General features: G+C 62.0%; 57 protein-coding genes and 2 pseudogenes. 13 read left to right on the forward strand and 46 right to left on the reverse strand.

Features of this window, described 5'->3' with window-relative positions; translation table 11 throughout:
• The 4 genes from AC07FD_RS09855 to AC07FD_RS09870 form a co-directional block, all read right to left on the reverse strand.
• Positions 1-158 (reverse strand): transposase (locus AC07FD_RS09855; RefSeq protein WP_478349727.1); only part of this gene is annotated, 158 nt, incomplete at its 3' end.
• Entirely contained in the window at positions 124-339 is a 216-nt protein-coding gene (locus tag AC07FD_RS09860; protein ID WP_478349732.1) for a hypothetical protein, read from the reverse strand. The genes AC07FD_RS09855 and AC07FD_RS09860, both read right to left, overlap by 35 nt.
• Before the next feature lie 331 nt (positions 340-670).
• Positions 671-1,345: a protein-L-isoaspartate(D-aspartate) O-methyltransferase gene (locus tag AC07FD_RS09865; RefSeq protein ID WP_478349672.1), complete on the reverse strand. Its 675-nt coding sequence runs from the start codon at positions 1,343-1,345 to the stop codon at positions 671-673.
• Between the two features lie 544 nt (positions 1,346-1,889).
• Positions 1,890-2,687: a phosphodiesterase gene (locus AC07FD_RS09870; RefSeq protein WP_136621989.1), complete on the reverse strand. Its 798-nt coding sequence runs from the start codon at positions 2,685-2,687 to the stop codon at positions 1,890-1,892.
• Between the two features lie 888 nt (positions 2,688-3,575).
• On the opposite strand from AC07FD_RS09870, the gene AC07FD_RS09875 reads away from it, so the two are divergent.
• Complete coding sequence (locus tag AC07FD_RS09875) at positions 3,576-4,766, forward strand: NADH-quinone oxidoreductase subunit D (RefSeq protein WP_478349673.1); 1,191 nt, start codon at positions 3,576-3,578, stop codon at positions 4,764-4,766.
• Between the two features lie 547 nt (positions 4,767-5,313).
• A complete protein-coding gene (locus tag AC07FD_RS09880; RefSeq protein WP_478349674.1) occupies positions 5,314-5,637 on the forward strand; it encodes a hypothetical protein in 324 nt (107 codons plus the stop codon).
• A gap of 496 nt (positions 5,638-6,133) precedes the next feature.
• On the opposite strand, the gene doeB is transcribed toward AC07FD_RS09880, so the two are convergent.
• The 10 genes from doeB to ehuR form a co-directional block, all read right to left on the reverse strand.
• Positions 6,134-7,135, reverse strand: coding sequence for a N(2)-acetyl-L-2,4-diaminobutanoate deacetylase DoeB (gene doeB, locus AC07FD_RS09885; RefSeq protein WP_478349675.1), 1,002 nt, complete (start codon positions 7,133-7,135; stop codon positions 6,134-6,136).
• A gap of 5 nt (positions 7,136-7,140) precedes the next feature.
• The gene (gene doeA, locus AC07FD_RS09890; RefSeq protein WP_478349676.1) at positions 7,141-8,319 is read right to left on the reverse strand and encodes an ectoine hydrolase DoeA; all 1,179 of its coding nucleotides are present in this window, start codon (positions 8,317-8,319) and stop codon (positions 7,141-7,143) included.
• A gap of 138 nt (positions 8,320-8,457) precedes the next feature.
• Positions 8,458-9,450: a cyclodeaminase gene (locus tag AC07FD_RS09895; protein ID WP_478349677.1), complete on the reverse strand. Its 993-nt coding sequence runs from the start codon at positions 9,448-9,450 to the stop codon at positions 8,458-8,460.
• Positions 9,447-10,439, reverse strand: a complete 993-nt coding sequence (gene eutB, locus AC07FD_RS09900; RefSeq protein ID WP_478349678.1) for a hydroxyectoine utilization dehydratase EutB — start codon at positions 10,437-10,439, stop codon at positions 9,447-9,449. The genes AC07FD_RS09895 and eutB overlap by 4 nt, the downstream gene beginning before the upstream one ends.
• Positions 10,440-10,444: 5 nt before the next feature.
• Positions 10,445-11,224, reverse strand: coding sequence for an ectoine utilization protein EutA (gene eutA, locus AC07FD_RS09905; RefSeq protein WP_478349679.1), 780 nt, complete (start codon positions 11,222-11,224; stop codon positions 10,445-10,447).
• A gap of 6 nt (positions 11,225-11,230) precedes the next feature.
• Positions 11,231-11,890 (reverse strand): ectoine/hydroxyectoine ABC transporter permease subunit EhuD, encoded by a 660-nt coding sequence (gene ehuD / locus AC07FD_RS09910; protein WP_478349680.1) that lies wholly within the window; start codon positions 11,888-11,890, stop codon positions 11,231-11,233.
• Positions 11,890-12,549 carry an ectoine/hydroxyectoine ABC transporter permease subunit EhuC gene (gene ehuC / locus AC07FD_RS09915; RefSeq protein WP_478349681.1) on the reverse strand — a complete coding sequence of 220 codons (660 nt, stop codon included), beginning with the start codon at positions 12,547-12,549 and terminating at the stop codon, positions 11,890-11,892. The genes ehuD and ehuC overlap by 1 nt, the downstream gene beginning before the upstream one ends.
• 178 nt (positions 12,550-12,727) lie before the next feature.
• Entirely contained in the window at positions 12,728-13,579 is an 852-nt protein-coding gene (ehuB, locus tag AC07FD_RS09920; RefSeq protein WP_478349682.1) for an ectoine/hydroxyectoine ABC transporter substrate-binding protein EhuB, read from the reverse strand.
• Positions 13,580-13,642: 63 nt separating this feature from the next.
• Positions 13,643-14,428 carry an ectoine/hydroxyectoine ABC transporter ATP-binding protein EhuA gene (ehuA, locus tag AC07FD_RS09925; protein ID WP_478349683.1) on the reverse strand — a complete coding sequence of 262 codons (786 nt, stop codon included), beginning with the start codon at positions 14,426-14,428 and terminating at the stop codon, positions 13,643-13,645.
• Between the two features lie 124 nt (positions 14,429-14,552).
• A complete protein-coding gene (ehuR, locus tag AC07FD_RS09930; protein WP_478349684.1) occupies positions 14,553-15,938 on the reverse strand; it encodes a MocR-like ectoine utilization transcription factor EhuR in 1,386 nt (461 codons plus the stop codon).
• A gap of 83 nt (positions 15,939-16,021) precedes the next feature.
• Here ehuR and AC07FD_RS09935 point away from each other — a divergent pair, with 83 nt between their 5' ends.
• From AC07FD_RS09935 to AC07FD_RS09955, 5 genes and pseudogenes are all read left to right on the forward strand, one after another.
• Positions 16,022-16,507: an Lrp/AsnC family transcriptional regulator gene (locus AC07FD_RS09935; protein ID WP_478349685.1), complete on the forward strand. Its 486-nt coding sequence runs from the start codon at positions 16,022-16,024 to the stop codon at positions 16,505-16,507.
• 140 nt (positions 16,508-16,647) lie between these two features.
• The gene (locus tag AC07FD_RS09940) at positions 16,648-18,141 is read left to right on the forward strand and encodes an NAD-dependent succinate-semialdehyde dehydrogenase (RefSeq protein WP_478349728.1); all 1,494 of its coding nucleotides are present in this window, start codon (positions 16,648-16,650) and stop codon (positions 18,139-18,141) included.
• A 38-nt stretch (positions 18,142-18,179) separates the two neighbouring features.
• Positions 18,180-19,559, forward strand: a complete 1,380-nt coding sequence (locus tag AC07FD_RS09945) for an aminotransferase (protein WP_478349686.1) — start codon at positions 18,180-18,182, stop codon at positions 19,557-19,559.
• Between the two features lie 9 nt (positions 19,560-19,568).
• Positions 19,569-20,677, forward strand: a pseudogene (locus AC07FD_RS09950) (alcohol dehydrogenase family protein).
• Between the two features lie 502 nt (positions 20,678-21,179).
• Positions 21,180-22,278 (forward strand): annotated as a pseudogene (locus AC07FD_RS09955) (IS3 family transposase).
• A 687-nt stretch (positions 22,279-22,965) separates the two neighbouring features.
• Here AC07FD_RS09955 and AC07FD_RS09960 read toward each other — a convergent pair.
• The 11 genes from AC07FD_RS09960 to AC07FD_RS10010 all read right to left on the reverse strand — a co-directional run bounded on the left by AC07FD_RS09960 (position 22,966) and on the right by AC07FD_RS10010 (position 34,792).
• Positions 22,966-23,181, reverse strand: a complete 216-nt coding sequence (locus tag AC07FD_RS09960; protein WP_478349687.1) for a hypothetical protein — start codon at positions 23,179-23,181, stop codon at positions 22,966-22,968.
• Between the two features lie 414 nt (positions 23,182-23,595).
• Entirely contained in the window at positions 23,596-25,092 is a 1,497-nt protein-coding gene (locus tag AC07FD_RS09965) for an aldehyde dehydrogenase family protein (RefSeq protein ID WP_478349688.1), read from the reverse strand.
• A gap of 43 nt (positions 25,093-25,135) precedes the next feature.
• Positions 25,136-26,884, reverse strand: a complete 1,749-nt coding sequence (locus tag AC07FD_RS09970; protein ID WP_478349689.1) for an ABC transporter ATP-binding protein — start codon at positions 26,882-26,884, stop codon at positions 25,136-25,138.
• A complete protein-coding gene (locus AC07FD_RS09975) occupies positions 26,881-27,651 on the reverse strand; it encodes a hypothetical protein (protein WP_478349690.1) in 771 nt (256 codons plus the stop codon). The genes AC07FD_RS09970 and AC07FD_RS09975 overlap by 4 nt, the downstream gene beginning before the upstream one ends.
• On the reverse strand, positions 27,648-29,405 hold the full coding sequence (locus AC07FD_RS09980; RefSeq protein ID WP_478349691.1) for a hypothetical protein: 1,758 nt from the start codon (positions 29,403-29,405) through the stop codon (positions 27,648-27,650). Before AC07FD_RS09980 ends, AC07FD_RS09975 begins: the two co-directional genes overlap by 4 nt.
• Positions 29,406-29,418: 13 nt before the next feature.
• Complete coding sequence (locus AC07FD_RS09985; RefSeq protein ID WP_478349692.1) at positions 29,419-30,225, reverse strand: ABC transporter permease; 807 nt, start codon at positions 30,223-30,225, stop codon at positions 29,419-29,421.
• Between the two features lie 6 nt (positions 30,226-30,231).
• Complete coding sequence (locus AC07FD_RS09990; protein WP_478349693.1) at positions 30,232-31,173, reverse strand: ABC transporter permease; 942 nt, start codon at positions 31,171-31,173, stop codon at positions 30,232-30,234.
• 187 nt (positions 31,174-31,360) lie between these two features.
• The gene (locus tag AC07FD_RS09995) at positions 31,361-32,890 is read right to left on the reverse strand and encodes an ABC transporter substrate-binding protein (protein WP_478349694.1); all 1,530 of its coding nucleotides are present in this window, start codon (positions 32,888-32,890) and stop codon (positions 31,361-31,363) included.
• 82 nt (positions 32,891-32,972) lie between these two features.
• Entirely contained in the window at positions 32,973-33,596 is a 624-nt protein-coding gene (locus AC07FD_RS10000; protein ID WP_478349695.1) for an amino acid synthesis family protein, read from the reverse strand.
• The gene (locus tag AC07FD_RS10005) at positions 33,593-33,985 is read right to left on the reverse strand and encodes a carboxymuconolactone decarboxylase family protein (RefSeq protein ID WP_478349696.1); all 393 of its coding nucleotides are present in this window, start codon (positions 33,983-33,985) and stop codon (positions 33,593-33,595) included. Before AC07FD_RS10005 ends, AC07FD_RS10000 begins: the two co-directional genes overlap by 4 nt.
• Positions 33,986-34,003: 18 nt before the next feature.
• Entirely contained in the window at positions 34,004-34,792 is a 789-nt protein-coding gene (locus AC07FD_RS10010) for an alpha/beta fold hydrolase (RefSeq protein ID WP_478349697.1), read from the reverse strand.
• Positions 34,793-34,930: 138 nt separating this feature from the next.
• Here AC07FD_RS10010 and AC07FD_RS10015 point away from each other — a divergent pair, with 138 nt between their 5' ends.
• The 4 genes from AC07FD_RS10015 to AC07FD_RS10030 all read left to right on the forward strand — a co-directional run bounded on the left by AC07FD_RS10015 (position 34,931) and on the right by AC07FD_RS10030 (position 38,297).
• Positions 34,931-35,653: a GntR family transcriptional regulator gene (locus AC07FD_RS10015; RefSeq protein ID WP_478349698.1), complete on the forward strand. Its 723-nt coding sequence runs from the start codon at positions 34,931-34,933 to the stop codon at positions 35,651-35,653.
• Positions 35,650-36,630, forward strand: a complete 981-nt coding sequence (locus AC07FD_RS10020; protein WP_478349699.1) for an aldo/keto reductase — start codon at positions 35,650-35,652, stop codon at positions 36,628-36,630. Before AC07FD_RS10015 ends, AC07FD_RS10020 begins: the two co-directional genes overlap by 4 nt.
• Before the next feature lie 73 nt (positions 36,631-36,703).
• Entirely contained in the window at positions 36,704-37,393 is a 690-nt protein-coding gene (locus AC07FD_RS10025; protein WP_478349700.1) for a GntR family transcriptional regulator, read from the forward strand.
• Positions 37,371-38,297 carry an alpha/beta fold hydrolase gene (locus AC07FD_RS10030; RefSeq protein ID WP_478349701.1) on the forward strand — a complete coding sequence of 309 codons (927 nt, stop codon included), beginning with the start codon at positions 37,371-37,373 and terminating at the stop codon, positions 38,295-38,297. The genes AC07FD_RS10025 and AC07FD_RS10030 overlap by 23 nt, the downstream gene beginning before the upstream one ends.
• A 126-nt stretch (positions 38,298-38,423) precedes the next feature.
• Here the strand turns inward: AC07FD_RS10030 and AC07FD_RS10035 are convergent, their stop codons facing one another.
• The 5 genes from AC07FD_RS10035 to trbB form a co-directional block, all read right to left on the reverse strand.
• Positions 38,424-38,693 (reverse strand): hypothetical protein, encoded by a 270-nt coding sequence (locus tag AC07FD_RS10035; protein WP_478349702.1) that lies wholly within the window; start codon positions 38,691-38,693, stop codon positions 38,424-38,426.
• Positions 38,694-38,774: 81 nt separating this feature from the next.
• Positions 38,775-39,440 carry an aldo/keto reductase gene (locus tag AC07FD_RS10040; protein ID WP_478349703.1) on the reverse strand — a complete coding sequence of 222 codons (666 nt, stop codon included), beginning with the start codon at positions 39,438-39,440 and terminating at the stop codon, positions 38,775-38,777.
• Between the two features lie 15 nt (positions 39,441-39,455).
• Positions 39,456-39,752, reverse strand: coding sequence for a VirB3 family type IV secretion system protein (locus AC07FD_RS10045; RefSeq protein ID WP_478349704.1), 297 nt, complete (start codon positions 39,750-39,752; stop codon positions 39,456-39,458).
• Positions 39,752-40,045 (reverse strand): TrbC/VirB2 family type IV secretion system protein, encoded by a 294-nt coding sequence (locus tag AC07FD_RS10050; RefSeq protein WP_478349729.1) that lies wholly within the window; start codon positions 40,043-40,045, stop codon positions 39,752-39,754. The genes AC07FD_RS10045 and AC07FD_RS10050 overlap by 1 nt, the downstream gene beginning before the upstream one ends.
• A 35-nt stretch (positions 40,046-40,080) precedes the next feature.
• Positions 40,081-41,097, reverse strand: coding sequence for a P-type conjugative transfer ATPase TrbB (gene trbB / locus AC07FD_RS10055; RefSeq protein ID WP_478349705.1), 1,017 nt, complete (start codon positions 41,095-41,097; stop codon positions 40,081-40,083).
• Between the two features lie 413 nt (positions 41,098-41,510).
• Between trbB and AC07FD_RS10060 the strand changes: the two genes are divergently transcribed.
• Entirely contained in the window at positions 41,511-42,095 is a 585-nt protein-coding gene (locus tag AC07FD_RS10060; protein ID WP_478349706.1) for a helix-turn-helix domain-containing protein, read from the forward strand.
• A complete protein-coding gene (locus AC07FD_RS10065) occupies positions 42,088-43,320 on the forward strand; it encodes a type II toxin-antitoxin system HipA family toxin (protein WP_478349707.1) in 1,233 nt (410 codons plus the stop codon). The genes AC07FD_RS10060 and AC07FD_RS10065 overlap by 8 nt, the downstream gene beginning before the upstream one ends.
• Before the next feature lie 44 nt (positions 43,321-43,364).
• On the opposite strand, the gene AC07FD_RS10070 is transcribed toward AC07FD_RS10065, so the two are convergent.
• The 16 genes from AC07FD_RS10070 to AC07FD_RS10145 all read right to left on the reverse strand — a co-directional run bounded on the left by AC07FD_RS10070 (position 43,365) and on the right by AC07FD_RS10145 (position 55,882).
• The gene (locus AC07FD_RS10070) at positions 43,365-43,820 is read right to left on the reverse strand and encodes a CopG family transcriptional regulator (protein WP_478349708.1); all 456 of its coding nucleotides are present in this window, start codon (positions 43,818-43,820) and stop codon (positions 43,365-43,367) included.
• Between the two features lie 7 nt (positions 43,821-43,827).
• Entirely contained in the window at positions 43,828-45,813 is a 1,986-nt protein-coding gene (locus AC07FD_RS10075) for a conjugal transfer protein TraG (RefSeq protein WP_478349709.1), read from the reverse strand.
• Positions 45,814-45,840: 27 nt separating this feature from the next.
• Positions 45,841-47,580: a relaxase/mobilization nuclease domain-containing protein gene (locus AC07FD_RS10080; protein ID WP_478349710.1), complete on the reverse strand. Its 1,740-nt coding sequence runs from the start codon at positions 47,578-47,580 to the stop codon at positions 45,841-45,843.
• A 243-nt stretch (positions 47,581-47,823) separates the two neighbouring features.
• Positions 47,824-48,597: a lytic transglycosylase domain-containing protein gene (locus AC07FD_RS10085; protein ID WP_478349711.1), complete on the reverse strand. Its 774-nt coding sequence runs from the start codon at positions 48,595-48,597 to the stop codon at positions 47,824-47,826.
• Positions 48,598-48,600: 3 nt separating this feature from the next.
• Positions 48,601-48,936 carry a DUF736 domain-containing protein gene (locus AC07FD_RS10090; protein WP_478349712.1) on the reverse strand — a complete coding sequence of 112 codons (336 nt, stop codon included), beginning with the start codon at positions 48,934-48,936 and terminating at the stop codon, positions 48,601-48,603.
• 69 nt (positions 48,937-49,005) lie between these two features.
• A complete protein-coding gene (locus AC07FD_RS10095) occupies positions 49,006-49,551 on the reverse strand; it encodes a S26 family signal peptidase (protein ID WP_478349713.1) in 546 nt (181 codons plus the stop codon).
• Positions 49,548-50,069, reverse strand: a complete 522-nt coding sequence (locus tag AC07FD_RS10100) for a DUF2840 domain-containing protein (RefSeq protein ID WP_478349714.1) — start codon at positions 50,067-50,069, stop codon at positions 49,548-49,550. The genes AC07FD_RS10095 and AC07FD_RS10100 overlap by 4 nt, the downstream gene beginning before the upstream one ends.
• A complete protein-coding gene (locus tag AC07FD_RS10105) occupies positions 50,066-50,593 on the reverse strand; it encodes a hypothetical protein (protein WP_478349715.1) in 528 nt (175 codons plus the stop codon). The genes AC07FD_RS10100 and AC07FD_RS10105 overlap by 4 nt, the downstream gene beginning before the upstream one ends.
• Positions 50,590-51,750, reverse strand: coding sequence for a replication initiator protein A (locus tag AC07FD_RS10110; RefSeq protein ID WP_478349716.1), 1,161 nt, complete (start codon positions 51,748-51,750; stop codon positions 50,590-50,592). Before AC07FD_RS10110 ends, AC07FD_RS10105 begins: the two co-directional genes overlap by 4 nt.
• 18 nt (positions 51,751-51,768) lie before the next feature.
• A complete protein-coding gene (locus tag AC07FD_RS10115; RefSeq protein ID WP_109672573.1) occupies positions 51,769-52,050 on the reverse strand; it encodes a helix-turn-helix transcriptional regulator in 282 nt (93 codons plus the stop codon).
• 140 nt (positions 52,051-52,190) lie between these two features.
• Complete coding sequence (locus AC07FD_RS10120; protein ID WP_478349717.1) at positions 52,191-52,736, reverse strand: DUF2285 domain-containing protein; 546 nt, start codon at positions 52,734-52,736, stop codon at positions 52,191-52,193.
• Between the two features lie 16 nt (positions 52,737-52,752).
• On the reverse strand, positions 52,753-52,956 hold the full coding sequence (locus AC07FD_RS10125) for a transcriptional regulator domain-containing protein (protein WP_478349718.1): 204 nt from the start codon (positions 52,954-52,956) through the stop codon (positions 52,753-52,755).
• A 134-nt stretch (positions 52,957-53,090) separates the two neighbouring features.
• Entirely contained in the window at positions 53,091-53,351 is a 261-nt protein-coding gene (locus tag AC07FD_RS10130; protein WP_478349719.1) for a DNA -binding domain-containing protein, read from the reverse strand.
• Between the two features lie 175 nt (positions 53,352-53,526).
• On the reverse strand, positions 53,527-53,853 hold the full coding sequence (locus AC07FD_RS10135) for a DUF736 domain-containing protein (RefSeq protein WP_478349720.1): 327 nt from the start codon (positions 53,851-53,853) through the stop codon (positions 53,527-53,529).
• 262 nt (positions 53,854-54,115) lie between these two features.
• Complete coding sequence (locus tag AC07FD_RS10140; RefSeq protein ID WP_478349730.1) at positions 54,116-54,490, reverse strand: aminotransferase class I/II-fold pyridoxal phosphate-dependent enzyme; 375 nt, start codon at positions 54,488-54,490, stop codon at positions 54,116-54,118.
• A gap of 186 nt (positions 54,491-54,676) precedes the next feature.
• Positions 54,677-55,882: a DUF932 domain-containing protein gene (locus tag AC07FD_RS10145; protein ID WP_478349731.1), complete on the reverse strand. Its 1,206-nt coding sequence runs from the start codon at positions 55,880-55,882 to the stop codon at positions 54,677-54,679.
• Positions 55,883-55,895 lie beyond the last annotated feature (13 nt).

Consider the following 55,895-nt stretch of genomic DNA (forward strand, 5'->3'; position numbering starts at 1 on the left):
CACGGGCTCCCCGTCCGTACGATCCAAAGCACTGCCTCGATAAAGCGGCGGCTGTCGCCTCCGCTTCGTCCAGGGTCCGTCGCCTTGCCAAGGCAATGCGGTTCCATCTTCGCCCATTGGGCATCAGTCAGCACGAATCGTTCCATCAATCGTTCCATCAAAAGCTTGAATCACGATCAAGCCCGAAGTGGAATCCTGAATATCAACAACCCCTAGTCCGTAGGATCGCAGTTTGTCCGTGTCGAAACCATTATCGAAGTTACCTGGCCCGATGGCGGAGTGTTGCGGATTGCGCTCGATCCAAGAACCGGTCCGTCCAACAAGTTGAGCGGAAGCCATCTCAAAAACGGTCCAGGCTGTGCGTCGTCAGGATGGTAGCCGAACCAACGAAACAGCCAATCAGGGGTCCCTTCCTTCGACCTTTAGAGATGAGCGACCCATTTGCCCTCTGGTAGGCAAACTGGCTGGATAAGGGTCTTTGAGAAGCGCGCACTACGACCGCGCCGGCATGATCGCCAGCGGCTGCGACCGGCGGCTGCAGGCGTGCTCGACGAGTTAGCGTTGCGCCATGGATGTCAAAAGATCGGCGATGCCATCTAGCGGCCGTGTGATCGATGCGGCGCGCGTTATCCTGATCTTCCAGCACAGCTCCGCGCAGTTGCACCCCTCATTAGACCGTTTCGAGCCGACTGAACCGAACTGGGATGAGTTTCCGAGTCTTGAGTTGCCCTGCCGCGACCTTGTCGATGACAGTCAGCAACTGTACTTTTTCAGATCCCACAGGCAGAACCATGCGCCCCCCTGGCTTGAGCTGCTCAAGCAAAGCCGGCGGCGTCGGCTCAGCCGCCACCGTGATCAGGATCTTGTCGAATGGGGCGTGCTCAGGCCAGCCGCGAGACCCGTCTCCGACACGAATGCCGACATTGGAGGTGCCGAGGCCCTGCAGGAGAGCCTCGGCATCGCTTGCGAATTCCTCGATGATTTCGACGCTCCAAACCTGCGAGGCGAGTTCCGCGAGGATTGCGGTTTGGTAGCCCAGGCCGGTGCCGATCTCGAGCACTGCCTCGTGCGGTTGGGGAGCAAGGAGATCGGTCATGAGAGCGACCATGAAGGGCTGCGAGACGGTCTTATCGAAGCCGATCGGCAGCGGCATGTCCTGGTAGGCATAAGGCGCGACCACGGCTGGAACGAAGAGATGCCGTGGCACCCGCCGCATCGCTGCCATCACCCGCTCATCGAGCGTCGCCTTGCCGAGTTCTTCGCTTGCAAGGTCGGCATGGATTGCAATCACCTCGACCATGTGCCTGCGTAGAACCGCGAGGTGCTCTTCGTTCATCGGCTTCATGACGGTGGGCGTTCCTCAACCAGTCTGCTGCCTGATAGCCTTATAACCTGTTCGTCTTGTCACAGTAACCATGTCGTCGAGAACGCGGCTTCGGTTGGGGCGGGTTGTACCGCCCTGCTATTTCGTCGCCGTCCTTGGTGCTCTCCCGTTCCTCGCACCGGGGGGTGGAACGGCGTGCGCATCAGAAGCTCGCCAGCCAGGCGACAACACCGATATAGCGAATCGCCAGCCAGTTGAGCACCAATAGGCCGAAGGCCAAAACGACGCCGAACCCTGCGCTGTCGCTCACCGGCTCCTTCCCGTGCTGATCGTGCGTGATCTGGTGATTGACGATGACCGAACCTGGGCGAGCCAGCAGCGCTATTCGCGCTGCAGGCGAGGCGAGGGCGAACGCCGGCACAGCCGGCGCGGCGCTTCCGTTGCATCTACGCCGCCTCCGGACCGTCACTACTGCGCTGTTTGGATGCGCGTTCCGGCCTCCGCTTCCGCCGAGGCCAGCAGCAGCGGCTCATTTCTCGAGCTTCCACGAACAACCGGAATAAAGCTAAAAATCGCGACTCGGTCCGTAGTCGCCGATTGGCGCGACATGCGAGACCAAGCCGGTCTCGGGCGACCAGGCGTGGAGCGCAAAGCCCGGAGGCTCGAGGATAAATCGGATGGGCTGGCCCGGGCGAAGATCAAGCGCCAGCTGATGCGCCACTCCGGGCACAACGAAGCCGACCGTGCCGGCCCAGCGACGGGTGATGGGGCGATGGTGATGGCCGGCGACCACGCATTCAATTTCAGGATGGCTTTCGACAAGCCCCGCGAATGCGCTGTCGGTTCGGCACATCGTCGCGTCCATCCCGCTGACACCGGTAACGAAGGGTGGGTGATGCATGAAGACCAGCGTCGGGCGACCGTCCCCTTCAGCGAGACGATCGGCAAACCAAGCCGCTCGTGCGGCGCAGATAGCACCGCCGACCTTTCCCGGCACCACCGTGTCGAGGCCGATGAGCCGAACTGGAAAATCCTCGACAACGTAATGCAGAAAATCCTCAGCTTGGCGCAGATAGGGATAGGCCGCGGCGAGGCCGTCGCGCATCGTCTCGCGCCGGTCGTGATTGCCCGGAATGACGAATACCGGCATTGCCAGACGGGACAGGATATCAACCACGAGAGCGTACTCGTCCAGGCCCCCGCTATCGGCAAGATCGCCCGTGACGAGGACGCAATCGGGAACAGGGTCCAGGGCAGCGATCGTGGCAATGGCGCGCCGCGTCATGGCATTGGTGTCGATGCCAGCATATACCATTTGGCCAACGGGATGGACATGGAAGTCGCTAATCTGCGCAACGAGCATGGAAAGAAGTCCAAGTGGAGGGATAACCGGGGGCCGGTTGGCGCCCGTGCGGTGAATGGAGTGGCGCCGATGCGGATCGGTACCTTACCTGCTCCGAAGCCGTGAGCTTTCGGAGCCCTGCTATCTCATCGGAGCCTGAGTTTCCTGGCAAGGCGTTCGGCCCATCCTCGGGGGGAGACCGGTAATTTTGCTGGGGTAAATTCCGCCCCTTGATCGAGGTAATCCATTCGATCGTCGCGGCCATGACGAAAACGACCGTGTTGGATCGGACCTTGCTGCCAATCCCTGTAGACACTACCCCAGCAAAATTACCGGTCTCACGATTTACATGTCCAAGGCAACAGCTCCGAGGCACGGCTTTCACCATTGGGCACATCTGTGGCAGCCGAGGGCCACAACTAAGGGATACTCTTTGTTGCCATCAAGATGATCCTCTTTTGAGCAAACGGGAACGGAAAGATCATGCGCATGCTGACGACAATCGCCGTCCTTTTGGCACTCGGCGTGGCGTCGCCAGTTTACGCTCAATCCCCGGGCGCGCAACTTCCCCCAGATGTAACCCAGGCTCCGCCAACTTTGTGTGACCAGGCTTCACGAGCGTAGCGGTCATCGACATCGAGGATTTGCCTCCGGAAATTAGATCGGAGGTCGATGCCGTGATTACCCAAACGAGCTCGGAAGGGTAGTATATCCTGCAAAGTTCGATCGATGCGACGCCACCTGCCGTGTCGGTGTCGGCAGCGGTCGGGCTGGATTCGTCGCATGTGGTCGCTGCCAACATCGGTGACGATGGCCCAGACGACGACTTGATTTGATCGTCGGTCAGGCGCCGCACTTTGCATCGGGCATTCGAGATCGACTGCGAACTACGAGGCCGGAAGGATCGCCATGGCCGAGGCCGCAATTCGCAACTTCACCATCAATTTCGGACCGCAGCATCCGGCCGCGCATGGTGTCTTGCGGCTCGTGCTTGAACTCGATGGCGAGGTCGTCAAGCGCGTCGATCCGCATATCGGCCTGCTCCATCGCGGGACCGAGAAGCTCATAGAGCACAAGAACTATCTGCAGGCCCTGCCCTATTTCGACCGGCTCGACTACGTCGCGCCAATGAATCAGGAGCACGCATTCTGCCTCGCCGCCGAGAAGCTGCTCGAAATATCGGTTCCCAGGCGCGGACAGCTCATCCGTGTCCTTTTTTGCGAAATCGGCCGGCTTCTGTCACACCTTCTCAATGTGACGACGCAAGCCATGGATATCGGCGCGCTGACCCCGCCGCTCTGGGGTTTTGCCGAGCGCGAGAAGCTGATGGTCTTCTACGAGCGCGCATCCGGCGCCCGCATGCACGCGAATTATTTCCGGGTCGGCGGCGTGCATCAGGATCTGCCTCCGAAGCTTCTGGACGACATCTGGGATTTCTGTGACCCGTTCCTCAAGGTCTGCGACAATCTCGAAGTGCTGCTCACAGACAACCGCATCTTCAAGCAACGCAACGTCGATATCGGCGTGATCGGTCTTGACGATGCCTGGGCTTGGGGCTTCTCCGGCGTGATGGTACGCGGATCGGGCGCGGCCTGGGATTTGCGCAAGGCGCAGCCATATGAATGTTACCCCGAAATGGATTTCGACATTCCCATCGGCAAGAACGGGGACTGCTATGACCGCTATCTCGTCCGCATGGAGGAAATGCGCCAGTCTGTACGGATCATGAAGCAATGCCTGGAAAAATTACGATCGCCGGAAGGCCGGGGCCCGGTCGCACTTCCAAATCAAAAGATCACGCCACCGTCGCGTGCCGAGATGAAACGCTCGATGGAAGCGACGATCCATCATTTCAAACTTTACACGGAAGGGCATCACGTGCCCGCCGGAGAGGTATACGCTGCGGTCGAAGCACCGAAGGGTGAGTTCGGCGTTTATCTGATTTCCGATGGCAGCAATGTTCCGTACCGGTGCAAGATCCGAGCACCCTCCTTCGCCCATCTGCAGACGATGGATTTCTTGTGTCGGGGCCACATGATCGCCGATGTCTCCGCGATCATTGGTTCGCTCGACATCGTGTTCGGAGAGATCGATCGTTAAGCCGAGTTGGCACATCTCGGCTGCTGGAAGATAGGCCTACAATCGCAGGATCATCCGTGGTTCATCGAAGTCGCGCAAAAAAAGCCCGCCGGAGCGGGTCTCTCTGGCCTGTTGCCGGTTCAGTGGACAGGCAGCGACCAAGTTGACCCTACCCAGCCGTCAGGGAATAACAAATCCGAAAAGAACGGCTCGCCCTTTCACAAGGCGGGCCGTTCGTTCGCTTTTTACAGAAGATACGAAAACGCCGCTCGACCGGAAGGGAGCGGCGTTTATCAAGTGTAGCGTCCTGAGCAGGTCGCGGATTGCCGCGAGCCTTGACAGATATTGCGGGTTGGCCGCGCCATCGGAGGCCACCTGATGGTGAGCCTGAATTTCAGACGGAGCGATTTGGCGATTGAGACGTCATCTCCCAGAACTGTTGACGCCAGGCAGAGGTTCGACCCTCTAAGGGGACTGGCAATCTCGGCCTTGATTAACCCCGCCTTCTGATCTGACGCTGCCGTTGCCACCGGACGGGCGCGGTGCCTGAAGCTTGAAGGAAGCCTAGATGCAGTCAGCAAGGACACCTAAGGAAACATTCCTCGCATTGGTGCACGGCATATGCCAGGCAAGCGCGGACCTTTCAGAATTCTATGCCGAAAACACCTCGGTCGCGCATCCATTCGACCCGCTGAAACGGCCTGGACTTGCGGGCCGTGAGGCACTTCGACAGCATTTCGATGGCATGCGAGGGGTTCCGACGCTCAGATTGATGCCGACGGACATCTATGTCCACGAGACAGCCGATCAGGAGGTCATCGTCGCTGAATTCAGCTATGCGGGGCATGTGATCGCAAGCGTCAACATGTATCCTACCCGTGCATCTTCGTGATGCGCGTGCGCGATGGGGAGATCGTAGAGTCGCGCGACTATGTCGATCATCTGGGATCGGCCGAAGCCCGCGGTATGCTGGGCGACTTTCTGGAGAAGATCAGGCTAACGCGGCTGGCGGCTCCGTCAAAGGGGGCGGCAGCAACGCCTTCAGCGTAGGATCGGCCAGACACTGAGCCTCAACGGCAAATGGTCAAACCGCGTGTCGTAGTCATGATCGCCCAGCGCGGCACTGGCACTTGGCGCCGCGTCCAGGGCCTGGCTACGGAAGCGGTCAATCGGCTGTTCACGTTCACGGCGGCTTCGTTGACGGTTCCAGATGGGGCGTCCATACGGCGGCGATGCAAGGGCATCTGGCATCGGCCCTGCAGTCCTCAACACTGAGATCTGTCCGCTTGCCACCACCACCGCGCAGTGGGGCATCTAGCCTAACGCGGGTGCTGCCGCGTCGTTGGCGCCGAACACATCTCGGCATTGCAGTCGCTTCTTATTTGTCGTCAACCAACCCGAACTGCAATGACCGAAATGCAGTCTCCCGCCTTGACCAATCCCGGGAAATGCCGCGCCGCCAGCAGGCCCGACATTTTCGCCCTGATCTCCTGAGGAGCGACGCCGGTACGGCCGATGCCGTGGATACGCGCGACAACCTGCCCATTCTCGACCTCCTCGCCGAGATCGACCATCGTCTCGATCATTCCATCGTCCTCGGCGAACGAGAAGCAGTCGGCCGACGGCATATCCAGCCACTGGCTTCGAGTCGTCTCGACCGCACCAGCGACAATGCCGGCGTGTCGCAAAACGTTGAGCACGCCGCGTCGCGCGATCCGCATTGTTTCCGCGCGGGACGTCCCGCCGCCGCCTAGCTCGGTGGTGATGAACAGTTTCCCCATCTCTTCGGCGGCGGTATCGAACATGCCGACCGCGTCGATTTCCAACATCTTCATCGACCAGGGTGCCGAGAACGCTTCGACCGCCGCGAACCCCTGCGCTTCCAGCGCCTTGTCGGGCCGGATATGGGCGGCGCAGAACGGCACGAAATCGAGCGTCTTGCCACCGGAATGAAAGTCGAGCGCAATGTCCGACCGCGGCAGCAATTCGCGCTGGAAATAATCGGCGATCTTCTCGGTCACCGTACCGTCCGGCCGGCCGGGAAAGCTGCGGTTCAGATTGCCTCTGTCGATCGGCGAGGTGCGCGTGCCGGCGCGAAAGGCCGGGTAGTTCATCGCCGGCACGATGATTACTGTACCGCTGACATGCTTTGGATCGAGCGTCCGAGCCAATTCATAGAGCGCCAGCGGCCCCTCATACTCGTCGCCATGGTTGCCGCCAGTAAGCAGTGCAGCCGGCCCCTTGCCGTTGCGAATGACGCAGATCGGGATCATCACCGACCCCCAGGCTGAATCGTCCCGGCTGTAAGGCAACCGAAGGAAACCATGCTGCACGCCGTCGCGGTCGAAATCGACGGTTGGCGAAATTGGCGATGGGCGCAGATTGGACATCGGCTTCAATCCTTGACCACCAGCTTGCGCGGCACCTGGGCCAGACACTCTACACCGGTTTCGGTGATCAGGATGGACTCGGTGATCTCGAGCCCCATCGTCTCCAGCCACAGGCCGGTCATGAAGTGGAAGGTCATGCCCGGCTTGAGCTCGGTGCGGTCGCCGGGGCGCAGGCTCATCGTGCGCTCGCCCCAATCCGGCGGATAGGAAAGGCCGATCGGATAGCCGGTGCGGTTATCCTTGACGATGCCGTACTTTTTCAGCACGGCGAAGAAGGCGTTGGCAATGTCCTCGCAAGTGTTGCCGGGCCTTGCCGCGGCAAGCCCAGCATCCATACCTTCCAGCGTCGCCTTCTCGGCATCAAGGAATTCCTGCGTCGGCTTGCCGAGGAACACGGTGCGCGACAGCGGGCAGTGGTAGCGATTGTAGCAGCCGGCGATCTCGAAGAAGGTGCCCTCGCCCCGCTTCATCGGTCTGTCGTCCCAGGTTAGATGCGGCGCCGAGGCGTCAGTGCCCGACGGCAGCAGCGGCACGATCGCCGGATAGTCGCCGCCGATACCATCGACGCCGCGCGTGCCGGCATCGTAGATCTCGGCGACAAGGTCGCATTTGCGCATGCCGACCTCGATCTTGTCGACGATGCGCTGATGCATTGCTTCGACAATGCGGGCGGCCTTGCGCATATAGTCGATCTCGGTCGGACTCTTCACCGCACGCTGCCAGTTGACCAGAGCGGTGGCATCGACAAAGCGGGCATTGGGCAAATGCTTCTGCAATGACGCGAAGGCGGCAGCCGAGAACCAGTAATTGTCCATCTCGACGCCGATGCTGAGCTTGCCCCAGCCGCGATCGGCAAGCACGCTGGCGAGATAATCCATCGGGTGGCGCTCGGTCGACTGCACGTAGTGGTCGGCATAGCCGACGATGTTGCCATGCGCGAGATAGGCGGTGCGCTTGGCGCCGTTGGCATCCTGGCCGCGGCCGTACCAGACCGGTTCCCCCGATGGCGGCACGATGACCGCCTGGTGCACGTAGAACGACCAGCCGTCATAGCCGGTCAGCCAGGCCATGTTGGAGGGATCGCTGACGATCAAAAGATCGACGCCCTTCACCGCCATGGCATGCCGGGTCTTGGCGAGGCGTTCCGCATATTCGCCGCGCGAGAATTTCAGGTTCGGCATCATTCTTTTTGCTTCCTTGTTTGTTGGGCCTTGGAACCCGCTTCAACTTGGTTGAATCTGGCTCCAGGTAATTTTTGTTTGAGCATGATCTCTTTGGAAAACCGGGTTCCCGCTTTCCGGATCATGCTCTTGCGGCCAGCATCAGCTTTCGAAAATGGTTCCGGCATCGGCCGTCCGCGCCCGGTCGCGGGCGAGCGTGGCAATCGCCGTGTCCTGCACACCCGTGCCGGTGAGATCGGCGATGGTGATGTCGCTGGCCGAGCGCCGGCCGTGTTTTGTGCCGGCGATGATCTGACCGAGTTCCGTCACCTCCGCATCCGAGGCCATCACGCCCGCCGCGATGGCGTGATGCAGTTCACCCAAGCGCCGCGTCTGGCTGGCACTGTCGGCGACATAGAGATCCGCCATGCGCAGGATGGCCGGCGCGATCTCGTTCTTGTGCTCGGCGTCCGATCCCATGGCGGTGATGTGCTGCCCTGCAGAGACGAAGCCAGCCTTGATCAGCGGTTCGGTCGACGGCGTTGTGGTCACGATGATGTCGGCGCCGGCGACCGCCTCTGCCGCATCAGCTTCGGCATGCACGGCGATGCCGAGCTTTTCGCGCAGGGCGGCCGCGGTCATCCCTGCCTTGGCGGCATCGCGCCCCCAGATGCGCGCCTCGGCGATCGGCCGCACCAGCATGAGCGCTTCGAGCTGCAGTCCGGCCTGCACGCCGGCGCCGAAGATCGCAGCCACCGTGGACTCTGGCCGTGACAAATGTTTCGCCGCGACCGCGCCGGCCGCCGCCGTGCGGACATCGGTGAGATAGCCGTTGTCGAGCAATAGCGCCTCGACCAGGCCTGTTTTGGCCGACAGCAGCACCATCATGCCGTTGCCGCTGGGCAGGCCGAGTTTCGGGTTGTCGAAGAAGCCGGAGCTGATCTTGACGGCGAAACCGTCGATGCCTGGCACATAGGCGGATTTCACGTCGACCTCGCCGCGATGCTCGGGAATGTCCAGCCGCAGGATCGGCGGCATCGCCACCGGCAGGGTGGCGAGTGCGCGGAAGGCGTTTTCGACGCAGGCGACGGCATCGAGATCGAGTGTCACGATCGCCCGCAACTCGGCTTCGGTGAGGATCGTCATCCGGTTCATGCGGCACGCTCCTTCGGCGATGGCGCCTCACCGCAGACGAGCTTGCGGTGCAGACCCATATCGATGTTGCGGCCGGAGAGAAGAACAACCACCGGCCCGTTCGCGTTGACCTTGCCGGCGAGCAGCGCCGCGATGCCGACCGCGCCGGCGCCCTCGACGATCTCGCGCTCCCGTTCGTAGGCATGGCGGATGCCGGCGGCGATCTCATCCTCGCCAAGCAGGATGACATCGTCGAGCAGGTCGCGGCACATGGCGAAGGTCAGCCGGTTGTCGAGGCCGATGCCGCCGCCGAGCGAATCCGCCAGCGTCGGCAGTTCCTCCACAGGCACCGGGCGCCCGGCATCGAGGCTTGCCTTCATCGCCGCACCGCGCGCCATAGAGACGCCGATAACTTTTGTGCGCGGGCTGACGCCCTTGACTGCTGCCGCCACGCCCGATGCCAGCCCGCCGCCGGACAGCGGTACCAGAACCAGCGCGGCATCCGGGACCTGCTCGATCATTTCCAGCCCAAGCGTGCCTTGCCCGGCGATGATATCGGGATGGTCGAAGGGCGGCAGCATGACCAGCCCCTCCTCAGCCACCAGCCGTTCGACGTCCCGCTGCGCATCGTCCTGGCTGTTGCCCACGATGTGCACCTCCGCGCCGAGGCGGCGGATCTCATCGAGCTTGTTGCCCGGCACCAGACGCGACATGCAGATCACCGCGCGCATGCCTTCGAGCTTCGCAGCATGCGCCAGCGCCCGACCATGGTTGCCGGTCGAGGCCGCGACCACGCCGCGTGCCTTCTCCTCGGCACTCAGCGAAGCGACAGCATTCGAGGCGCCGCGCAGCTTGAAGCTGCCTGTGGCCTGGCGATGCTCAAGCTTGAGGTAGACCGGCGCGCCCAAATGTGCGGAAAGACTCTGAGAAAGCGCGGTGGTCGTCTGCTCGGCCTTGCCGGCAATACGCTCGCGGGCCGCGCGGATCTGCTGAAGTGTGACCGGTTTCATGACCATCAATCTCGCGGCAAGGGCAGCGTCATCAGACGGCCAAATTCGGGATGGGATGTCTCGTCGCCGCAAAGCCGCAAGCAGTTCCACGCGGTCGCCTGGTTGCTGGTCACCACGGAACGGCCGATCGCCTCTTCCATGCCGGGGGTCGCGAGTGCGCCCCGCAGCGCCGTGCAGGACACGAACAGCGCGTCAGCCTGCGCGTGGGTCGCCTGACGCGCCAGGTCGACCAGGGCTGCCGGCGCGATGCGCGCCATCTCGCGGTCGTCCTCGAAACCGAGACAGGTGAAACTGGCGATCTCGAAACCGCGTTCGGCGAAATAGGTCGCCATCGGCCTAGAGGTTTCGACCGTGTAGGGGGTGAGGATGCTGACCCTTCTCGCGCCCAATGCGTTCAGACCGCGCACGCCGGCCATTGGCGGCGTGACGACAGGCACGCAAGGCTTCGCGGCCTGGATCGCCGCCTCAACCTCAGCATCGCCGATGACCACCGAGGCCGAAGTGCAGGAATAGCAGATAGCGTCGAGCGGCTCGTCGGGCAGGATGAGTGCGGCGCCCGCCGTCAGCGCCGGCTGCATCTTGCGCAAATTCTCAGGCGTCGTCGGATTGGCATAAGGAATGCGCGCGACATAGACGCCGATCCGCTCGCTCGCCACCATGCGGCAAAAATCCGGTTCGCTCGTATGGTCGGTGGCCAGGATGATCAGGCCGACGCGCTTGTCGAGCGGACGCGCATCGAGCGCAGGCCTTGTCGGCATCAGTCTGATTTCGGGCAGCGGTTTCATAAAAGACTACCTCTCGATCTTGCCATAGCGACGCTCCAGCCAGCGCAGCAGCACGACCGAGAAAAGGCTGATGACGAGGAAGAAGGCGCCGACCAGCGTGATCGGCTCGATGTAGCGATAGTAAGTGTTGGCGACGCTCTTGGCCTGATTCATCAGCTCCAGCACGGTGATCGCCGAGAGCAGCGGCGTCTCCTTGAACATGGCGATGAAGTAATTGGCGAGCGCCGGGATCATCGGCGGAATGGCCTGCGGGATGATGATGTGTGTCCAGGTCTGCGTGGCGCTCAGATTGCAGGCCTTGGCGGCCTCCCACTGGCCGCGCGGCACATTGTCGATGCCTGCACGATAGACCTCAGCGGTGTAGGTGCCGTAGTGCAGCCCAAGCCCGATGACGCCCGCCACCAACGGCGGCAGCAGGATGCCGATGTCGGGCAGCACATAGAAGATGAAGTACAGCTGCACCAAGAGTGGTGTGCCGCGGATGAATTCGGCGAGCCAGCCGACGCTGCGCGACAGCAGCCGGTTGGGCGAGCGCCGCGCCAGCGCAATGCCCAAGCCCACGATCGCCGCCAGAACCGAGCCGAGCAGCGTCGCCAGGATGGTGATCTTCACGCCCTGGATCAGCGTCGGCAGGATTTCCCAGACAAAGTTCCAATCCCAGTCCATCAGACGCGCACCCCGTCGAGCCCGCGCGCCATGCGGCGTTCGAGCGAACGCACGCCCCAGGAAATCAGCAGCGCCAGGATGAAATAGATGATGAGGATGGTGGTGAACGGCACCAGCGTGTTGCCGGTCTGCGAGCGTACCACTTGCGCCTGGAAGGTCAGGTCGGTGAGCGAGATCAGCGAGACGACAGCGGTGGCCTTGAGCAATTCGATGGCGTTGTTGCCGAAGGTCGGCAGCATGAGCAGCAACGCCTGCGGCAGAATGACGTGGCGCATGCCTTGCCAGCGGCCGAGATTGAGCGCGATGCAGGCCTCATACTGTTCGCGGCCGATCGACTGGATGGCGCCGCGCACCACTTCCGCCGCGTAGGCGCCGACATTGAGACCCAGCGCCAGCACGCCGGCCTGCAGTGGGGTCAGCGATACGCCGGCAAAGGGCAAAACGAAATAGGCCCAGAACAGCTGCACGAAGATCGAAGTGCCGCGGAAGAACTCGATATAGGCGGTGGCCAGCGCGCGCAGCACGAAGAAGCGCGACAACCGCCCCAGCCCGGCGAGAAAGGCCATGATCAGGGCAAGCACCGACCCCATCAGCGTCAGCTCGATGGTAACAAGCGCTCCCTGCAATATCAGGCCGAAATAGCCGGACCATTGGGTCATGAATTTCGACGTTCTCCAACGTTAGCAATTAGGCGAGGCGGTGACCCTTGGTCCGTCTCCCCGTTCACGGGAGAAGATGCCGGCAGGCAGATGAGGGGCGGCTCCAAGCTCGCCGAAACTTGCCTGCCCCTCATCCGGCCCTTCGGGCCACCTTCTCCCCGTTGAGAAGGGAAGTGAGCTACTTCGCCGAGCAGAGCTTGTCGCGCGTCGTCGACATCGCCGCTGCCGCCGAGAAGCCATAGGGTTCGATGATCTTGGCGAACTCGCCCGACTTCTTCATCTTGGCCAGTTCGACATCGTAGGCATCGCGCAGCGCCTCGTCGCCCTTCTTGAAGGCGGCGCCATCGCAATAGACCGGCGCGCCCTGCACCGGCGCGATGACTTCGAGGTTCGGATCATTGGCCTTCTTCACCAGGTCGTTGATCGACAGCACAGGGAGAGAATAGGCGTCGATGCGGCCGTCCTGCAGCATCTTCACGCCGCTCTGGCCATCCGGCACGACGATGACGCGCTCGCGCGGCACGCCGGCATTGAGTGCCAGCTTCTCCTCGGTGCCACCGCCCGGCGCACCGATCGTCGCACTCGTGTCCTTGGCGATGTCCTCGTAGCTCTTGAAGCCCTTCGGATTGCCCTTCTTCACCAGCATTGCCTCGGCATCGCACAGCACCGGCTCCGAATAGACGACAGCCGCGCAGCGCTCCGGCTTCATGAACAGGCCGGCGGTGACAACGTCGAAGCGCCCGGCCTGCAGGCCGGGGATCATGGCGCCATATTCGGAGATCGAGGCGACGATGTCGCCGATGCCGAGGCGCTTGAATATCTCGCGTGCCACGTCAGGTGCCGCACCCGAAACCTTGCCGTCGGCCGCGACCGCCGTATACGGCGGCTCGTTGGCGATGGCGACACGGGCAAAGCCTTGCGCCTTGAGCTGCTCGAGCTTGCTGTCATCGGCCGAACCCGCTGTCGAGGCGGCCAGCACCGCCGTCAATGCAATGCCGGCGACACCGGCCAGAATGCCAAGTTTCTTCATTGTTCCCAACTCCTTGTTTGTCTTCTTGGTTTGCTTGGGGCGCTCTTCCGCCCCGCATGACGGTCAGACCCGATGTCCGGCCGCGATAATCTTCTTCAGGAAGCTCTGTGTGCGCTCCTGCTTGGGATGACGGAAAATCTCATCGGGTTTGCCTTCCTCGACGATCTTGCCGCGATCGAAGAACAGCACCCGGTCGGCGAAATCATGGGCGAATCCCATCTCGTGGGTGACCAGCAGCATGGTCATGTCGGTCTCGGCGGCGAGCTTGCGCATGACGTTCAACACCTCCTCGACCAGCTCCGGATCGAGCGCCGAGGTCACCTCGTCGAACAGCATGATCTTCGGCGACAGCGCCAGCGCGCGGGCGATCGCGACGCGCTGCTTTTGGCCGCCGGAAAGCTGCGCCGGCATGTTTTTGGCCTTGTCGGCCATGCCGACCATGTCGAGCAGTTCCATCGCCCGCTTTTCGGCGGCGGCGCGCGGCGTACCCTTGGTCAGCATCGGCGCCAGCGTGACATTGTCGATGACGCATTTGTGCGGGAACAGGTTGAACAGTTGGAAGACCATACCGATCTTCTGGCGCATTCTGGTCAGATGCCGCTCGTCGGCGGGGAGCAACTGGCCATTGCGCTCCATGTGGTAGAGCTGCTCGCCGTCGATCTGGATGTAACCGCCGTCGATACGCTCCAGCGTCATCAGGATGCGCAGGATGGTCGTCTTGCCCGAGCCCGACGGACCGATCAGCGCCAGCTTCTCGCCTGGCATGACCTGCATCGACAGGCCGTCCAGCACCTTGAAGCTGCCGAAGCTTTTGGAAATGGCGTCGATCTTGATGATGGGCGTTGGCACTGCAGTTCCCCGTGCTGGAGAAGCCTATGCCCTTAACGATGCGGAACGCGCGAAATCATGTCAATTAGGAAAATAATATCATGACAATATTTCTGGCCTCGCACAATTTCAGGGCAATCTCTGCCTAGATGGCCAGCAGCAGATGCTCGGGATCGCCAAGCAGCAACTTGGAAACAACGCCGAGCCCGGCGCGCAGTTCCCCCTCGGTGGTCGAGCCCAGCGAGATGCGCACCGCCGGATGCCAGGGTGCTTCCGAGATGCGGAAGGATGTTCCCGGCGCGATCGCCACACCCCGCAGGCGAGCCTGAGCGACAAAACTTTCTTCGGCGCGGTCGCCGGGCAGCGGCAGCCACAGATGCAGCCCATCGCGATGGGCGCGATAGTCGACACCTGCAAGCACTTCCGAAGCGATGTCCTGTCGCCGCCGCAACGCCGAACGTTGCCAGCGCACAAGATCCATCGCTGTGCCGTCGGTCACCCATTTGGTGGCGATCTCGGCCACCATCGGCGTCGCCATCCAGTTCGAGACGAGGTGGCGGTTGGCAACGGCGGCGACATAGCGGTCGGGTGCAACGAGATAGCCGATGCGCAGGCCGGGCACGGTGGTCTTGGTGAAGGAGGTGACGTAGAGCGTACGCTCGGGCGCGAAAGCCGCAACCGGCGGCGGCCGGTGCTCGACCAGCGGACCCAGCACATCGTTCTCGATGACGGCGATGTCGTGCTTGCGCGCAACCGCCGCGATCTGCTCGCGCCGCGCGGCATCCATCAGCGTCGCGGTCGGGTTGATTACCGAAGGCTGCACGAACACGGCCCGGATGTCCGACAGCCGGCAAGCTTCGTCCAGTGCCTCCGGGATCAGACCGTTATCGTCGATCGGCAACCCCTCCAGATTGAAGCCGAGATAGCGCGCCAGAGGCACCAGGGTGTGATGGCCGATCGCCTCGCTGGCAACGGTCGAACCGGGTGGTGCCACGCTCATCAGCGCTACCGTCATGCCGGCCGTGGCGCCATTGGTCAGGCTGACATTCTGCGGCGACACATCGAGACCACATAGCTTCAGCCATTCAACCGCCACCGCACGGTGGCGCGGAAAGACCATATTGGGTCGGAACGACAGCGCCGAGCTCGACGGCAAGTTCTCGGCCAACCAGCCCAGCGCCTGTTTGAGCCGCTCCAGATGCATCGGCTCGCAGACCGGCTTCAGGATGGAAAGGTCGATGACCTCGCCCAGACGCTCCGGCAGATAAGGCGGCTCCGGCTCACGGCGCTGCGTCTGGACAAAGCTGCCGCGGCCTATTTCGCCCGAAATCAAACCGCGCCGGATCAGTTCCTCATATGCGCGGCTGACCGTTTGTACCGACAGCTTGAGGTCGTCGGCCAGGCGGCGATGCGTCGGCAATCGCGCCCCGTTAGCCAGACTCCCGTCATGGATGGCGCGCGCGAATTGGTCGGCGAGCGACAGATAGGCCGGCCGGCGGATGAGTGTGGGATCGGGCTGCCACAATGTCATGACATATTAGAGATCGAAATCAGTGCAATTGACAATCGAAATAATGCACCGTCATGGTGCTCGTGACGAAAAAGTGGACACTGATGGCTGCTGCGAAACTCGATCCGATCGACCTCAAAATCCTCGACGCCATCCAGCGTGACGGGCGCATCACCAAGCTGGCGCTGGCCGACAAGGTCGGCCTGTCGCCGACGCCGTGCTGGATGCGGCTGCGCAAACTGGAAAAGGCCGGCATCGTGTCGGGCTATTATGCCAGCATCGCCATGCGTTTGATCGCGCCTGTTGCCACCGTGCTGATGGAGGTGACGCTGGCAAGCCACCGCCAGGCTGATTTCGACCGCTTTGAGCGCGTCATCCGCGACATCCCCGAGATCGTCGCCTGTTGGTCGGTTGGCGGTGGCGTTGATTATGTGCTGAAGGTGATGGCGCGCGACATCGACGCCTATCAACGGCTGGTCGACGGCTTGCTCGAACGCGAGATCGGCATCGACCGCTATTTCACCTACATCGTCACCAAGACGGTGAAGGACGAGACTGTTTTGCCGGTGGCCGATCTCTTGCCCGTGTAGCCGTGGTGGCGCGGCAGAGAGATCGTCTGCGCGCGTAGCGCAATAGAGACGTTCTCTCTACACAGCGGTGCTTAAACAGCCTCTTCCCTTCGTGCGACACACGTAGTCTGGCGACATCACCCAACCGGGAGTAGCCGATGATGTCCGCGCATTTTGCCCGCTCGCACCGCCATCAAGCGCTCGATCGCCTCGCCGACCGCCGGCTGCCGCGCGAGCTCGGCTATGTCGACGGTCACTGGACGGCGAGCGAGGCGGCTGAGAGCTTCGAGGTCACCGACCCGGCCACCGGCGCCACCATCGCCTTCGTCGCCGCACTCGATGCACGGCAGACGACAAAGGCGATCGACGCCGCGGTGCGCGCCTTTCCGGCTTGGCGGTCGCTGCTGCCGCAGGAGCGCTCAAAAATTCTGCGAAAATGGTTCAAGCTGATCATCGCCGCCAAAGACGACCTCGCTCTGCTGATGACCTTGGAACAGGGCAAGCCGCTAAAGGAGTCGCTGGGCGAGATCGACTATGCCGCCTCCTTCGTCGAATGGTATGCCGAAGAAGCAAAGCGCCTGAACGCCGAGAGTGTGACCAGCCATCTGCCGAACGCGGAAATGATGGTTCGCCGCGAACCGCTCGGTGTCGTCGGTGTCGTCACGCCGTGGAATTTTCCGTCGGCGATGCTAACCCGCAAGGCAGCGGCCGCCTTCGCCGCCGGCTGCACGATCGTCGCACATCCTTCTTCGGAAACGCCGCTGTCGGCGCTGGCGCTGGCCGAACTCGGCGAACGCGCCGGCCTGCCCGCCGGCGTCTTCAACGTCGTCACCGGCAAGGCTTCAACCATCGTCGGCCGGATGTGCGAAGACCCGCGCGTCCGCGCCATGAGCTTCACCGGCTCGACCGAGATCGGCAGGCTTATCGCGGCACAGAGCGCGCCAACCATGAAGCGACTGGTGATGGAACTTGGCGGCCACGCGCCGCTGATCGTCTTTGCCGATGCCGATCTCGACAAAGCCGTGAGCATTGCCATCGACGCCAAGTTCGCCACATCGGGCCAGGATTGCCTCGCAGCCAACCGCATCTATGTCCAGCGACCGATCTACGATCGCTTCTGCGCCGCCTTTGCACGGCGCATCGAGGCGTTGCAGACCGGCAATGGCCTCGCTGATGAAACCGACATTGGTCCATTGATGCACGAGCGCGCCGTCAACAAAGTCGAAGAACAGGTCGCCGATGCGCTGGCCCATGGCGCGCGTTGTCTCACCGGCGGCGCGCGGCATGCTGCCGGGCCATTGTTCTACCAGCCGACGCTGCTGGCCGATGTCGCCGACGAGGCGCTGATCATGCGCGAGGAGACTTTTGGTCCGGTCGCCGCCCTAACGCCGTTCGACAGTGAGGATGAGGTGATCGCCCGCGCCAACGCCACCGAATATGGCCTCGTCGCCTATGTCGTGACCGAGAACGGCGCCCGCCAGCATCGCATGGGCCGCGCGCTCGACTACGGCATGGTCGCCATCAACCGCATCAAGATCACTGGCGCGCCGATCCCGTTCGGCGGAGTCAAGCAATCCGGCATCGGCCGCGAAGGCTCGCGCCACGGGCTCGAAGCCTTCACCGAACTGAAGTATCTCTGCCTGGATGTTGCGTAGGCGCGGAGCAAGGTTTTTCTTTTTCAAGGAGTAGCAAAATGCTCGACCAGTCCAACGAACTCGCCGCCTGGGACCGCGACCACCTCTTTCATCCCTCGACCCATATGGGGATGCACGCGCGCGGTGAATCACCGACGCGGGTCATGGCCGGCGGCGAGGGCGTCATCGTCTGGGACAACAATGGCAAGAAGAGCATCGATGCCTTCGCCGGCCTCTATTGCGTCAATGTCGGCTACGGTCGCCAGAAGATTGCAGACGCCATCGCCGCCCAGGCGATGAACCTCGCCTACTACCACGCCTATGTCGGCCACGGCACCGAGGCGTCGATCACGCTTGCCAAGATGATCATCGACCGGGCGCCCGAGGGCATGTCGAGGGTCTATTTCGGTCTGTCCGGTTCCGACGCCAACGAAACCAACATCAAGCTGATCTGGTACTACAACAACGTGCTGGGACGGCCGGAGAAGAAGAAGATCATCTCGCGCTGGCGCGGCTATCACGGCTCCGGCGTCATGACCGGATCGCTGACCGGGCTCGACCTGTTCCACAACGCTTTCGACCTGCCGCGCGCGCCGATCCTGCACACCGAGGCGCCCTATTACTTCCGCCGTGCCGACCGCTCGATGAGCGAGGAGCAGTTCTCGCAACACTGCGCCGACAGACTCGAGGAAATGATCCTTGCCGAAGGGCCGGAGACGATTGCCGCCTTCATCGGCGAGCCGATCCTCGGCACAGGCGGGATCGTGCCGCCGCCGGCCGGCTACTGGGAAAAAATCCAGGGCGTGCTGAAGAAGTACGACGTGCTGCTGGTCGCCGACGAGGTGGTGACTGGCTTCGGCCGTCTCGGCACCATGTTCGGCTCCGACCATTACGGCATCAAGCCGGACCTGATCACCATCGCCAAGGGCCTGACCTCGGCCTATGCACCGCTATCGGGCGTCATCGTTGCCGACAAGGTCTGGCAGGTGCTGGTGCAGGGCTCCGACAAGCTCGGCTCGCTCGGCCACGGCTGGACCTATTCGGCGCACCCGATCTGCGTTGCTGCCGGTGTCGCCAACCTCGAACTGATCGACGAGATGGACCTTGTGACAAATGCCCGGGAGACTGGCGCCTATTTCCGAGCCGAACTGGCCAAGGCCGTCGGCGGTCACAAAAATGTCGGCGACGTGCGCGGCGACGGCATGCTGGCGGCGGTCGAATTCGTCGCCGACAAGGACGATCGGGTGTTTTTCGAAGCTTTGCAGAAGATCGGCCCGCAGGTGGCGACCGCACTTGCCGCAAGCGGCGTCATCGGCCGCGCCATGCCGCAGGGCGACATCCTCGGCTTCGCGCCACCGCTCTGCCTGACCCGCGAGGAAGCCGACATCGTCGTGTCGAGGACCGCCGATGCGGTGAAGAGCGTGTTTGCCAATCTCTGAAATCGATCCATGGATGCCATGACCAAGACCCTCCCCGCCACCATGGCCGCCGTGCTTTTGACAGGGCACGGCGGACCCGAAAAACTTGTCTACCGCACCGATGTGCAAGTCCCTTCGCCCGCTCCGGCGAAGTCCTGGTCAAAGTCACCGCTTGCGGCATGAACAACACCGACGTCTGGGTGCGCCAGGGCGCTTATGGCACGGAGGAGGACGCGGCTGCCGTGTCGACATGGCGGCGGCAAGGCAACACGCTGACCTTCCCGCGCATCCAGGGCACCGACACCGTGGGCCACATTGCTGCCGTCGGCGCCGGCGTCTCGCCTGATCGTGTCGGTGAAAGGGTGATGGTCGATTTCTCCATCTACAACCGTGACGACGATTCACTTGCCGACATCGACTATATGGGCCATGGCCGCGATGGCGGCTACGCCGAATACCAGGCGGTGCCGGCCACGAACGCCCATGTCGTCGATACCGAACTGACCGATATCGAGCTCGCCACCTTCTGCTGCGCCTATCTCACCGGTGAGCAAATGTTGGAGCGCGCCGGGCTGAAGGCCGGCGAACGCGTGCTGGTCACCGGCGCGTCGGGTGGCGTCGGCTCCGGCATCCTGCAACTGGCGCGGGCGCGTGGCGCCATCCCCTATGCCATCGTCGGCAAAGGCAAGGAGCAGGCCGTGCGCGACATCGGCGCCGAAGCGGTGATCACCCGTGGCGTTGCCGACCTGCCCGCCGCCGTGACCGAGGCGACCGGCGGCCAACCCATCGATGTGGTCGCCGACCTCGTCGGCGGCGCGATCTTCAACGACCTCTTGCGCATCCTGAGGCCCGAGGGTCGCTACACTACGGCTGGCGCCATTGCCGGCCCTGTCGTGCAACTCGATCTCAGGACCATGTACCTGAAGCAGCTGCAGCTTCATGGCTCGAGTCAGGGCACACGGGCGGATTTCCGCCGCATCGTGAGCTACATCGAAGAGAAAAAGATCAGGCCGCTGGTCGGCGGCGTCTACAGGCTGTCCGACTTCCACCGCGCTCAGGCGGATTTCATCGCCAAGGATTTCGTCGGCAAGCTGGTGGTGGTGCCAGACGCGATGTGGAACAGCAAGACCCATCTCTGAGCAACGGCCGGCATTTGATCGACTACTCCACTCTGAATGTTCAGAGTGTCTCGGTAAGGAGTTCAAGAGGAACGACCTTTTTCCTGTTCCGGACCGCATATTACGCGACTTTGACCTCATTCAGGTGCGCTTAGCCAGCTCAGTGTGGGCGCGATAACCTCAGGGCGAAGCCCGCCGATTTGCACGCCATTCTACGCCGTTACCCTATGCCACACCGATGGCGCTTTACATCCATCGCCCGGTGCGTTTCAGATTGGTCAGGCTGTTAGAAAGGAGCACGAATCCAACGCATATAACCTATTGAAATCACTATCAAATATTTTTCAGCCCCGCGCAAAATCCGACATCAGAACCGTCAAAAAGTTACGCTTTTGATTTTAGAGGGAAAAATCGCCACGAAAAATATTTCGAGGCTTCGCCAACTATCGGGACCAATCGTGACCTGAGACCCTAAAGCTCCTCCAGTTTTTGGTAGAGTCCGTCTGATCGAGGAGACGGACGAATGAAGCGTTCACGGTTCACGGAACAACAGATCATCGCGATTTTGAAGGAGCAGGAGGCGGGAATGAAGACCGCCGATGTCTGCCGCAAACACGGGATATCGGAGGCGACTTTCTACAAATACAAGGCCAAGTTTGGCGGCATGGACGTTTCCGATGCGCGCAAGCTGAAGGCCCTGGAGGAAGAGAATGCCAAGCTGAAGAAGCTGCTGGCCGAGCAGATGCTGGACAACGCCATCCTGAAGGATGTCGCTGCAAAAAAATGGTGACGCCCGATGCCAAGCGATGCGCTGTGGCCCACGCCTGCGATCAGCATGGGGTGAGCCAGCGTCGGGCGTGCAAGGCTCTTTTCGTCGATCGCTCGAGCGTTCGCTACAAAAGCACCCGGCCGGATGATGCCGTCTTTCGAACCGCGATGAAGACGGTGGCCGCGGAGCGGCGGCGCTTCGGCTACCGGCGCATCCACATCATGCTTGAACGGCAAGGGATGGTGATGAACCAAAAGAAGCTGCGGCGGCTTTACCGGGAGGAGAAGCTGCAGGTTCGCAGGCGTGGCGGCCGCAAGCGGGCCTTGGGAACGAGAAGGCCGATGATCGTGCCGGACCGGATGAACGAGCGTTGGTCGCTCGACTTTGTCAGCGACGCCTTCACGGACGGCCGGCGGTTCCGGGTTCTGGCCGTCGTCGACGACTTCACGCGGGAATGCCTGGCGCTGGTCGCTGACACATCGCTGTCAGGCGCCCGCGTGGTCCGGGAACTGGACGCCATCATCGCCCGTCGCGGCAAGCCCTGCACAATCGTCTCCGACAACGGCACCGAACTGACCTCGATGGCCATCCTCAAATGGTGCGGGAGAGCGGCGTCGAATGGCATTACATCGCGCCCGGCAAGCCGATGCAGAACGGCTTCGTGGAGAGCTTCAACGGCCGATTCCGCGACGAATGCCTGAACGAAACGCTGTTTTCCACCCTCGCGGAAGCACGGGTGGCGATCCAGTTCTGGAAGGAGGACTACAACCGGCACAGACCACACTCAGCGCTGGGCAACATCACGCCCAGCGAATTCGCCATGAAAATGGCACTGGAAAAACAGGCCGCATGAGGCCAGAAATGAAGCCTCGGACTCTCCATTGAACTGGAGCAAAAATGGGTCTCAGGTCACTACCGGCCGCCTCTCGTCACCAACGAGTCTTTGCAAACAAGTCGACCTTGCTGGAGACCAGTTCCATCGATCCCGCTCCGAGCTGCTCTTGGCGGGCCCGGAGGGCGTATTAAAATCATTGATTTTGTTGAGTTTTTGGTGGGCCAAAATCAGAAGTCTTCCCGTATCGTTCCGCATGCTCCCGCCCCGATGGCCGACATAGCGAAAACCGCCGATACTGACATTCGCTGATGCGACCATCTGAATGGAGAGTTCCTCTCGAAACAAAACAGCACGATAATCTTTGTGCACAACAATCCTCACGGTAGCCGCCGCCTGCCGACAGCCTCTTGCGTGGTAGTAAGTGTCTTGACCACCAAGGGGCGTCGCCCTGCGCCCGCAAGAGGAAAGAGCTTCGGCTTCACCCGAGAATTACAGGGACACCGGCCGCCCATGAAAAAACCCGCTGCCGGGAGGAAGTGGCAGCGGGTTCGATCTGAAGCTTGCCACGGGAGGAGGTGTGGCTCGCTTGTATCGGCATCGCATCTGGGAGGAGTAGATGGCCGACGCTGTGAAAGTCGCTGAGTGGTGGTCATTGTGCAATGCACAATTTTGCATGGGTGCAGTGCGAAATTGCCATCCCGGACGCTATTTCTTGATAATGTCGCCGTGGTTCAGGTCGAAGGCCCGAGCGTCGCCGGCCTGCTTGTAAAAATCGTCTTGAAGTTCTCCCCACTCGCCGAGGTAACCGCCGCAACTGCTGCAATGGATGGGCGTGTGCTCGGTGGAGTTGGCGGGGATATCCATCTGGATCGTCCCGCACGTCTTGCAATCGAGTTTGTGGTCGAGCCGCTTGGGATCCATGGAGGTTAAATACTCCTGTGCACACTCACCGTCCAGAAACTTCAGGGCGACCCTGTCCGGTGCTGCATCCTATCCTGATTTCGACCAACCCGAATGAGCCGGCGTTGAGGTGTATCGAAATCGCGGCTTCAAATCACGCCAACCGTTTTCCAAGGCCGCGGCAGTGTTAGGACTCGACCGACGCGGTCGGTTCATGTCGGAAACCACACGTTTGTTCATCGTCTAGCGGCGTTCACATCCTGAGCAGACGGATATCCAACCACCCATTCGCTGCAAATCTTCATGGTTTGCTTCGTGGGCTTAGGGCCATCGAACATGCCGCTGAAGTCCCATCGGGGTAACGGAGCTTCCCCGACAACATGGGGCGTTCTCCAGCGAGGAACAGAACATCCTACATCAGCTCTCTGGCAGCTTTCAGAGCGACATTATGACCGACTTGGTCTCTGTGTAGAGGTTCAGGCCTTCTTGTCCCCTTTCCCGGCCCCAGCCGGATTGCTTGAAGCCGCCTGTGGGAATGGCCGCGTCCACCGAGCCGTGCACATTGACCCCGATCCGGCCGGCGCGAATGCGCCGCACCATCTTGTGGGCAATGCTCAGGTCCCGCGTCCAGACGCTGCCGGCGAGCCCGAAGATGCTGTCATTCGCCTGTCTGGCGATCTGCTCCAGATCGTCATCATCGAAGCTCATGGCGCACAGGACAGGCCCGAAAATCTCTTCCTGCACCACCGCCATGTCGGGCCGCGTGCCTGTCAGCACCGTTGGGGCGATGAAGTTGCCCTCATTGCCGATGCGCGTGCCGCCAAACGCCACCGTCGCGCCGGCGCTCCTGCCCTGCTCGATATAGCTCATTACGCGGTTGCACTGGATCGGGGAAATGACCGGTCCCATTTGGACGCCTTCGCTGAGGCCATGGCCAACCCGGATATTTCCGGCTCGCTGGCCGATGCCGTCGACGATCTGATCGAAAACCTTCTTGTGGGCAAACAGTCGCGATCCGGCGGTGCAGACTTGGCCGCTATTAGCGAAAATTCCCTGCGTGACGCCGGGAATTGCAACCGAAAGGTCGGCATCGGGAAAGACGATGACGGGGGACTTGCCTCCCAGTTCCAGGGACACCTTTTTCAGATTGCCGGCGGCTGCCTTGACGATGACGCGGCCGACTTCGCTGGAGCCGGTAAAGGCGACTTTATCGATTTGCGGATGCGCCGCGATGGCTGCGCCCGCGGTCGGTCCGAACCCGGTTACGACATTGACCACGCCATCGGGAATGCCGGCCTCCTGAACCAGTTCCCCGAATCGCAGTGCCGTCAGCGGCGTTTGCTCCGCCGGCTTGAGCACGATCGTGCAACCGGTGGCGAGTGCCGGAGCGACCTTCCAGGCCAGCATGAGAAGCGGCGCGTTCCAGGGAATGATCTGGCCGACGACGCCGATCGGCTCACGCACCGTGAAAGCATGGTACTTGTCCGGCGCAGAGATCGAAATGGTTTCCCCGGTGATCTTGGTCGCCCAGCCGGCCATATAGCGGAACATATCCACGCTAAGCGCAACGTCCGAATTTCGCGCATTGGCCAGCGGCTTGCCATTGTTGAGAACTTCCAGCTCGGCCAGCTCGTCGGCATTCTGCTCCAGCAGATCGGCGAGTTTCCAGAGGAGACGGCCGCGCTCGCTTGGCGTGATGCCGTTCCATGGACCTTCGAAAGCCCGCCTGGCTGCTTTGACGGCGTTATCGATATCGGCGGCATCTCCTTCCGGAACTTGCGCGATCACGCGCCCGGTGCCGGGATCGTAAGTGTCGAAAACCTTGCCGGACTGGGCTGGCACCCATTTGCCATCGATAAGGAGTTTTTTCTCTTGGCGTAAAAAGGATGCCGCCTTCTCGCCAATTTGAAACTGCCCTGCATGTGTGTTCATCGAACTCTCCATTAGTATCGAGAAGCGCCCCGATTAAAACTTGTCACTCGATCACGAAGTGATCAGGTCCGACCGTGCGAAGCAGCCGCTTGGGGGCTATGAAATCGAGCGGCCGCACGGGCGACGGCAATTCCGTCACCGGCTTCCCGATCAAGCGGTGCCTGTCGGCCACCGGCTCGGGATTCGGCACTGCCGCCATCAGCTTCTGGGTATAGGGATGCATCGGGTTGCCTATCACCTCCCGGCTTGGACCGATTTCTACGATCTCGCCGAGATACATGACGGCCACGCGGTGGCTGACGCGCTCCACGATGGCCATGTCGTGACTGATGAAGAGATAGGAGAGCCTCAATTCCTCCTGCAACTCAAGCAGCAGGTCAATCACCTGCGACTTGACCGAAACGTCGAGCGCCGAGACGGCTTCGTCGGCTATGATGGCCTTCGGATCGAGCATCAGGGCCCGCGCGATGCAGATGCGCTGACGTTGCCCGCCGGAAAACTCATGCGGAAGACGGCCGACCATCGATGCGTCGAGACCAACGCGCTCGAGAAGGTACTTGGCCTTTTCCGATGCCTGCGCCTTGGTCGCAAGCCCATGGCACAGCAGAGGCTCCGCCAGAATTGCCCCAATATTTTGTTTCGGGTCCAGGGAACTGAAAGGGTCTTGGAAGATCATCTGAACGTTGCGGCGGAGGTCCGAAAGATCGGACCTGTTGTCGCCCCGCACCGTAAGTCCCCCGAAGACTACCTCGCCAGCATCCGGCGGATTGAGAAACAAAATGCTGCGGCCGGTCGTTGATTTTCCGCATCCGGACTCGCCCACCAGCGAAAGCGTTTCTCCCGGCATGATATCGAAGGTCAGGCCCTCGACGGCGTGAAGGCGCCCCACCTTCCGGCGCAGTGCGCCGCCGCGCACGTCGAACCGGGTCACCAAATTGCGCACGCTCAAAACCGGCTTTGAGGATTCTCCTTCGCCCGACGCCAGATAGGAGCGGGTTCCGCCATGCCCCAAACGCGGAACCGCGTCGATTAGCATCCGCGTATAGTCCTCGCGCGGGTGCTCGAAGACATCCTTCACCGTTCCCGTCTCTACCGCGTGTCCCCTGTGCATGACCATGACGCGGTCGGCGATATTGGCGACCACGCCCATGTCGTGCGTGATGAACAGGATGGCTGTGCCGGTATCGCGCTGAACCTCGTTCAACAGGTCGAGGATTTGCGCCTGTATGGTCACGTCCAACGCGGTTGTCGGCTCGTCGGCGATGAGCAGCTTCGGAGAGCACGCCAAGGCAATGGCGATCATGATCCGCTGCCGCATCCCGCCGGAAAACATATGCGGATAGTCGTTGAAACGCCGGCGCGCATCAGGAATGCGGACGCGGTCGAAAAGCCGGATGCCTTCTTCGCGCGCCTCGGCATCGTTCAGGGGCCGATGCTGCCGCAGCATCTCCTTGATCTGCGTGCTGACCCGCAGAACCGGATTCAGGCTCATCATCGGTTCTTGGAAGATCATGCTGGCAATGCCGCCGCGCACCTGCCGCAACGTCGACGTCGATGCGCCCACAACTTCCCGGCCATCGACAACAATCGAGCCGGTCACATGAGTGGTGGCGGAAAGCAGCCCCATGATCGCCATGGAGGTGACGCTCTTGCCGGACCCCGACTCGCCGACGAGCGCAAGCGTCTCGCCGGTATGGATGGCAAGGTCGACATCGTGCACCACATGGTGCTTGCCGAAAGCGACGTTGAGGCCCTTTACCTCAACCACGGGGGCTGTCTTTTGTTCGCTCATGAGCTTGGCGCCGGTGCAACAGTGAAGCCCGCCTGCGAGCGGGAACGCTCCGAAGTCGGAGCCCAGGTCAGCATTTCGAGCGCGTATAACGCATCCAGTGTCTGCCGCGATATCGGAATGCCTTTACTATGTGCCACGGCGATCTTTTCCCGAGGCCTAACGGCGACGTGGCCGACCGACTTCAGTTCAGGCTTGCCAGCGCTGACCATCAGCAGCACGCAACCTGGCGTCAGCCCGGCGGCATCGATTGATTCCAGAACCGCCTTGTCACCGCCGAGGAGCGCTGCGAGTGTGTCGCGGCCCTGGCCGGAATAGAGCAGACCGTGCGCATCCGGTTCGGCCAGCAGCCAGTCAAAGCTTCCATCCTTGGCGATGATACCGATCGAACAGAGATCATAGTCCATCGCCCCAACCAGTGTAGCCGGAACAAGCGACAGCTCGGTCGACCCCGCTATTCTGCACATTTCCCATTTGGAGCCGCTGATATGCGCGGCGAGAGCGTCAATCGCGGCAGGTCCGGTTTCCAGAAACGAGATACCGGCGGCTTCCACAGTCACCAAGGTATCCGATTTCCGGTGACGGAATTGGTGGCGGGGCCGCCTCTCCGCCCGGCAAATTTTGTCAAGGACAGCCGGGTTCAGTGCCGCCGCCGCGGCGACAATGTGAGCACCCCGGTCGGCGGTTCCGAACGCATAGCCCAGCGCCCTCAGCGACCATGGCAGGACGCGGGTCAGTTCCGAATAGGCAACAAACATGGTCGTGCTCACAGGGCAACCTCGTTCTCATGCTCGCGGACCCTGGAACTCGGCCTTTCGGCGTCGAGGAATTCCGAAGGCAGCGGCTCGTCCTGGAAGAAGGTCCCCCGCACATAGCGAATGCTAAGCGGCGTCGAGCCGCGAATGCCAAGCGAGGCCAGGAAAAACCGGATGAGATCGGCAGGTACGAAATCACGATGCGCCAGCGGATCGCGGATTTCCGCATAGGGCAAGCCGTCCAGATACTGCACGCGCGAGATAGCGTAGTGCAGATCGGGGTGGTCCAAAATGACGTCGCCGACGCGCTCCTGGTCATCGCGGCTGACCAGCACCGATGCCAGCCTCTGGATCAGTCCGACGTGGTCTATGAAGGACTCGAAACGCTCATGCGGGTCGACGACCCTCTCGCCGCGTCTCTGCTCGCCATTATCAATCGAATGATACCAGAAGTGCTGATGGGTCTCGGCGAGCGTGCGGTCGGCAGTGAGAGCCCAAACGTAATTCCTCTGAAGAATTTCGCGCAGCGCGCCGACCGTCATGGCCGGCTGCAACTGACGCTTACGGGCCGCGCCGGGCTGGAAATAGGGTGCGAGCGCGTCGCAAAAGTCCGGCACTACATCGAGAAGCAGGCTGTGGAACAGTTCTCTGGTCTCGCCGTCCATAGTTTCCGCGACATTTGCGGCAACATGGCCCCAATGCTGAAACCGTCCTTCTTCCAACCTTGCTGATATACGTTTCAGATTGTCGATGATCGTCTCGTTGGCCACCACATAGTTCTGAGTCTGCGGGTCGGCCTGCGCATAGATCACGATGGCGCTATCTATCGAGCCCCGGACAATCGAAATGCTGCCCGGATCGACAGGCAGACTTTTTGCGTAGCCAAGCGCTGCCTCGCGAACTGTCACCCAGGTAGCGACCCAATGCGGCCAGCGCTGGAGGGCGACGCACATGCCCTGGCCCGACGAGTTGCCTATGCCGAGCCCGCGCGCAATGGAAATGTCGAGTTGTGCCGCGTCTGGATTGCGTTGCCGCGCCACGGCATTGACGAGATCGATGGAGACCAGCCGCACCAGATAGACCGCGAAGAGATCCCCAAAGAATGGGTGCGCCAGCGGGTGCCCATCGGGAATGCCCGGATAGGAAACCGTTCCGTTGCGACCGCTGCTTTGAAAGCCGCCGTTCCGCATGAGATAGGCAATGCCGAGTTCAGGCGCGGGCTGTTCGCCGCGCGACAACGCTCCGACAACCGCGTCGAAATGGCGGCTGCTGCGATTTGCGGGTGTCCAGCCGATTACATCCGAATCCGTCCGCATCTCGCCTTCCGCCTTGATGTCGAACGTGTCGAATTCCCGTTTGATGCGCTGGTCACTGGCAAGATTGACGAACAGAGCACCGAACATATCGCGGTCGGCGCCGTCCGAGCGGCGGCCGACTTTTTCGATCCCGTCCCACGGATAGGCTCTGGCGATATAGGAGAAGGAATGGCCTTCCGCATCGATCCGGTAGACGAACCTGGCCGCGCCGTTATCGCTGCATTCCGAGGAGATCATCCTTATCTGCCAGCGTTCGCGAACCATCCTGCGCAGTAGCATATCGGCAAAACTTACACGCGAAGCCTTGAAGCAGCGCAAATTGTCTACTCGCATCAAAACATCCGCCGGACGCATCCAGCGCCGCGCCTTTTCCGCACCTTCCCGGCCTGCAAACTCCTGCAGGCGCTGTTCGATGAACGCCGGCAGCGGCGGCTCAACTTGGCTAAACGTCATTTCCCTGCTCCAGTCAGCGATCATTGCGGGACGCGGCCTCGTTCATGCTCGACCCGACAAGATAAAATGTGAAAACAGTAAGGGCGACGGCAGCGCCCGGCCCCAGGCTGAGCAGCGGTAGGATCGGCAAAAACATTGAGCCATCGCGCACCATGCCGCCCCAGTCCGGAGCAGGCGGGGGAACACCCAGCCCAAGAAAGCTCAGGCTTGCCGAGGTGAAGATCGCGAAGGCGACATTGATTGCGAACTGCGCCCACACCACGCGCATCGTGTTTGGCATGATATGATGGCGGATGATCCAAAAAGCGCTTGCGCCCGTGGCGCGGGCAGCCTCCACGAAGACCATTTCCCGGACCACGAAGACCTGGCCGCGAACCAGCCGCGCAACCGTCGGCGCGGTGACGACGCCCAGCGTGACGGCGAGATTGATCACCGATGGCCCGAGCATCGCGGTGATGATCAACGCCAGCACGAGTCCCGGCAAGGCAATGAAAATGTCGATGATCTGAACGAGGACGAAATCGATCCAGCCACGGAAAAACCCGGCTATCAGGCCAAGGGGCGCGCCAATTAAGACAGCAACGATTGCCGCCGAAGCGCCCACCTGTAATGAAACCCTCGTCCCGTAGATCACGCGCGACAGCACGTCCCGGCCGAGCTGATCCGTGCCGAGAATGTTAGCGGCCGAAGGCGGGCCGAGCACGTTCACCGTTGTAGCGGTCGGGTGCAGGGGCGCGATCAAGGGCGCACACACCGCGATCAAAGTGATGATCACCAGAAGTGTCAGGCCCAGGACCAAGCGAAAAGGGAGTTTTTTCATTGGATTTTAAGCCGATGTTCGCACGAGCGGATTGACGAGGCTGTAGGTCACGTCCGCCACGAGGTTGAGGATCATCACGCCGACGATGATCACCATCCCGACCGCGAGCATGACTGGGAAATCCCTCGACGAGATCGCTGTGACGAGAAGACGGCCCATGCCAGGCATCGAAAAGACGGTTTCGGTAACGACTGCGCCGCCGACCAGCTGCCCGAGCGAAAGACCTGCATAGGTGATCAGGGGCAGGATGCTATTGGGCAGTATATGCCGATAGGAAATGCGCGCTTCAGAGAGCCCCTTGGACCGTGCCGCCTGGATAAAGAGGCTGTCTTTCACCGATTGGTATTCGGCTTTGTAGACGAGCGTGAAAGAGCTGAAATAGAAGGTCGTGAGCGTGACCACGGGCAGGATAATATGGATCAAATGCTGCCCCGCACCCTTCGACCATGGCGACCACCCGGTCGTCGGCAGCCAGCGAAGCTGCACCGAAAACAGATAGATCAGGAGCAGTCCGAGAAAGAAATTCGGCACGGTAATGCCGACGATGCTGACAGTGGCGGTGAGCCGGTCGATCAGCCTTTTCATGAACGTCGCCGAGTTGATGAGCGTGGCGCCCAAGAAGGCGATCAGAATTGCCCAGACGGCGAGTTCGAGCGTCAAGGGAAGAGCATCCGCGATCATTTTCGCGACGGGTTGCTGCGTCAAATAGGACCGGCCGAGATCGCCCGAAATCGCGGCATCCATCCAATTCCAATAGCGCAACAGGATAGGCTGGTCGAAACCGAGCTTCGCGTTCAGTTCGGCGATCGATTGCGGTGACGCGTTCTCCCCCAGCATGATCGCTGCCGGCGTGCCCAGAAAGGACGTTACCGACGCGAACAGCAGAAACGTCAGGATGATAACGTTTGGCACCATGATCGCTATGCGGGAGAGTACAAGCGCAAGCATTTCGGCCTCAGCTCATCACGAAGGAATCGAAAAAGCGCCGCGCGCCGCCTGCCCCGCAAAACGCATGGTTCGTAGACATCCGATCGATGACGGTCATGATGGCGCTCACATTCCTTAAACCTGTTGCGGACAGACCGGATTTAACCGGCCTTGCCGCCACGCACCGCGCTGCGGCAAGGCGCGAAAATCAGGCCTGCGTTTTCCAAACGTAACGGAACCGCGGAATTTCATCGGGCATTGGGGCGAACCCCTTGACAGTGTTTCGCATGGCGTTGAATTCGATGCTGAACCCAACAGGCATGTAAGGCAGATCGGCAGAAATCTGACGCTGGATTTTCTCGTACAGTTCCTTCCGGCGAGCCTGATCGGGAATTACCCGCGCCTCGTCGATCAATTTATCCACTTCGTCATTCTTGTAGCCCGTGGAGTTAGCAGTGCCCTTGCTGGCGAAGAGATAGTGGATGAGGCCGTCGGGGTCGGCGCGTTGCGTCCAGCGCATCGGCGTGAAGTGGATCTCCCCAGACACCGTCTTGGCATAGTAATCGCTTTGGGGGACCGGCTCGAGTTCGATATTCAGGCCGATCGCGTCAAGATCTTCCTTGGCCAATTCCGCGAAGCGCCGCAACGTATCGCCGCTCGGCGCAGCAAGCTTGAGCGTGGTGCCCTTCAGACCGGCATCAGCCACGATCTTGCGCGCCTTTTCCGGATCGTATTCGTAGTGCACCAAATCTTTCGGCGTCCACCACAGGCCATCGGGCGTGAAGCTGTCGGAGATCTTGCCTTGTCCGGCCCAGATGATCTGGTTGATGCGGTCACGATTGAGACCATGAGCGATGGCCTGGCGAAGCTCCGGTTTGTTGTACGGCTCGGCGTCCCAACGCCACTGGTAGGAGTACCACACGCCGCCCTTCGACGGCACAAGCTCGATATCCGGGCTGGCCTTCGAAAGGCGTGTATCCAGCGGATCGAGCTGGCTGATGAAGTCGATCTCGCCAATGGCCATGCGCTGGATGCCGACGACGTTCGTCGGAATGTCCTGGAATGTAATGCCGTCGAGATACGGCATTCCTTTTTGCCAGTAATTCTCGTTCTTGGTGAGCGCGATGCGCGAGCCGCGAACCCATTCGCCAAAGACGAACGGACCGGTGCCGACCGGATTGGATCCGACATCACTCCCGAATTTCTTGGCCGCCGCCGGCGAGGCCATCAGGCCTGCACGATCGGCAAACAGCGCCAGCAAAGGCGGATAGGGTTCCTTCATATCGATGGCAACGGTGAGTTCGTCCACCACTTCGACGTTCTTGACGCCTTCCAGCAACTTGAGCTGCGAGGAGTTGCCCTTTGGATCGAGACGCGCGTCAATATTCCATTTCACGGCCTCGGCATTGAACGGCGTGCCGTCATGGAACTTTACGCCTTCCTGAAGCTTCAGGCTAACGCGCGTGCCGTCGTCCGAAAATTCCCAGCTTTTCGCCAACGCAGGCTTCAGGGAGAAGTCAGCTTCCGTCTCCAGAAGCGTGTCGAACACCAGGAAAAGGATCTGGCGTTCGGTCCATTGTGACGACTGGAGCGGATCGAGCGTGCGAACGTCGCTGATAAAACCGACATTGAGCGTGCCGCCGGTAACCGGCTGGGTATCCTGAGCCAGCGCTATTGCCGGCAAGGAAGCGATGATTGCGAAGCCGCTGACAGCGGCCATGAATTCTCTTCTGTCCATAACAAGTCCTCCGTTGGTTAAGTTCCCTGTATTGTCCGGCCTTGGCCGTTATTGGCCCCAGTTGAAACCAGGGGCTTTCACGCTATTTAATCGCGGCGTGCAGCGGCCTGCCTGCCTGATCCACTCCCATGATGCGCATATCGTTGAACCGGTCGCCGATGCGATGGTGCGGTCGCCCGCCGCTCGCGGCGCCTAGGGCGATGACGATTTCATCGTGGGCAGGTGCGTCCGGAATGGTAAATTCCACGGTCAGGAAATGGGCGCGGCTGCCCTTCTTCTCAGCGTCCTTGTGGGTAAGTGGAAGCGTCAGCGCGGTGCCTGCGCCGGCGCGCTTGTTCGTGAACGGAAGGAAAGAATCGCCGCCGGCGGCGATGCGGAAGACGTTGCCGAAATACAGCGTGTGGATCAGGCCGGCCGCATGTTCGACCTCACCGTCGGTTCCCGTCACCGCGCACTTGCCGAATGCCTCGATCCGGTCCGGACCGCCCATGATCGCAACAAGGCGCGGCACGAGGGTTTCCGTCAGAACCTTGGCGTGCTCCATGATGTGGGGCTGAAGGTCCTCGACAAACGCCGATCCCGCCCAAGGATTGCGGATCACCGCCGCGCAGGCCGCCATGCGAAGCGGAGCAGGCGCAGTGCGCCCCCCTTCGACGAACGTATCCTCGACATAGTCGACAACCTTGCGGACAAGAACCCCGCTCATTTTTCTGCTCCGCCGGCTGCAAGTTCGGCCAGCACGCGGTTGGCGATGCGGTGGCACTCGACACCGACAGGAACGCCGCAATAGATCGTCAGATGCGTTATGAGGGCATCCAGCTCATCACGGGTGACCCCGTTGCGAAGAGCGCCGCGAAAATGCAGCTCCCATTCATGCATGCGGTTGAGCGATGCAATCATGACAATGTTCAGCATGCTGCGGGTCTTGGCATCCAGTCTGTCGTCGCCCCAGGCCGCGCCCCAGCAATATTCGGTGATGAACGTCTGAAAGCCCTTCGAGAATTCGGTTGCCTTGCTCAGCGAGTTTTCGACATATTCGCTGCCAAGCGTCGCTTTGCGCCGCTCCAGTCCAAGCTCAAATAGCGCCTCGTTCATTCGTTCTCCTTTCATCCTTCAGCGTGAGCGCGAAAGGAACTCGCGCACGTGGCCGGACACCAGCTCGGATGCCTCGACCAGGACGCTGTGTTTGAGGCCCGCCAAAATGCGCAGTTCGGAATTGGGGATCAGCCGGTTCATCGTCTCGGCCATCCGGACGTTCGAGCCCTGATCGAACTCGCCCGTCATCACCAGCGTCGGCTGGCCGATCTCGGGAAGCCGGTCGACCAGTTCGGTAAGGCCAAACACCCGGTACGCCTCGAGGTAGGAGGGAACATGGACCGTCTTGAGCTCGGCGATCCGCTGCTCGATCACATCAGGATGGTGCTCGGCAAACTCCTTGGTAAACCAGCGGTCGTGCGCAGCACCAGTGATTGCATCCATGCCGCCGTCGCGGATCATCTGCAGGCGCCCCACAACTTTTTCACGCTCAGTCGGGGTGCGGCCGGCAACGGCAGAAAGAAGCACGACGCGTTCGAAGCGGTCAGGATAGGAGCGGGCCAACTCCTGCGCGATCAAGCCACCTAGCGAAAAGCCGGCCAGATGGGCTTTGCGCACCCTGGCGTCATCCATCACCTGAATGATGTCGGCAGCGAATTTCTCGACGGAATATTCCGCGTCTATGCGCGCAGATTGGCCATGCCCGCGCAGATCGGACCGAATGATTTCGAAGCTATCTTCCAGTTTGCTGCTAACGCCGTCCCAGCTTTGCAGATTGGCGCCCACTCCATGCACGAGCACGAGAGGATAGCCCTCGCCGCCTCTCTTGTAGGCAATGAGATCGTTTCTAGTGCGCGTCAGCGCCATTCGAGGAACCCTCGTTCAAATTCGTTTTTTTGGTATACCAACAGTCAGCCATATGGTCAACCGTATTTAAATCGGCTACTTGTGATGACGAACTCGAACGCGTAGCTGTCAGGAAGGCACGACAGGAGAAACGCCGCGATGCATGAATGGACTGACTGGTCGATTGCGAATTCACCGACGTTGCGCGAGCAGACCGTTGTCACGCTACGCGAGGCCCTGCTCAACGAAGTTTTCAAGCCGGGCGAAAAGCTGGTTGAACGAAAGCTGGCCGAGCAAACCGGTGTAAGCCGCACGAGCATCCGGGAAGCGCTGAGCCAGCTCGAATCGGAGGGGCTTGTCACGCGGGTGGCAGGCAAAGGCATGTTCGTGACGCGCCTGTCAGAACGGGAAGTCCGGCAGATCTATGAAGCGCGCGCAATCCTGGAATCTGCGATGGCGCGCCTCTTCGTGGAGCGGGCCACCCCGCAACAGATAGACGAGCTGGCGCGGCGTATCTCGGAGGCGGGCGAAACCGATACTTCCGAGCTCGCCAGGCAGCATGCGGAAAAGCTCGATGCGGTGTGGGCCATTATCATGCAGGGTGCGGGCAACGACATTACCCGGCAAATGACCTTTCTGCTGCAGGCCCGCGTTACCTATTTGCGCACCGTCACTACCCGCGTCGCCTCGCCTGAACGGCGCAGGGATACGATGGCTCTACTGCACGGAATTTTCGATGCGGTGCGCGCGCGCGACGCCGACCTCGCCGAAAATCTCACGCGCGCCTATGTGAAAAGGTCCGCGGCTTTTGCGCTGTCGCTGCTGCGCGACCCTGGACAAAACGCCAAATCCTCCCCACGCAAGCAACGGGTCGACCGATGAACTATGTCAAGCTCGGCAAGAGTAATTTGAAGGTATCCCGGCTATGCCTCGGCGCGATGGGTTTCGGATCAGTGGGGTGGCGGGCTTGGGTGCTCGATGAGAAGGCATCTGCGCCGATCGTTGCACGCGCCCTCGACTACGGCATCAACTTTTTCGACACCTGCGATTTCTATTCGGCTGGCGAGAGCGAGCGCATCCTCGGCCAGACGCTCGTACGCCAGCAGCCGCGCGACAGCTTCGTCATCGCCACCAAGGCGGGGAACCCGATGGCTGTGCATAGCAATGGGCGCGGCTACTCCAAAAAGCACCTGTTCAAGGCGATCGATGATTCACTGACCCGCCTAGGTACGGACCATGTGGATCTTTTCCAGACGCATATCTGGGACAACGATACCGACCTTGATGAATTGGTCGATGCCATGGCTGACATCGTGCGCGCCGGAAAGGCGCTTTATGTCGGCGTCACGACGATGCCCGGCTGGACACTCGCAAAATGCCGCGCAATTGCTACTGCGCGCAGTCATCCGGGATTCATCTCGATGCAATGCGAATACAACCCCGCCCATCGCGAGTGCGAGCGCGAATTGCTTCCCTACTGCCGTCACGATGATGTTGCAGTGATCCCGTTCAGTCCAATCGCGCGCGGCTTTCTCGCCGCGGACCGCCGCGATTTGGCCCACCAGACGGAGCGCACGAAAAGCGACGACTACACGCAGAAATATTACTACAGGGACAGCGACCATGCCGTTCGCGAGGTCATCTCCAATATCGCCGCCGAGATCGGAAAAACCTCGGCACAAGTGGCGCTCGCTTGGACGCTGGCTCGCCCAGGGATTACCGCGCCCATCTTTGGAGCAACCTCGACCGGGCAGGTCGATGAGGCAATGGCGGCATTGGAGATAGTGCTCGCGCCCGAACATATCGACAGCGTCGACCGGGCCTACAAGCCGCGGCCGCTGAATGCCTCCGGCCATTGAATGAAACGCAGTGCCTTTCGGTTATGCTGATATGCTTGTGATATCGTACTAGCTCGCCCGCCTACAGAGGAGCTTGGCCGCCTTGTATGACTTGCGAGTCCACGCACTGCCGCGCCTGTATACGCAGGTAGCCGATATGATCCGCAGTGCCATTGTCGTCGGCGAACTGGCGCCCGGAGATCGGCTGGTGGAACGTACGCTGTGCGAGCGCATGGGCGTTTCGCGGACGTCGCTGAGGGAAGCGATGCGCGAACTCGAGAACGAAGGCCTGGTTACGAATCTGCCCAACCGGGGACTTATCGTCTCCGTCGTCGATCCCAAGATGGCAAAGGACATTTTCGATCTGCGCGAGGTTCTCGAAGCGCTTGTATGCAGGTTGTTTTGCGAGAACGCCACCGACGACCATATCGAACGTTGCAGGTACGTGTATGACGAATTGATGGACGCTTATCGCGCAGGTGTGCCGCGCGAGATGATTGCCGCGAAAACGCGATTCTACGACGTCTTGATAGCCGGTGCGAACAATTCCGAAGCGGAACGGATGTTGCGCAGCATCCATATGCGGGCCTCGCAGTTGCGCATGATTTCCCTTTCCGACGCAGAGCGGCGAAAGGCATCTCAGGAAGAGTTGGCCACCCTGCTCGACAGCCTGGTCAACCGCCGGGCGAAGGATGCCGAGCGCCTCGCAAAGAAGCACGTACGCAAGGCGGCGCAATTCGCACTCAGGATGATTGAACAGCTTGGAAACCAGCCCGTCAGCTAACCGTCAACTTCGGGCGGCGCGAGATGCCGCCCGTCCGCCGCTGTCCTCGGCGACGGTCAAGGAAAATTATGTCGTGGCGGGCGGCATCCGCACGCGCTATTTCGAAGCCGGCAGCGGGCCGGTGGTTGTCCTGCTGCACGGCTCGTCATTGGCGATCGATGCCTGGTCGACATGGCACAACACCATGCCAGTTCTCGCGCGCGACTTCCGGGTGCTAGCGCCTGATCTGGTCGGTTTCGGCCTCTCCGATATTCCGGTCGATGGGAAACACGTTCCGCGCCTCGAAAGGCGGCGCCACGTTTCAGCTTTCATCGAAGCGCTGGGTGTCGCCCAATGCGCGCTGGTAGGCCATTCCGAAGGCGGCTTCATCGCGGCGATGCTTGCCCTCGAAAATCCGGACCTTGTTACCAAAGTGGTGGTCGTCAGCAGTGGCGCCACCGCACCACACCTTGGCGGCGATGAGGACCGGGCTTGGCAGGCCGCTGCGGCGGCAGCGTACAACGTGCTCGACGGATGCGAGACCGAGGAAGATTTCCTGCACACCAACACCAGACTAAGCGAAAGGAATCCGCCGGAATTCGTGGAAATTCTGAGAAGGAACTACCGGGTGGCGTGCGAAACCGGCCAACTCCAGCGCTTCAAGGAGGCGGCCCGCGAAAGGGATTACACTGAATATGTGAAGGTTCAGGAGGAGCATCTTCTTCCGTTTTTACGAACCATGCAGGCTCGGCTATTCATAGCGTGGTCGGGCTGCGACGAAACCGTCCCGGTGGCGCGCGGGATCAAGTTACTGGAACGCGCGCCTCAAGCCGACATGCACATTTTCGCCGGCGCGGCTCACATGGTCATGATTGATCGCCCAAGCGAGTTCAATGAAGTTATTTGGGCTTGGCTTAGCGATTAGCCGTCAACGAATTTCGATCCTGTTCGACGCCGGGTTTCCGTTCGCATCCGACGGGGCGACTCGGTTCCGCACTGCCAATTATGCGACCTTCGAAGCACAAACGGCGAACACGCAGGGGGGCAGATGTCAGCCTTCTGGCGCGTTCAAAAGGGCTTCCACCGTTGGACGCTCTCGATCACCAAGTTGAAATTCGGGGAGTCTAAAGATCATCGCGGCCATGGCAACTCGCCGCAGGGCGTCAACCATTTCGTCATGTGGCAGCAAGGCGAAGGTCTGCGGTCCGGCTGATGCAAGGTCGTAGTCCTTGCGGTTGAAAAACATGCGAGCATGAGGAGCGCAGCCCTCGAGGTTATTGCTCAGCCATTGGTGCAGGAAGTCCGTGCCACGCGTGCTCATCCCGGCATAAGCCGGCGAACATACACAAGTTCCTGCCGCTACTGGAGGCGGCCACGCACAGCAGCCGCCACGGTCCTCGGGTCAACGCAACGAACTCAGCGCCGTGAAATCCTCGTCGCTGAGCGTGATCGAGGCAGCTGCGGTGTTTTCCTCGAGATGGGCGACCTTGCTTGTTCCTGGGATCGGCAGCATCACCGGCGAACGCTTGAGAAGCCAAGCCAGGACGAGTTGGTTGCGGGTTGCGCCGTGCTTCGCAGCCAGTTGGTCGAGGGCCGAGTTGGATGCCTTGCTGACATCGAGCGGTCCCCAAGGAACAAAGGCGATGCCTTCGGCCTCGCAGTATTGCAGGACGTCTTCGCTTGAATCGTTGAACAGCGAGTACTGGTTCTGGACGGTCGTGACGGGGATCGCACCGGCCTCCTCGAAGCCCGCCTTTCGCTCCGCATCGACCAGCGTGGAGGCCGCATCCGGAAAGCTACTGTCGGGATAGCGGGTCGAGGCATGGCGCTGCGCCTCCACGAAGATCGCCCAGCCGGAGCCGAGACGGCGGAAGGCATTGTTGAGCCGGCTGGCGACGGCGACCAGTTCGGCCGGCACCGCGCTGTCGAGATCAGGACCGCGAAAGCGCGCGATCCGCTGGAAGCTGCCGTCCTTGTTGAGGACGACACCGGCGCCGACCAATGCCGCCCAGGGCAGGAAGTCGGCGAGGCGGCGGCTGCGGTTGCGATATTCGGCAAGGTTCATCATCGTTTGCGACCTCGCTCAGACAGTGAAATGCGCAGGGATGCGCAGGTGCCGGCGAACGACGTCGACGAAGAGCGGGTCACGCTTGGCGGCCCAGACAGCGGCAACGTGGCCGATCGCCCAGATGCCGATGCCGACGAGCCACAGACGCAGCCCCAGCCCCACGGCGCCCGCGAGCGTCCCGTTCATAATCGCGATAGCGCGCGGGGCGCCGCCGAGCAGGATCGGCTCGGTCAGTGCCCGGTGCACCAGGACCACATAGCCCGGCACTGCGTAGTCCGGCATTGGGCCGCCCTGTTCGACAGCGCCCGCCATCAGATCAGCGCTCCGCCGCCGAACGAGAAGAACGACAGGAAGAAGCTCGACGCCGCGAAAGCGATGGACAGGCCGAACACGATCTGGATGAGCCGGCGGAAGCCGCCCGACGTGTCGCCGAAGGCGAGCGTCAGGCCGGTGACGATGATGATGATCACCGCCATGATCTTGGCGACCGGGCCCTCGATCGACTGGAGGATCTGTTGCAGCGGTTGTTCCCACGGCATCGACGAGCCGGCGGCATGGGCGGGCGCGGCCATAACCAGGATGAGCGTGGCACCGGAAACGGTCATGGCGAGACGATGGCGCGCGAGGCACAGGCGTTGGATCACGGATTTTCTCCTTCGTGGCTTTGGATGAGCAAGGTCGGGCTGTCGTCGCCCTCGAAGACGGCTGGTGCGACCTGGTAGTCACCGTCCGGGCGCAGGCCATCGACACGGGCGAGTTCGAACAGCCGGCGCGCGGAGCCGCGGCCGGAAAGGACGGCAACCAGGTCGATCGTCTCGGCGATCAACGCGCGCGGCACCGTGACTACGGCCTCTTGGATCAGCTGCTCCAAGCGGCGAAGCGCGCCGATGGCGCTGCCGGCGTGGATCGTGCCGAGGCCGCCGGGGTGGCCGGTGCCCCAGGCCTTGAGCAGTTCGAGCGCCTCGGCTCCGCGCACTTCGCCGACTGGAATGCGGTCGGGGCGAAGGCGCAGCGATGAACGAACGAGATCCGAGAGCGACGCGACGCCGTCTTTGGTGCGCATCGCCACGAGATTCGGCGCGGCGCATTGCAGTTCGCGCGTATCCTCGATGATGACGACGCGATCGACGGTTTTGGCCACTTCGGCCAGCAGCGCGTTGATCAGCGTGGTCTTGCCCGTGGATGTGCCGCCAGCGACCAGAATGTTGGCGCGATTGGCAACGCCCAACCGAAGCGCGTCCGCCTGGCGCACCGACATGATCCCGGCCGCGACATAATCCTCGAGGGTGAAGATGGCGATGGCAGGCTTGCGGATAGCGAAGGCGGGGGCCGCGACAACGGGAGGAAGAAGCCCCTCGAACCGCTCCCCGGTCTCGGGCAACTCGGCCGAGACGCGTGGGGCGCCGGCATGGACTTCGGCGCCGACATGATGAGCAACGAGGCGGATGATGCGTTCGCCGTCCGCCGCCGACAGGCGCTCTCCTGTGTCGGACAACCCCTCGGACAGGCGATCGATCCACAAACGCCCATCGGGGTTGAGCATCACCTCGACGATGCCCGCGTCGTCGAGATAGCTCGCGATCGCGGGTCCGAGCGCTGTGCGCAGCATGCGTGCGCCGCGCGCCAGGCCTTCTGAATTGTGAGGCGAAGCTGCCATCCTGTCCCCGTTTCGATCCGGGGGAACATGGGTGGCCCCCTGGACGGGGATGATTAAGAGAGCCACATCTCGAGTGGTTTCAACACCTATGTCGAGGTGTAGTGGCGTAGCGTACAATTACAGGAGATTGGCGGGATCGTCCGGCGACCAGCATTGACGATCTCGCGCCAAATCTGCTCCGTTGTCGCCGCAAGCCCTGCGAGGCGACGATTCTTCCATCCGGTTCGCACGCGCAAGCGACCTCGCTGCGGCTGTTCAAGTCTACCAAGCCGTTGGCCGACGACAATCGATCCATTAAAACATATCATCGCATGGTGGTGATATGTTTCCATATATCAGCTCTTGCAAGATTTTGCACAAAATGATATGCTGAAGCGTATCATAAACCACCACTGATATACAAAGGCATATCAATGCCCTACGCGACAGACGAGATTCTCCAGACACTCCGCGGCGCCCGCGAGCACAGCGGGCTGAGCCAGCGCGACCTCAGCGCCCGGATCGGAGTTCCGCAAAGCCATATTTCGAAGATCGAGAGCGGCGCGACCGACCTCAGGCTTTCAAGCCTGGTTGAGTTCGCACGGGCGCTCGATTACGAACTGGTCCTGGTGCCGCGCAAGGCCCTGCCGGCGGTCGAAGCCATAGTCAGCAGCGCTTCCGCCACGCTCAGCGTCGAAGCCCGCCAACGTTCCCAGGTATTTCATCGCGCCCAGGCAGCCCTCGCAAGACTAAGCCGCGATGACCCCGAGGCTGCGGAAATCCGGCGTCTCGATCAGACGCTGCGCGAGCTTGCGACCTTTCAGCTCGGCAAAAATGATCTCGAAGCGCTGCACACCATCGCCGGCAGACTGATGAAACTCCCGGCCGGTCCTGCCGCACTTCCCATCATCGAACGCGTCTCGCGGCAACTTAGAGGGCTGCGCAACAGGATCGCCCACGCACTCCCGGAAGCGCCGCGCCCGGCCTACGAACTCGACGAGGATGACGAGGATGCCTGACGTTTCCATCCTCGATGTCCGGCTCTACGGCGAGAAGATCGGAACGCTCACGCTCATTGCGGGCGATCGCACGCTGTTCGCCTTCGACAAGGCCTATATCGACAATCCAGAGCGACCGACGCTCAGCCTGTCGTTCAAGGACCAGTTCGGCCAGCTCCTGACCGAATTTCGACCCATAAATGTCAGGGTGCCGCCCTTCTTTGCGAACCTCCTGCCCGAGGGGCCAATGCGGGCCTATCTTGCCGAGCGGGCGGGCGTGAACGAAAAGCGCGAATTCTTCCTGCTCTGGGTTCTCGGTCGCGACCTTCCCGGCGCACTCACCATCGTGCCGGCGGACGCGGAAGCCTGGCCGGACCTCAAGGACGAGGGCGACGAGGAAGCGCGCCGCGCGCGTCGGACGAATGCCCTGCGATTTTCGCTGGCGGGCGTGCAGTTGAAGTTCTCGGCGGTGAAGAACGCTGGAAAGGGCGGAGGTCTTACGATTCCCGCCAACGGCGTCGGCGGTTCGTGGATCGTCAAACTTCCCTCGCAGGTCTACGGCGGTGTGCCAGAGAATGAGTTCTCGATGATGAGCTTGGCGGCGAAGCTCGGCATGGACGTGCCCGAGTTGCAGCTGCTTGACACCAATGCGATCGACGGCCTTCCCGAGGGAATGCGTAGTATGAAGGGCCACGCGCTTGCCATCCGGCGCTTCGACCGCACCGACGGCGGTCCGGTGCATATCGAGGATTTCGCCCAGGTGTTCGGTGTCTGGCCGGACGACAAATACAAGCGCGCAAGCGCGCGCAACATTGCGACTGTGCTTGGCGTTGAGGCCGGAGACGACAGCGCCGGCGAGTTCATCCGCCGGCTCGTCTTCAACACGCTGATCGGCAATGCCGACATGCACCTGAAGAACTGGTCGGTGATCTATCCCGACCGGCGGTCAGCGGCGCTCGCTCCAGCCTATGATTTCGTGTCGACCATCCCCTACATCCCAGACGAGTTCGCCGCCATCAAATATGCCCGCACCAAGCGCATGCGGGAGCTCTCGCTCGACGAGCTCCGCTACCTCGCGGCGAAGGCGCACCTGCCCGAGAAGCTGGTTGTCGATACCGCGCGCGAAACCGTCACCCGATTCCGTGACGAATGGCCGGAGGCGAAGAAGACGCTCCCCGTTGCGCGCGCCGTCGCCGACGCGATCGACGCTCACCTGCAAGACCTCGCGCTGATTGCCGAGGCCTGAACGATGATCCACGGACCTGTGCCGTCCGCGAGCCGCCTGTCCCTCTATCGCACGGGCACGCCGGGCTGCATTGGGTCGAGACCGCCATCGATGTCCTCGGATATCTCGTGCCGGAGCTTCGGTCCTTTCGCCAGCCGCCGGCCGAGTGCGGTGACGAAGGCATCATAGCGCTCGCCCGCCTTGGCGTGGGCCGCCTGCGCCGCCGGCTCGGGCAGCGCCGGTGTTGTCGCCAGCCAGAAGCGGACGAAAACCGCGAGCGTCTCCACGGCAATCGCGACATCACGCTCCTGGCGTGCCGTACGGCGATCGAGTTGGTCGAGCCGCTTGGTGATCGCCGCCTCCTGTCGCTCGGCGGCATCGGGTGAGAGGAACGACTCGATAGCCGCCTCCGCGACGAGCGACCGGGAAAGATCACGGCGCGCCGCATGTTCGACCAGCCTGCTCATGACCTTCGGATCGAGATAGACGGACAGGCGTTGTTTGCGGGGTGCCTTTGCCATCGGAGCCTCACATATCCACACCGTCGCCGGGGTCGAGCGACGCCTGCCGCGCAATGCCCTGCATGAGTCGCGTCAACCGACGATTGCGGGCAACATTGTCTTGGTCGGCGTCGTCGAGGTGATCGATCTCGAATTCGTTCTCGGTCGAAGACTTCACGACCTGGTCAACGCGACTGAGCTCGGGTTGCCGACGACGCTCGGATTCGGTCAGGTCCTCATCCGCGACCGCGGGCGACGAAGTGGCTTCCGCAATCTGGGGACGGGAAGGCAGAGGCAGTCTGGTCCAGTCGTCCGGTCTCCCCTCCACTGCCGCCACCAACGCCGGCGGCGGCAGGATACGCTCCTTGAAGCGAGCGTCCTCATGATAGCGCGCCTTTTTGGCGCGGATCGGCGGCGCACCCGAGACCATGACAATCTCGTCGGTGGACGGGAGCTGCATCACTTCACCAGGCGTGAGCAGCGGGCGCGCCGTCTCCGAGCGGGAGACCATGAGATGACCGAGCCACGGCGACAGCCGGTGGCCGGCATAGTTCTTCATAGCCCTCATCTCCGTTGCAGTTCCCAGCGCATCAGACACGCGCTTGGCGGTGCGCTCATCATTGGTGGCAAAGCTTACCCGGACGTGACAGTTGTCGAGGATCGAGTTGTTGGCGCCGTACGCCCTCTCGATCTGATTGAGGGATTGAGCGATCAGGAAGCTTTTCAGCCCGTAACCGGCCATGAAGGCGAGCGCCGACTCGAAGAAGTCGAGACGGCCAAGCGCCGGAAACTCGTCGAGCATCAGGAGCAGCCGGTGCCCATTCGCCCTCACCTGCAGATCTTCGGTCAGGCGGCGACCGATCTGATTGAGAATCAGGCGAATGAGCGGCTTGGTCCGGTTGATGTCGGACGGCGGTACGACGAGGTAGAGCGTTGTCGGATGCTTGTCGTCGACGAGGTCGCTGATGCGCCAGTCGCAGCGGCGGGTCACCTCTGCCACGACAGGATCGCGATAGAGGCCAAGAAACGACATGGCGGTGGACAGCACTCCAGAGCGCTCGTTGTCCGATTTGTTCAAGAGCTCTCGCGCGGCGCTGGCAATGACCGGGTGCGGACCGGCTTCACCCAGATGCGCCGTTTTCATCATCGCGGACAGCGTCGATTCAATCGGACGCTTTGGATCGGAGAGGAAGCCGGCCACGCCGGCAAGCGTCTTGTCCTGCTCGGCATAGAGGACATGCATGATCGCGCCGACCAGCAGGGCATGGCTGGTTTTCTCCCAATGGTTTCGCCTCTCGAGCGAGCCTTCGGGATCGACCAGGATGTCGGCGATGTTTTGCACGTCGCGGACTTCCCATTCGCCGCGGCGCACCTCAAGCAATGGATTGTAGGATGAGGATTTCGGATTGGTGGGATCGAATAACAGGACACGGCCATGCCTGGCGCGGAAGCCCGCGGTGAGTTGCCAATTCTCGCCCTTGATGTCGTGAACGACGGCTGAGCTTGGCCAGGTCAGCAGTGACGGGACGACGAGGCCCACACCCTTGCCCGAACGTGTGGGCGCGAAGCACAGCACGTGCTCCGGTCCGTCGTGGCGCAGATAGGCGCCGTCAAACCGCCCAAGCACCACGCCATCGGAGCCGAGAAGGCCAGTTGCCTTGACCTCCTGCTTGTCGGCCCAGCGGGCGGAGCCGTAGGTCTCGACCTTCTTGGCCTCGCGAGCACGCCAGACCGACATGCCTATGGCGACGGCGACGCAGGCGAAACCGCCGGAAGCCGCGATAAAGGCTCCCTCCACGAAGATGGACGGAGCGTAGGCATCGAAGCCATACCACCACCAGAAGAATGAAGGCGGAAGGTAAAACGGAAAGCCTAGGACACGGAACCATGGCCTGCCGAGCTCGGGCTGGAACGCCAGGCGCCAGGCCACCCACTCCGTCGCGCCCCAGGTCGTGAACAGTACGATCGCCAGCACGGCGAGGATTTGGCCCCAGAGAATCTTGGTGGCGGACATGGCCGCGGTCCTTTCTTCAAATTCAGTTTAGAGGCCGAGGCCTCGCTTGCGGCCAAAACTCCAGTCGACGCCGTCGTCATTGCGAGCGACGCCAGAGACGTGGCGGCCAAGATGTTTTTCCAGGGACGGCGTCCAAGGCACCAGTTGGAAACCTAGGCCGTCATCGATCATGGCGAAGCGGCCGGAGGCGAGCGTGAAACGTTGCCGGTAGGAACCGCCTACGAACTCGCCGTTGCGGACGCGGTTGAAGGGTTGGCCGGTTTCGGCCGAGAGCTTTTCGCCGAGCGCCTCCAGTTCGCGGCGACGCAGCGTGTCTATCAGGTTGCGGGTGAAGCTGATGCGTTGGCCATGCCGTTCGCCGAGGCCCTGTTCGACGAGATGGTCGGCGCGGCGCTGCATCGCCTGCCGTACCTCGGCGCCGAAGCCACCGCCCGACAGCGCAATCGGTTCGCGGGCGATATTTTGACGGTCAAGCCAAGTTGCGCCGGCGGCGGTGGTCTGCTGCTCAAGGTCGAGATCGGAACGGACAGCGAGCGCCATCCGCGCATGTCCCTGCGCGTCAGGGAATTTGCGCAGTTCGACGATCGAACCCGGAGCGCTGTCGCCGGCGGCGTCGAGATCGGACAGCTTGATGTGATGTGTGCGGCCATCGATGGCATCGACCACGGCGTACGCGCTGCCCTTCAGCTCATCATCGAGACCGCGGTCGACCAGCCGACCCACGATCGGCGTGTCGAGGCGCTCCGCCGCCAGCACGTAGCTCGCCGAGCCGCGCTCGATGCCCCGTTCGGTCAGGGCGCGGTGCATACGCTTGATGATATCACCGCGTTCGCCAAGCTCGCGCAACGTCGCCTCGGCCTTGTCATCGATCATCCACTGGCCTGGGCCGGCCTGTTCGGCAAGGCCAAGGGATTCGAGCTTGCGCACCCGCCCGACCTTCAGCACGTGATACTCGTCGGGCTGGCCGTTCAGGGTGGAGGCAAGGTCGATGACGCCTCGGTCGCGCCCGTCGCGAACAAGTTGCCGGTCAAGCTGGGTCCAGCGTTCGGCTTCGACCTGGCGCTGCAGATTTCGGCGGATGTCGAGATCGCTGCGCGGGCCGAGCTCCTGCGTAACAAGATCGGCCGCGCGGGCGCGCATCCCCTCCTTGATGTAATCGCGCGAGATCACAAGATCTTGCCCGTCCTCAGCGTGGCCGCGCAGGACGATGTGAAGGTGCGGGTTGTCGGTGTTCCAGTGATCGACGCCCGCCCAATCGAGTTTTGTGCCGAGGTCCTTTTCCATCTGGCCCATCAGATCGCGGGCGAAGGCTTTGAGATCCACCATGTCGACGGCATCTTCAGGCGAGACGATGAAGCGGAAGTGGTGCCGATCATCGCCGCACCGCGCGGCGAAAGCACCGCCATCCACCGCATCGGCCTCCGGCCCGAACAGCCTTGCCTTCTCCCCGTCACGGGTGACGCCCTCGCGGCGCAAATAGGTGAGATGGGCCGCAAGCGGCCCGGCGCGCACGTGATGGCGCACCAGGCGTGTCTTGATGATCACGATGCGCGAGCGGCCGGTGAGGAGACGATTGGCGCGCACGCTTGCCGAGCGGCCACGCCCGAAGGTCGAGCGATTGACCGGACTGATCCGGCCGGAGCGAGAGATATGGGCACCGGCCTTCTGGGCGGCGGCAAGCGCCTGCGCGATGAAAGGCCTGGCGCGCTGGGCACTGGGCGAGCGGATGCGGCCAGGCCGGATGCGGAAACCATCCTCGTTATTCATCGCGAAGATCCCGCACATCGTCACAAGCCACGGAAATCACTCCAAAAACAGCGCTCCAGCGCGGTGCGCCAATCTTCGCACCTCGCGGAAATGCGGCATAACCACTTGAAACTACACAACCGATCGACGCCGCACCTCGCGGCCTTTTATCTCGCCATCTTCCGGTTGTTCTGCCCTCCTTCCGGCTCCATCCACGCCACGGTGCGCTGGAGCTTGCGGTTGCGCGAAGACGCCGATACGCGCTCATGGCTGAATCCCTTCGCCTGATCGCGCCACGAAGAGACCTGCGGACTGCGGCGCGATGGCGACGACATCGCGCACTGGAGCAGCAGAGCCAGCGTTATTTGGCGGTCGCTCGGCCGGTACGGAGGCGACAGCCTGTTCGCGACCCGGCCGACCTACAAAAAGAGATGCATGCTTCCAGGGAATGGCCTCGGCGGACGTGACGGCGAAAGGGCGGATGGTCGCGCGGCCTCCGACAAACGGGGCAAGCGCTGCGACATAGGCGCGGGTCTCGGCCGGTAGCGGACGCCCGGCGAGGTAGGCTGCGTAGCGCGCAGGCCCGGCGTTGTAGGCGGCCAGAAACCCCGGCGACCCGAAGCGATCGTGCAGTTCGCGCAGATACGCCGTTCCTGCCAGGATGTTGTCCCGGGCATCGAACGGATCGTGGCCGAGCGACCAGCGGGCGCGCAGATCATCCCATGTGCCGGGCATGATCTGCATCAAGCCGCGGGCGCCTGCGCTGGATACGGCGCGCACATCGCCCGCACTTTCCTTGCGCATGATGGCGCGTATCAACGCGGTCGGAACGCCGAAGCGGTGCGAGGCTTCGCTGATGTGCGCGCCGAACGGATCGCGTTGCGACGATCGCGCGATGGCCAAGTCCTGCGCCACTGTCGCCGCCGGCATGACGGTCGCGACGGACAGGCCGCAAAGGAGGAGCAGAGCCATGCGCCGGGCAGCGCGAAGCGGCCCGGGCGCACCGCGATGGCTCGTCGACGGACGGCGAGCGCGCATCGTTCAATCCTTCTCGCTGCGGTCGCGCGGGCGCGCCCAGTGCAGCGACCAGGACGTCTTGTCGCCGCCATTGCGAAAGAGGTTCGCGCGTATCGGCTGCGCGAAGGTCGGTTCGTCGAGCTGGATCGAGACATAGTCTCCGGCCTTTTCGCTGGAGCGTTTCCAGCCGGCACCAATCTCAAGGCCGTCCTCGCTTCCGGCGTGAACGCGGTAGTCAGGCGCATTCTCCGTTTCGCTCGCCTCTGCCGCCACAATGGCGATATCTAGGTTGAGGCTGAGCGTGTGGATGCGCCCGCTATAGCCAGTCTTCTGGCGCGTCAATTCCCCGATCTGTTGCATGTCAGGCTCCTGTTTTCAGTGGTGCGGTGATGAAGGCTGGCGGCACGACGCGCGCCGCCGGTCGCGCGCTCACCGCGTTGGCGCGCGCCATTCGAAGCGGCCCTTGCCGTCCTCGTCTGTCCACAGAGGAGCGGCGCGGCCGATGATCTGGCCGGAGGAGAGGAGGCCGAAGTAACGTCCGTCGAGGCTGTCGCGGACCTGCCGGTTCATCAGGAAGACTTCCCCTGTCGAGACGCGGCGGCAGCCCTGCCAGACCGGCAGGGCACGGCCGGCCCGATCACGCTCCAGCGCCACGCCCGCCTCGATACCATCGACAGTGATGGTGAGGTTCGAGCGACAGACACGTTGCCCGTAAACGCCAAGGATGCGCTTCAAGAGTGGAACGCCCCTCGGCAGATAGCCGCGATCAGCCAGGAAGTCCGCGAGTGGCTCGGGCGCGTTGACGGCGACAAGATCGGCGACCTCGAACGGTCCGTCGAAGTCGATCGCATAGAAGCCAATCGGCACGCTGGCCGATGCGTTCCAGATCAGCCTGACCGGCATCGGCGAGAGGGCGGGATAGCCGACGCCGATGGATGCGACAACGCTCGCCAGGATGATCGCGGCGCGCGTCACGGCTCGGTCCTCCTGCGAAGCAGGGCGGCGAGGTGGTGGTCGAGCGTGTAGCCGTGCGGCTCATGCCCGGCGGTTATCCGGTTGTGGATGTGCCGCCAATGATCGGGCGATACCGACTCAAGTTCTATGCCGAGGCGTTGGATGGCGTCGATCGCCTGCAGGACGCGTTCGACCTTGGGCCAGGTCTCGACCTTCAGCAGGATGTCGCCGCCGGGGCGCACGAAGGGCAGTGTCTGATAGGCTTCGCCACGTGCGACCGCACGCACGATGTCGATACGTGAGATGATCGTTCCGAAGTCGTTCGCGGCCCAGCGCACGAAGGCGAATACCGCGCCTGGCCTATAGGACAGGATGCGCCGGCGACGATCAACGATCTGTTCTTGGGCGTGGGTGCCGAACCGTATCCAGTTCTCTTTTCTCTTCTCGACCCAGGTCAGTTCGACATGGACGAGATCGTCGGGGGCGTGGCGCGTGGCCGGGAACGCGCCGCGCACGCGTGGAGCCGCGATGCCAGTCATGATGGTTCTCCTGATGTTGCGGGAATTCGCGCGAGCATCTCGCGCCGCGTGTCGGCGGCGATGACGTCGTGCTGGAAAGCGGCGATGCGGTCGCGCACCTGCGTCGTCATGTCGGTGGTCGGGCGCACGACGAAGGCAGACTGATCGACGGTCCCCAACGCAGTGACGGCGGCCTTGATCCGCGTATCGGGACCTGACGGGCGCGATGCAAGCCAGTACCTTCCGGACCACTCACTCATCGCGCGCTCCCCTCGATCTCGCTCACGGGTGCGGCGGTCTCGCGCTGCCGTACCGTCGCCATCGAGGACGACATGCGCGCCGCTCGGGCCGGCAGATGCACGCTTCGCGGAGACGAGCCAGAAGCTCGGCCAAACCCAATCCATGGAACGGCGACGGTTGCACTTGAGCAGCACGAGGGCTGCGAGCGCCGCGACCCGATTTCCCTTGCAGACCAATTCGCCGGCGAGATGCAACGTCAAAGCCTTGCCGACACACCTCTTCTGATTGAGGAGCGCGACGATCATCGGCTGCCTCCGAAGGGCGGATGTAGAGGCGGATTCGAGGCATCGGAGGCGCTGGGTGCCGAGCTGCTACCACCAGAAACCGTTGAGGTGTTCGGGGTCTTGTTGGTGGTTACGCTGAGTGCGTCGCTGGCTCGCCGGACGAGCCCCTGCACATCGCGCGCGCGCACTTCAAAGTTAGATTCTGGGTTAGACTCTAAGTTAAGGGCGCGATTTCGGCTTTGGTTTCGGGAGGTTAGGCCCCGTTTGGGTTCCTGATAGCACGAGCCTGCGGTTCCCGATGGCACGATAGGTCCGGTTCCTGATAGCACGAGGCCGTCCACAGGCCTTCCACAGGAGGCGATCCGCTCAAAGGCGAGCAGCGCCCTGCCGCCAATCTCCACTTCCAGTGCAAGGGTGTAGCCGGGCAGCGGCTGGCGGCGGATGATGTCGCGCAGCTCGAAGGCAAAGCGCTTGTAGGGCGACAGGCTGCCGGATTTCAGGTGAAGGTGACGGAAGTCGAAGCGCCAGCCATCGCGCTGGCGTCCGCCATGCTTGCGCACCAGCCGATAGAGCCAGCGCTCCAGCCCGCCAGTCAGGTCGAAATAGGCGCGATCGATCGTCAGCACGAGCGCGTCATCGAGGACTGCCTGGTAGAACCAGTCGGGGACGATCAACTCGATCCCCGCGGGTTTACCATGGCGATCGATGCGCTCCTGCCACTCATTGATCCATGAGAAGCGGTGACGCCGGCCTTTGGCGGGCTGACGGATTGTCGTCGAGACAGTGGTCGACTGCAGCCGGTCAAGCGCCGCCTTCAGGCGTTGATAGTCGCGAAGACTCTTGCCGCGGCCGACGAAGGTGAGAATCTCATAGGGCGCGGCGGCCATCAGGCGCGAGGTACGAAGCCCGGTGTCGCGCGCCTCGACGATCTGGCTCGCGGCCCAGATCAGGATGTCGGCGTCCCAGATGGTCGCCATCCCATGATCGGGTACGGCTTCGACTCGGATCGTGACGTTGCCGGCCGTGAAGTCGATTGGCGCGACGCGATGGGTCTTGGAGAGGGAAAAGAACGGATAGGCCATGAGATCCTGCGCGTCTCTTGGCGCGAAGTCACCGGGAAGCGCCAGGAACAGGTCGAGTTGCCCGCGCTCCGAAAGGGATTGGTTTCGCGCCGCCATTTGGAAATGCGCCCGCGGTCAGCGTGCGTATCGTCCGCCATGCGCCGGCGGCGTCGGTGTATGACGCTTGGCGGGCAGGACCGACCCGCGCGGATCGGATGTAGAGGTGACAGCGCCGCGTTCGGCCCAAGCCTGAAGATCGTCGACGGCATAGACGACACGGCCGCCGAGCTTGCGGTAGCCAGGACCGGTGCCATAGGTACGGTGCTTTTCGAGCGTGCGGGCGGACAGGCTGAGGAAATCCGCGGCTTCCTTGGTGCGTAGGAAGCGCGGCGGCAAGACGGCGATATCGGGTCGCATGGGTCGGACCTCCGTGGGGTTTTGGGCCGCCGCTGGCGTTCAGCGGTGGACGGCGACCACGGTGGCGGAGAATGGGCTTCGCAAGGGATGGGGAAGTTGAGGGGAGCTAAAATCCCCACCCCTTGTCCGGGCTAGAACCGCTATGATCGACGGCGAGGCCGCAGGATCTGCAAATAGCCACCGCCAATCATGGCGGTGGCGCCTTCGACGAGGCCGATCACCGCGTCGCGCAGCGCGGAGGTCTTCCAAGGATCAGCGACGACGCGCTTAAACCCGTAAAGGGCGATGGCGATGTCGCGGTAGCTCGCGCCATTCGAGTGGCCGTCAGAGGCCTGCATCATAAGACGGAAGCGCCGGCGTTGCTGCGGGGTCATCCGTGTGTCTGAAGGTGCGGGGCGTCCCTGCAAGGTACGCCAGAACCGGGTGAGTGCTTCGATCCGTCCCAACGTTTCTGCGTCCAGGGGAATCAAGGCCGCCAGAGGACCGTGCGGGTCACTGCCGGGCAGAAGGAGAAGTTGAGTGACGACACCTGCACTATGGACAACGTGGCGCCCTTCCGGACTGTCGTGGTCCACGCCCAGGCCAGTCAACGGCGCGGCCGGCGTGGATATTAGGAAATCCGGCGCACCAATTAGGGGAACCACGGCTGGATCGACATCAGGCGACCAGAGAACGTCTTGCGCCAAGGCGGATAAGTCCGGTCTAGCCGGGAAATCGCAACCCCCACAGCCGCTGTACCTCAGGCCGCAACAGTGCTTTTTCGGCTCTTGTGGTCAGGAGCGCCCGGTAGTGCCGTTGATAGGGTTCGTGGCGTCGCAGACACTCCCAGGCGAGCCCTTCGATCGGCAAAGTATCGAAATAGTCATAGCTGTCATTGTCTCGCCAATGCGACGTATCCGGCCTCATCCAAGAGCTCCTCGCAAACAACGCGTAGACCCCGCCTCCAAACGATTCCGGGTTGTAGCGATTGGCGGAAGACCCTTGCCGGGCATCGGGTGATGCCACTTCGGCATCATCCGCGAACGACAGGCGCTGTGGTGCTAGTTGCTGGATCGACGCAAAAGATGACGGTAGCCTGCACGCGCCATCCAGCGCGCTCGCGCCAGATGGCTGTCGTGGATGCGCCGGGCGCGTTGTGGCTCCTTCGCCAGATCGATGCCGAAGAGAATTTCAACAACCTCGCGCCAGTCCGCGCCGTCGTCGGCGGCGTCTAGCAGACGCACATAGAGCTTGATGTGCTCCCGATCGTATTCGGTGAGTTCGTCGCTGGTCGGCGCGGTTTCGTCAAACGGCTCGATCATCGCTTGCCTCGTCTTCACAGAGTGAGCCTGCATTTTATAGAAACAATCTTGCCAGCGGAGGATGGTCTATCAGCATCAGGCGATGCGGTTTCGGCATCGCTCTCGGCTTGAGTGAACCGAACCGAACGTCCGCGGAAGAAGGCCCCGGCCTTCCGGCCGGGGCCTGCGCGGGTCCTTAGTCAGCCCGTCGCGCGGTCGGGCGTGACCAGATGAGCGAGAAACCCTCACCTTCCTCGTCGTCGAAGAGGTTGGCGTAGATCGGGGCGTTGAAGCTCGGATCGTCGAGCTTGAGACCAAGATAGTCGCGGCCCTCGTTGGAGGTCTTCGACCAGGCGGCGCCGATCTCTGCACGACCGACCAGCACCCGGTGGCTGGGAGCGTTCTCGCCAGTGGCGCGTGTGTCTGGGACGATGCGCACGTTCTTGGCCTGGACGCTGAGGGTGACGATTTCGCCGGTGAACTCGTTCGAGGCGGACTTCTTGAAGGTGCCGATGGTAGCCATTGTAAGTCTCCGTTTTCTGTTCCCGAGCCCGCACCATGCGGTCTCGATGGCGATCACTTGGCCGGAGGCGACCGACGACGCATCGCCCGCGACCGGAGCAACGCGGAGGACGGCGCAGGAACGACTTTCTTGTCTCGCGAGGAATGGCGGCGCCCGGGGTCCCCATACGCTTGCCACATGGGGTGGGAGCCGGCAGGGGAAGAAAGTCGAGATGCGTCGTTGCGGCTTAGGGGGTCGAGGCTTCAGCCGTCCTTCGGGCAGATCAGCCCAGGCCGTGTGGAGCGCTCTTGGGACGGATTGGCAACGGAGACGTTGGCGTCCAACTCGCCGCCAGCGGATCGCTACAAGCTTCACTGGCATCGCCCACACATTCCAGGCTCCAGATCCCGCGGACCTCCAACGCCCTCGTCACCGGCCGCGCTGCCGCCAACGACTCCCATTGCGGATCAAGGTCCGCGCCTGTGGGATTGTGATAGCAGCCGCGCAGCAAGACGACGTCTCCCGCTTCAGCCTCTCCCAACGCCGTCATCATCTCATCGAATGTGAGACGCTGGGACATTGGGTGAAGTACGGGTAGGTTAAGACGTGCAATCCGGCAGCTCCAAAGATCAACCAGTCGGGCCTTCGACCTTTGCATCGCCAATGAGTAAGTGGGCTGCAATTTTCACCATTGGTTGATGTGACCGTAGTTGCGTCGCGAGCCGGGCAAAGCCCGGCGAGCCGCAGCCACCAAGTTGATGCGAGCACGACAAATGGATCGTAGACTTTTTGATCAGAAGCTACGCGGCCGGATATCCGGCCGCGCATAATCTGGGCTGGGCTGTCAGGTTGCCTTTTCGAGCAGTGACTTGGCCTTGGCTTCAAGCTCGAGGCGGCTGTCTTGATGGGACTTGCTCCGGGCATGCGCGGTCATGCCTTGCACGAAATCAAAGATGCTCTCGGGCGGCCTGCCTTCCTCCTGCAAGACTGTTTCGATAATCTTGCCGGTCTCCCCCTTGGAGAAACCGCGCTTGCGCAGAAAGCTTTCGCGGTCGTCATCGCTACGGGCGACGATCTTCTCGCGGGCGGCTTTGATGCCGGCGATGAATGGCGCCGGTGAGGAGTTCGCGAAACTCGTCAAGGCCGGCGCTGCCTCATGGGCAAAACGCTGCGCTGCAAACTTCGAATGCCGGATGCTGATTTCTTCAAAACCTTCGACGCCCCAAAGGTTGCGGTTCATGCAAACGGCGCGAAGATAGAAGGAGGCGATGCCAAGCGTCTTGCTGCCAACTTCCGAATTCCAGCAATAGAAGCCCCGGAAATACAAATCCGGCTCTCCGTTCGGCAACCGTCCCGTTTCGATGGGGTGGGTGTCGTCCACCAGAAACAGGAAGACGTCGCGGTCGCTGGCGTAAAGCGTGGTGGTGTCCTTTGTGATGTCGACGAAGGGGTTATGCGTCATGGTTGCCCAGTCCAGCACGCCCGGCACCTTCCACATGGTGTCGTCGGTGCCGTTGCCTGCGATCTTCATGACCGCTGCGACAAGCTCGTGGTCCCAGATGCGGCCATAGTCCGGGCCGGTGACGGCGCGAAGCTCGATGCGTCCGTCTTCTGCCTCCAAGGTTTTCACAAGCTCGGCGCGATGGGAAAGCAGGCCGTGCTGCAGGTTGATGCCAGCCAGCGGCGCGGGAAGCTGGCGCATGTAGGTGGCGGGTGCACCGACAAGGCTGCACAACTGCCCGAAGCTCCAATGTGTGGGCGTAATCGGCTGGTCCTGTCCGGGAACAATGAGCGAAAGCCTTTCCGGATTGTCGCTAGATGCCTCGACCCTCACTGCCCGGCTCTCCACAGTCCGGGCCGTGGCGCGATCCGCACGGACGCGCACGGCGTCGTAAAGCTCCGTCAGCGACAGATAGCGCTCATCGTTGGGGCGCGAAAACCATTCCGACGAAACGCGACCGACGCGCTCGCCGCGCGAGATATCTACCCGAAAGCCGCCGGAAACAGCCTGCTGCTGGCCGTGGTTGGTGCCATTGGTATTCGTGATCATGTTCATTGCTCTC

The sequence above is a fragment of the Mesorhizobium waitakense genome, assembly GCF_056431085.1.

What these genes read in the sequence shown, in the direction of transcription:
- AC07FD_RS09860 (WP_478349732.1), bottom strand. Translation starts at nt 339, where the DNA reads ATGGCTTCCGCTCAACTTGTTGGACGGACCGGTTCTTGGATCGAGCGC.
- AC07FD_RS09865 (WP_478349672.1), bottom strand. Translation starts at nt 1,345, where the DNA reads ATGAAGCCGATGAACGAAGAGCACCTCGCGGTTCTACGCAGGCACATG.
- AC07FD_RS09870 (WP_136621989.1), bottom strand. Translation starts at nt 2,687, where the DNA reads ATGCTCGTTGCGCAGATTAGCGACTTCCATGTCCATCCCGTTGGCCAA.
- AC07FD_RS09875 (WP_478349673.1), top strand. Translation starts at nt 3,576, where the DNA reads ATGGCCGAGGCCGCAATTCGCAACTTCACCATCAATTTCGGACCGCAG.
- AC07FD_RS09880 (WP_478349674.1), top strand. Translation starts at nt 5,314, where the DNA reads ATGCAGTCAGCAAGGACACCTAAGGAAACATTCCTCGCATTGGTGCAC.
- doeB (WP_478349675.1), bottom strand. Translation starts at nt 7,135, where the DNA reads ATGTCCAATCTGCGCCCATCGCCAATTTCGCCAACCGTCGATTTCGAC.
- doeA (WP_478349676.1), bottom strand. Translation starts at nt 8,319, where the DNA reads ATGATGCCGAACCTGAAATTCTCGCGCGGCGAATATGCGGAACGCCTC.
- AC07FD_RS09895 (WP_478349677.1), bottom strand. Translation starts at nt 9,450, where the DNA reads ATGAACCGGATGACGATCCTCACCGAAGCCGAGTTGCGGGCGATCGTG.
- eutB (WP_478349678.1), bottom strand. Translation starts at nt 10,439, where the DNA reads ATGAAACCGGTCACACTTCAGCAGATCCGCGCGGCCCGCGAGCGTATT.
- eutA (WP_478349679.1), bottom strand. Translation starts at nt 11,224, where the DNA reads ATGAAACCGCTGCCCGAAATCAGACTGATGCCGACAAGGCCTGCGCTC.
- ehuD (WP_478349680.1), bottom strand. Translation starts at nt 11,890, where the DNA reads ATGGACTGGGATTGGAACTTTGTCTGGGAAATCCTGCCGACGCTGATC.
- ehuC (WP_478349681.1), bottom strand. Translation starts at nt 12,549, where the DNA reads ATGACCCAATGGTCCGGCTATTTCGGCCTGATATTGCAGGGAGCGCTT.
- ehuB (WP_478349682.1), bottom strand. Translation starts at nt 13,579, where the DNA reads ATGAAGAAACTTGGCATTCTGGCCGGTGTCGCCGGCATTGCATTGACG.
- ehuR (WP_478349684.1), bottom strand. Translation starts at nt 15,938, where the DNA reads ATGACATTGTGGCAGCCCGATCCCACACTCATCCGCCGGCCGGCCTAT.
- AC07FD_RS09935 (WP_478349685.1), top strand. Translation starts at nt 16,022, where the DNA reads ATGGCTGCTGCGAAACTCGATCCGATCGACCTCAAAATCCTCGACGCC.
- AC07FD_RS09940 (WP_478349728.1), top strand. Translation starts at nt 16,648, where the DNA reads ATGTCCGCGCATTTTGCCCGCTCGCACCGCCATCAAGCGCTCGATCGC.
- AC07FD_RS09945 (WP_478349686.1), top strand. Translation starts at nt 18,180, where the DNA reads ATGCTCGACCAGTCCAACGAACTCGCCGCCTGGGACCGCGACCACCTC.
- AC07FD_RS09960 (WP_478349687.1), bottom strand. Translation starts at nt 23,181, where the DNA reads ATGGATCCCAAGCGGCTCGACCACAAACTCGATTGCAAGACGTGCGGG.
- AC07FD_RS09965 (WP_478349688.1), bottom strand. Translation starts at nt 25,092, where the DNA reads ATGAACACACATGCAGGGCAGTTTCAAATTGGCGAGAAGGCGGCATCC.
- AC07FD_RS09970 (WP_478349689.1), bottom strand. Translation starts at nt 26,884, where the DNA reads ATGAGCGAACAAAAGACAGCCCCCGTGGTTGAGGTAAAGGGCCTCAAC.
- AC07FD_RS09980 (WP_478349691.1), bottom strand. Translation starts at nt 29,405, where the DNA reads ATGACGTTTAGCCAAGTTGAGCCGCCGCTGCCGGCGTTCATCGAACAG.
- AC07FD_RS09985 (WP_478349692.1), bottom strand. Translation starts at nt 30,225, where the DNA reads ATGAAAAAACTCCCTTTTCGCTTGGTCCTGGGCCTGACACTTCTGGTG.
- AC07FD_RS09990 (WP_478349693.1), bottom strand. Translation starts at nt 31,173, where the DNA reads ATGCTTGCGCTTGTACTCTCCCGCATAGCGATCATGGTGCCAAACGTT.
- AC07FD_RS09995 (WP_478349694.1), bottom strand. Translation starts at nt 32,890, where the DNA reads ATGGACAGAAGAGAATTCATGGCCGCTGTCAGCGGCTTCGCAATCATC.
- AC07FD_RS10000 (WP_478349695.1), bottom strand. Translation starts at nt 33,596, where the DNA reads ATGAGCGGGGTTCTTGTCCGCAAGGTTGTCGACTATGTCGAGGATACG.
- AC07FD_RS10005 (WP_478349696.1), bottom strand. Translation starts at nt 33,985, where the DNA reads ATGAACGAGGCGCTATTTGAGCTTGGACTGGAGCGGCGCAAAGCGACG.
- AC07FD_RS10010 (WP_478349697.1), bottom strand. Translation starts at nt 34,792, where the DNA reads ATGGCGCTGACGCGCACTAGAAACGATCTCATTGCCTACAAGAGAGGC.
- AC07FD_RS10015 (WP_478349698.1), top strand. Translation starts at nt 34,931, where the DNA reads ATGCATGAATGGACTGACTGGTCGATTGCGAATTCACCGACGTTGCGC.
- AC07FD_RS10020 (WP_478349699.1), top strand. Translation starts at nt 35,650, where the DNA reads ATGAACTATGTCAAGCTCGGCAAGAGTAATTTGAAGGTATCCCGGCTA.
- AC07FD_RS10035 (WP_478349702.1), bottom strand. Translation starts at nt 38,693, where the DNA reads ATGAGCACGCGTGGCACGGACTTCCTGCACCAATGGCTGAGCAATAAC.
- AC07FD_RS10040 (WP_478349703.1), bottom strand. Translation starts at nt 39,440, where the DNA reads ATGATGAACCTTGCCGAATATCGCAACCGCAGCCGCCGCCTCGCCGAC.
- AC07FD_RS10045 (WP_478349704.1), bottom strand. Translation starts at nt 39,752, where the DNA reads ATGGCGGGCGCTGTCGAACAGGGCGGCCCAATGCCGGACTACGCAGTG.
- AC07FD_RS10050 (WP_478349729.1), bottom strand. Translation starts at nt 40,045, where the DNA reads ATGACCGTTTCCGGTGCCACGCTCATCCTGGTTATGGCCGCGCCCGCC.
- trbB (WP_478349705.1), bottom strand. Translation starts at nt 41,097, where the DNA reads ATGGCAGCTTCGCCTCACAATTCAGAAGGCCTGGCGCGCGGCGCACGC.
- AC07FD_RS10060 (WP_478349706.1), top strand. Translation starts at nt 41,511, where the DNA reads ATGCCCTACGCGACAGACGAGATTCTCCAGACACTCCGCGGCGCCCGC.
- AC07FD_RS10065 (WP_478349707.1), top strand. Translation starts at nt 42,088, where the DNA reads ATGCCTGACGTTTCCATCCTCGATGTCCGGCTCTACGGCGAGAAGATC.
- AC07FD_RS10070 (WP_478349708.1), bottom strand. Translation starts at nt 43,820, where the DNA reads ATGGCAAAGGCACCCCGCAAACAACGCCTGTCCGTCTATCTCGATCCG.
- AC07FD_RS10075 (WP_478349709.1), bottom strand. Translation starts at nt 45,813, where the DNA reads ATGTCCGCCACCAAGATTCTCTGGGGCCAAATCCTCGCCGTGCTGGCG.
- AC07FD_RS10080 (WP_478349710.1), bottom strand. Translation starts at nt 47,580, where the DNA reads ATGAATAACGAGGATGGTTTCCGCATCCGGCCTGGCCGCATCCGCTCG.
- AC07FD_RS10085 (WP_478349711.1), bottom strand. Translation starts at nt 48,597, where the DNA reads ATGCGCGCTCGCCGTCCGTCGACGAGCCATCGCGGTGCGCCCGGGCCG.
- AC07FD_RS10090 (WP_478349712.1), bottom strand. Translation starts at nt 48,936, where the DNA reads ATGCAACAGATCGGGGAATTGACGCGCCAGAAGACTGGCTATAGCGGG.
- AC07FD_RS10100 (WP_478349714.1), bottom strand. Translation starts at nt 50,069, where the DNA reads ATGACTGGCATCGCGGCTCCACGCGTGCGCGGCGCGTTCCCGGCCACG.
- AC07FD_RS10105 (WP_478349715.1), bottom strand. Translation starts at nt 50,593, where the DNA reads ATGATCGTCGCGCTCCTCAATCAGAAGAGGTGTGTCGGCAAGGCTTTG.
- AC07FD_RS10110 (WP_478349716.1), bottom strand. Translation starts at nt 51,750, where the DNA reads ATGGCGGCGCGAAACCAATCCCTTTCGGAGCGCGGGCAACTCGACCTG.
- AC07FD_RS10115 (WP_109672573.1), bottom strand. Translation starts at nt 52,050, where the DNA reads ATGCGACCCGATATCGCCGTCTTGCCGCCGCGCTTCCTACGCACCAAG.
- AC07FD_RS10125 (WP_478349718.1), bottom strand. Translation starts at nt 52,956, where the DNA reads ATGAGGCCGGATACGTCGCATTGGCGAGACAATGACAGCTATGACTAT.
- AC07FD_RS10130 (WP_478349719.1), bottom strand. Translation starts at nt 53,351, where the DNA reads ATGATCGAGCCGTTTGACGAAACCGCGCCGACCAGCGACGAACTCACC.
- AC07FD_RS10135 (WP_478349720.1), bottom strand. Translation starts at nt 53,853, where the DNA reads ATGGCTACCATCGGCACCTTCAAGAAGTCCGCCTCGAACGAGTTCACC.
- AC07FD_RS10140 (WP_478349730.1), bottom strand. Translation starts at nt 54,490, where the DNA reads ATGCAAAGGTCGAAGGCCCGACTGGTTGATCTTTGGAGCTGCCGGATT.
- AC07FD_RS10145 (WP_478349731.1), bottom strand. Translation starts at nt 55,882, where the DNA reads ATGATCACGAATACCAATGGCACCAACCACGGCCAGCAGCAGGCTGTT.